A 57405-nucleotide genomic window follows, 5' to 3' on the forward strand; every position below is an offset into this window, starting at 1 on the left:
GTGAGTAATCACTCACTAACTCCCGAAAGGTGTGATTCAATTGAATTCCATCATCCAATTGAACGGGCTGTCCAAGTCATTTGGCCCTCAAGAAGTGTTGAAAAATGTTTCCCTCAACATCCCAAAAGGTGATATCTATGGATTATTAGGACCCTCTGGCTCGGGTAAGACGACTTTGATCAAGCTTATGATCGGTCTCGAAACGCCATCGACAGGGAATGTCACCTTCAAAGGGAACAAGCTGAAAGCAAATGAGCTGTATCCAACCATCGGATATATGGCCCAATCCGATGCCCTCTATGATGAGCTGACAGCAAAGGAAAATCTATCTTTCATGGCTTCTCTCTATGGATTGAAGAAGAACCAACGGAAAGAGCAAATTGAAAAAGTGATGACGACCGTCGACCTTCTGGCTGACCTTAATAAGCCTGTTCATCAGTACTCAGGAGGAATGAAAAGAAGGCTTTCCCTTGCCATTGCCCTTCTGCATGACCCTGAAGTCTTATTTTTAGATGAACCGACCGTCGGGATCGATCCCGTTTTAAGAAAAGAAATATGGGATAGCTTTCACCGTCTTAAGGAAGAAGGCAGAACTCTTATCATCACAACCCATGTGATGGATGAAGCAGAAAGATGCGACCGGTTAGGTCTATTACAGCATGGAGAAATCATTTCAAGTGATACACCGGATGCCATTAAAGAAACGTATGGGGTGACTTCGATTGAAGATGTATTTTTGAAAAATGGAGGTGTTTCCATTGAGGATTAAAGGTTTTGTCATTCGGATTCTTCAACAGCTGCTCAGGGACAAACGAACATTGGCCTTGATGTTTCTAGCTCCATTACTGATACTCAGCATGCTGTCTCTCGTTTTTAACTCGGATGATTATGAGGCAAAGGTGGCGATTGTCGATCTTCCACAGCAGCTGGAAGCGAAATTCGATACGAAGGATTTTCAATCCTACACGAGTCCCGATAAAGCATTAAAAGACATTAAGAATGGTGAACTGGATGGCTATATTTCATTTAAAGAACCCACAGCACCTTCCATAGTCATTGAAGGAAGTGACCCCACTGTCAACGGGGCTGTGATGAAAAAAATTCAAACGTTGTTTCCTTCCGACTCTCAAAAACTATCAGATCAAGTGGAGTATGTGTACGGAAGCGGGGACATGGAGATGTTTGACTCCTTTGGACCAGTACTTCTCGGCTTTTTCGTCTTCTTCTTTGTCTTTTTGATCAGCGGGGTATCTTTCCTGAGAGAGAGAACGACGGGCACACTTGAGAGGTTGCTAGCTTCCCCCATCAAGATTTGGGAAATGGTCATAAGCTACGTGATTGGTTTCGGTATCGTCACACTCCTGCAAGCTTCCTTGATTTCCTGGTATTCGATTTATGTCTTGGACATGATGATGAAAGGAAGCTTTTTCAATGTATTGATCATCATCGTTTCTTTATCATTCACGGCCCTGACACTTGGAATATTGCTATCGGCTTTTGCCAAGAATGAATTACAGATGATGCAGTTCATCCCGATTGTGGTCGTACCGCAAATATTCTTTTCAGGATTATTCAATTTAGATACGATTTCTGAATGGCTGAGCTGGATCGGTCCAATCACCCCTCTATATTATGCTGCGGATGCCTTAAGAGATGTGATGATTCGGGGATTTGCATTTGAGGATTTGCTCTTTAACTTATCGGTATTGATTGGATTTTCTCTACTCTTTATCGTTCTCAATGTTGCAGCCCTCAGAAAATACCGTAAAATATAGGGTAGGAATGAACGACAAGTTAGGGGTTTAAAGCATGACTGAAGAAAAGAATATATTTAAACAGCTATTTGATCAGGAAGAAGCACTGACTGAAAAGCAACAGAAAATCGTGGAAGCAGCCATCGAAATGTTTGCCGAAAAAGGCTATGCTTCCACCTCTACCAGCCAAATCGCCAAAAAAGCCGGCGTCGCAGAAGGAACCATCTTCCGGCATTACAAAACAAAGAAGGACCTGCTTCTTTCGATTGTATCCCCTACGATGGCCAAGCTGATCGCTCCGTTTGTGATCCGGGATATTAATAAAGTGCTTGATGCGAAGTATGATCGGTATGAGGATTTCCTGAAAGCGATGATTTTGAATCGGCAGGAATTTTTGAAAGAGAATATGACCGCATTTAAGATTTTGATACAGGAAATCCCTTTTCATCCTGAGCTGAAGGAACAATTCAAAGAGCATATCGCAGAAAAAGTGATAGAGAAATTCGTGAAGCTCGTCGACCATTACAAAGAAAAGGGACAGATCATCGACTTGCCTTCACTCACTGTCGTGCGATTTTCAGCCACCAGTATCTTCGGATTGCTCCTTGTCCGGTACCTTTTCCTTCCTGAAGCCGATTGGGACGATGAGCAGGAGATCGACATGACGGTGCGGATGATTGTGAATGGGATTGGGAAGGGATAAAAAAGTGCGACCTTGGAGCATCTCCAAGGTCGCTTATTCATATTATTTGTGAATCCAGACAGCTCCAGCAGAATTATCCTTTGCTTCTCCGATGACTTCGAATTTTAAGCCGAAGTTCGGAACATTACGGCCTGCATCCGGGATTAATTCGTTCATATATTTTTTCGAATCATCAAAGACACGAACTCCCGCTAAACCGTCATAGTCAAAGATTCCTCTAGATGGAGAATCGACGTACCAATCTGGTGCTTTGTCTAATGAAAACGCGGCATCGGATACTTGGTAGCGAGTACTATTGGTTACTGAATCTTCCCCTCTTAAATTACCAACAATCGCCTCAGGATGCGCATCGACCACTCCAAGGAATCCTTCCCCTGGATGCACACCTACCCAGTTATCTGTAAAGCTATCATCACCATACCAAACGACTAAACCAGTATTGTATTTTACTCCACGAGAGAAGGCTAATGCTTCATCAGATCCAGCGTAGTTTCTCCATTCTAAATAATAGTAATGAGCTTTTTTATCAAAACCATTAGATACAACGAAACCATCTGTAGTAAATTTCTCTTCTCCTTCCGCATCATCGGAAAATACTACATTTCCATCTACTGTTAGGGTTGCATTGTCTAAAGCAAATCCATCAAGAGCCAAACCACCGTCAGTCACATAGTCAAACTGAAGAGTCACTTTATCACCTGCAAATTGACTAAGGTCATACGATTTATCTATCCATAGACCTTTAGTTGATTCTGCGCGAGCATCTCCATCCGTATCATCGTCTCCAATGACATCAAGCTCAACCTCTTCGCCACTATCCGTTACAGCTTTAACAAATAAATAATCATAATCAAATTCAATATCGTAAAGTGTTTTATAATCAAATTTAGCCGTTGTGGCATTCGTCAAATCAAACTCAGGAGACACTAACGTCGTATGAAGGTCATCTCCTTTTGTACTATAATAGTACTTTTCTCCAAATGCTGGTTGAATCCCCTTCACCTCTTTATCCGGAAGATTCACTTTCACAATCCCTGGGTTCTTTGATTTCGTTACACTTTGGTCAAGAAATGAAGTTACACCATTTTTGTCGATTTCTTCATAATCCACTTCAGTGATATTTGCCCAGTTTCCTCCCATTGTTTTTTGGAAGAATTCTTTATTTTGAGGTGAAAAACTTGTCGGTGCCGTTCCTGCAATATTCCCATTCCAACTTCCACCACTCATGATCGACCAGGAAGCAACCGGCTCGCCATTACCTGTATATTGTGTGTCATACTCATCAGGCAATCCTAAATCATGACCAAACTCATGGGCGAATACTCCGACTGCTCCGTCTTCAGGCTGGATGGTGTAATCATATGCACCCATCTTACCTCCCCAATAACCTACCTCTGCTGTTGTATTTGGTACAGCGTATACTCCATTCAACACCCAACGATGGGACCAAATGGCGTCATCCCCTAGAGCACCTCCACCAGCCTCTTGACCGGTACCAGCATGAATAATCATTAAGTGATCCACTAACCCATCCGGCTCATTTTGATTCCCATCACCGTCTAGGTCATAAAGATCAAATGCATCATATTCAGATAAATCCATCCCAGATGCCACAGCAGCATTTAAAGCATCTTTAACCAAATCGCGAGGCCCTTTAGGAACTAAATTATCATGTCCTCCATTTGGATTATCATCTCCATACTCTTTTGCAGACCCAGGAACTGTTAACCATTCAGATACCGTTCCATCCAACGTATAACTACCACCTGATTGTTCCTCATAAAATTGCTTAAAGGTCTTCACTTTTTCACCATTAAACAATTCAAATTCTTCGTCTCCAAACATTAATTTTTCATAATGCTCTTTATTAAAATCGTTAGAATACATGTATCCATCTTCTTGTATGACATTATTATGTTTGAAATCTGAAAATTCAGTTAACAAAACAAGAACTTTATCTTCTCTCACATCTCCATTGTATGGAGCTTGTTTAGCTGAATTCACCTTTGCAGCACCATTGGGCTTTCCTTTTTTGAAGTTGTCATGTCCTTTTTCAATCTGCTTCATCAACTTATCTTTTTGCTTGGTTAAGAAGTCTTTCGCTTTCTGATCCATTTCGTGGTGCTTATGTTCCTGCGGGGATTTTAGTTCTTTTACATTCTTTTTCTTTTGTATGTACTCTTTAACGGCTTTCTGAACCTCAGCAGAAGTGGCGTCCTTAGAGATGATGCCTCTTTCTAGGAGTCCTTTTGCTAATCGATCTTCATTAATGATGTTTAGATCCACAGGTGCTGATTCCAACGTAGTTGAAGTAACAGAAGTCGGAGCTAGCTTAGACCCTGCAACACTCCCTGCGAATAATGTTGATGCTACAATGGTGCTAGCGGTAATACTTGTGAAAACCTTTAATGCCGTTTTTTTCTTCCCCAACTGATTCACCCCTATAATTTACTAGACTAATAGAATTGTTCTTTTCAAAGAACAAGCTGATCATATCAATAAGTCTGAATATTGTAAATACTAAAAATGAAAATAGTCAAAAGAAGTGAAATAGTTACAAAAAATGAGCTTTTTTTCGAGACTATTTCGAGTTTTTGCGCGAACGTTTATTGAAATACTTACTAAATCGTTTAAGATTTATCGGTTAAATGCAAAAATATGGGATTAGTTTAGCTAAATCGAATGTATTGAGGTATCTAACAAGCTTGTTTAGAACAAATTTGTAGGTTTTATATTAAATTTCCCTTAATAGCTTACCTATCCGTTCGTTTCCTCCCTGCCTTAAACGGGTAAAACCTACTATTCATCACTAGGAGGTTAAAAAATGAGTTTCCTTTTCCACGAAAGCACATTGAAAGACCAGCATATCCTCATCACAGGTGCCACAGGCGGCATCGGGTATGAAACAGCGAAAGTAGCCGTTCAGGCAGGCGCAAAGGTGACGATTACAGGAAGAAATGAAGAAAAGCTGAAGCAACTGAAAAACGAATGCCGGGAAAGAGACCAGGTCTTCCTATATATAGCGGACCTGACTAACACTGAAGATCGCGAACAGCTTCTATCGGCCGCAATAAACCAGCATGGCCCCATCACAGGTCTCGTGAACTCAGCCGGGATAGGCGGCGGTGATATGGTCGAGAGTCTATCCGAAGAAGACATGAGAAAAATCATGGAGTTAAATTATTTCTCACTGGTCCAGCTCTCCCAGGCCGTCTATAACCAGATGAAGGATAAGAAGAGTGGTTCCATCGTCAACATCTCTTCCCTGTCAGGTTTGAGAGGAACTCATGGGAACAGCGCATACAGTGCATCTAAGTTTGCCGTAACCGGATTTACTCAAGCCTTTGCCCATGAAGCGATTGAAAACAACGTACGAGTGAATGCCATTTGCCCGGGTTATGTGGATACCGATATGGGAAGGAACGCAATAAAATCAAAAGGCGAACGTGAAGGCAGAAGTTATGAGGAGCAACTGGAGATCGCGAAAGACAGTATTCCTTCTGGACGTCTTACCTCGCCGAATGAAGTGGCAAATACGATAGTCTATCTACTAAGTGATGCCGCAGAGAACATTGTGGGGGAATCTGTGAAAATATCAGGCGGTAGCGTCATGCGCTAATGAGTACCCGCACATGAACAGGCAAGGATTTTTCATCCTTGCCTGTTTCTTTCAATTATCTGCATCACCTTCGGAAGAATCCCCCTCTTGAATTTTCTTTTTAATCTCCTCAATGTATTTCTTCTTCTCTTTTTCATTAATCAGTTGATTGCTATTTTTATCTTTAAGATATTTTTGAAGCGCTTTTTCTATTTCTTCGGGGGAAGCATCTTCAGAGATCACGCCGGTCTTTTTTAACATCTCTATGATTTTTTCATCGTTGGCAAGAACATCTAACTTGTCTGCCGGCTGATTGGTATCAGGTGAAGGTAAATCGGAATTCACTTCAGACGAATCCTGCTCTTCCTGAACCGGTTGATCATCTGTTCCTCCACATCCATTAAGTAAAATGGGAACGAGTAGAAATGAAAGTATCCATTTTCCATTCATGTCACCACATCCCTTTCAAAGAGTTTTCATCCTTGTTATTCATTTTAAATAAAATACCATTCATTTCCTATATTGAGTTCTGATGTTTTTTCTTTATTGCGGCGTATAGGACAATCTTATGTCCGGGAAGCCTTTAAGTAAGGAGGCGATGTATCCATGAATACATTTGAAGTATTATCTCTGATGCTCAGCTTTGGGATGTTTGTGATCGCTATTCTGAAATATAAAGACAATGATGAGAATAAGAATTCATAAACACGCTCTTTAGCGTGTTATTTTTTTGCAAAAAACACCTCCCCCAGTCCAGCGCTAAGGAAGGTATCCCAATCTTATTCTTCAATCGTCAATGAATTCAGATCCACCTCATACAATTTATCATCATTTTCCCGGGGGATCCCGCGTCCGTCTGTGTTATTCGATACAAAGTAAAGGGTATCCCCTTCCACAAGCACGTCCCGAATACGACCAAAGCCCGTCAGTAAGTCTGATACTTTGCGGGTTTCAGGGTCGAATCTCTTTACACTTTGACCCGCGAGAGAGGCAAAAACTAAATCTTCATTCCAAACGCCCGCTCCTGACGGGGCCCATGAAGGTTCCCCGGAGTGCGCGAGGGGCGAAATCAACGACTCTTGTTTTTCATTCCCTGTGATCTTTGGCCATCCATAATTGTTGCCCGCTTCGATACGGTTCACTTCATCATATCCATTGGGTCCGTGTTCCGTTGCATATAGCTCGCCTGCTTCGTTCCAGGCAAGTCCCTGAGGATTACGATGACCGTAACTGTAAACGTATGAGTCCTTAAATGGATTGTCGTCTGGTATTCCACCATCCAAATTCATCCGAAGAATTTTTCCGCCGAGAAAGGAGAGATCCTGGGCCTTATCCTGTTGAGTGGCATCCCCTGCCGTGATGTAGAGCTTGTTTTCCGGACCGATTTCCAGTCGGCCGCCGTGGTGGTATTGACCGCTTGGGATTCGATCCAGCAATACTTTCTCCTCGCTCCATTGATTTTCCGTTCGTTTCAATACTACGACACGGTTATACGGTTCCCCTGAGTCATCATAGGTATAGTAGGCATACGCCTGCTGATTTGTTTTGAAATCCGGATGAAGCACAAATCCCAGTAACCCCGCTTCGGGCCGCTTGGATAATGGCATAGAAAGATTGGTTTTCACAGCGGATTTCCTGCCATCCTTTATTTCAATGATATCCCCTTTCCTTTGGGTGATGTAGAAAACACCATCAAGCTTTTGAATCGACCAGGGAATGGAGAGGTTTTGTGCGATAACGTTGCTTTCGACACTCGGTTTACTGACGGATTCACTTTCTTCCTGTTGTTCATCTGGCTGTCCCATTGAGCAGGCACTAAGTAGTAAGCTAAGACCAATGACGAATAAGAACCAACTGTTTCGGTTTCTCATTTTTTCAAGCTCCCTTATTCACTTTTTTTAACCAGTATGGACAACAGAAGACGTTCTCATGAGTTTGCCGTCTGTTGAAGAGCTTCCTGTATCGCTTTTGCGACACCGTCTTCACGGTTTGTTGCCGTGATGAATGGACAGAATTCTTTTACTTGAGCCAGGGCATTCCCCATGGCCACTGGTCTTCCCACTGCTTTCATCATGGATAGGTCATTAAGGTTATCACCCATTGCCATGGCATGTTCGGCTGAAAGCCCTTTGTCGTTCAGAAGCTTCTCGAGAGCGACTCCTTTTTGTGCTTGCAGACTATTTACTTCAATATTTTCTCTACCCGATGAGCTGATGGCGATGCCAGTTATTTTTTTTAATTTTTCGTTCGCTTCTGTTAATTGCTTTTCATCAAAAGAGAAAACAAGAAATTTGTAGACCAGTTGAGAAGAATCTTCGAAAAGCACACCGTAATCATCAACCAATTTAATATGACCTTTTTCAAATCGTTCTTTGGCAGCTTGTCTCACTTGTTCTTCCGACACATCCGGATTGGCTGTTTTGAAAATATCGACAATCAGCTCGATACCCATTTCATAGTTTTCAGTATACGTTCCTTGATCCGTATAGACTTCAAAGTAAATGCCTGTCTTGTTTAAGGCAGCGGCAATTTCTTTCGCCAGTGCTGATTCGATACCGGCTTGATAGACAACTTCACCCTTTTTATTTCGAACCTCCGCACCATTGGCACAAATGATATCGCATGAGATGCCGGCATCCTTTATAACAAAACGGGCTTCTTCATAGGATCTTCCTGTGGCAACAATGACTTCTATGCCTTGTCGCTGCGCATCGAGGATGGCCTGTTTGTTGGCTTCGCTGATTTCCTGGTTTTCATTCAAGAGCGTTCCATCCATATCTGTTGCTATACATGTGATCATAAGTAGACACCTTCCTGTTGATAAATGTTCATAATTTCACCCATTGTATCATGAAACATTTCTCATGTTGTACTGAACCACCTCCTGCTTATGAATAACCCTGTAGTTTTAGGGTATGAAAATATAGAGAACGTTCGTCTACTATGTCAGGAGGGTAAATCATGGGTAATCGTACATATTTGAACAAAGTATTTTGGATTTCAGCTATTATTGTGTCCATTTTGGTTGTGTTTGGGGCTGCTTTTCCGAAACTTTTTGCTAAAGGGGCAAATGCAGCTTTTAGTTTCACTACCTATTCGTTTGGATGGTTTTATCTCGCTGCAGTGTTTTTCTTTGTGCTCTTTCTCCTGTTACTTATGGGAAGTAAATACGGGAAGATACGATTAGGAAAGGACGATGAACGACCACAGTATCCTTTCTTCACCTGGATAGGCATGTTATTTTCAGCCGGGTTTGGAATCGGTCTTGTGTTCTGGGGGATTGCTGAACCGATGAGTCATTTCTTTGAAACCCCCATTCCGGGTGTAGAGCCGCAAACGGAAGAAGCCGCCCGCCTTGCAATGGGCTATTCCTTTTTTCATTGGGGGGTCAGTCAATGGTCTGTTTTCACGATTGTCGGATTGATTATAGCTTATTTTCAGTTTAGAAAAGGGGAAAATGGACTGGTTTCCACTTCCCTATCTCCCATGATCGGCCGCCAAAAGAAGGGGATTAAGAATACCATTGATATCCTGGCTGTCATCGCAACCGTCATGGGTGTAGCTACTTCACTGGGGTTAGGGATTCTCCAAATAAATGGAGGATTAAATTCTGTATTTGGAGTGGGTAACAGCACACTCTCTCAACTCTCGATTGTGTTCATTCTGCTTATCCTTTATTTAGCATCTTCTACCACCGGCCTCGATAAAGGGATTAAATGGCTCAGTAATGTCAATTTATCCCTGGCTCTATTCTTGATGCTATTTGTATTCATAGTCGGGCCGACCGTCTTTATATTAAACACGTTCATACTTGGGATTGGTGACTATATTTCTAATTTCATCCGCTACAGCTTACGATTGACTCCTTATCAGGGAGGAACATGGGTACAGGATTGGACGATCTTCTATTGGGCATGGGCCATCGCCTGGTCTCCATTCGTAGGTGCTTTTATCGCCAGGGTATCAAGGGGGAGAACGATAAGGGAATTTATCATAGGGGTCCTGGTGGTTCCTCCACTGATCGCCCTTATGTGGATTGCTGTCTTTGGTGGTACAGCTCTTCACCTCGATTTATTTAGTGGTACCTCCATTGCTGAAGGGGTCAACAAAGATGTCACGAGTGCCTTATTTTCAACGTATGGAGAACTTCCGTTTACGATGATCCTGTCCGTTATCTCCATCTTATTGATCTTTACCTTTTTAATTACATCTGCTGATTCAGCGACCTATATTTTAAGCAGTATGACGACGGAGGGAAGCTTGAATCCTCCTATGATAGTGAAAATCGTCTGGGGAGTACTCATTGCTGCCATTGCCGCTGTATTACTGGTGTCCAGTGGACTGGAGGGCTTACAGACCGCCTCTCTCGTCTCCGCAGTGCCATTCACTGTCATCCTTGTCCTGATGTGTGTGACGTTATTTAGACTTCTGCGTAAAGAAAAAAGGGGAGAGTCCCGACCCGTAAAGAAATAAGCTTAGGCGCCTGATCTCATTAATGAGTCAGGCGTTTTTGATTTGGGCTCATCATTTTCATATAAATGAAAGGGTTTTCACATATCATTATAGAAGAATAGAAAGGGTGTGTATTAAATAAGGGGGATGAAAAGATGAAAGCACTTATATCATTATCAAACAAGATCATGCAACGCTATCTACCTGATCCATTTTTATTTGTTGTCATTTTAACACTCGCCGTATTTGGATTCGGCCTTATCTTCACTGATAGTTCAAGCCTCGAGATGGTTCAGTATTGGGGTAACGGATTCTGGAGCCTGCTTGCCTTTTCCATGCAGATGGTTCTTGTGCTTGTGACGGGGTATGTACTGGCAAGCAGTCCACTGTTTAAACGTTTCCTTGGTTTCCTTGCCTCATTTGCGAAGTCACCTGGCTCCGCGATTGTCATTGTTACGGTCGTTTCGATGATTGCCAGCTGGATCAACTGGGGCTTTGGCCTTGTAATCGGGGCATTATTTGCGAAAGAGTTGGCAAAACGGGTGAAGGGTGTCGATTACCGGTTGCTGATTGCCAGTGCTTATTCCGGATTTATTGTCTGGCATGCAGGGTTCTCGGGTTCCATTCCGTTATCGATTGCAACAGCCGATCATCCATTCCAGGATATGATCGGTGTCATCTCGACAAGCGAGACGATCTTCGCTACGTTCAATGTCCTGATTGTATTAGCACTATTTATTGTTCTTCCGGTCATCAACAGGATGCTGATGCCGTCTAAAGAAGAAACGGTAACCGTTGATCCTGAAATCTTTAATGAAACGGCCGCCACTCTTGAAAAAGAGGCATTAACACCTGCTGAGCGTCTTGAAAACACTATGGTATTATCGATTATTGTTGCCGTTCTCGGGATTGCGTTCCTATTTTCATATTTTGTTCAAAACGGTTTCGCCCTCAATTTAGATATCGTGAACTTTTTATTCTTATTCCTGGGCATTCTCTTTCACGGTACGCCAAAGCGCTTTCTTGCGGCTGTTCAGGAAGCGATCAAAGGCGCGAGCGGGATTGTCATTCAATTCCCTTTCTACGCAGGGATCATGGGAATGATGACGGCATCCGGTCTTGCTGTCGTCATGTCCGAGGCCTTTGTATCGATTTCAAATGATGTGACCTTTTACTTCTTCGCCTTCCTCAGCGCCGGGATTGTGAACTTCTTTGTTCCTTCCGGGGGTGGACAGTGGGCCGTCCAGGCTCCTATTATGCTTGATGCCGCTCAAACTTTGGATGCTTCAGTAGCTAAGACCGCTATGGCCGTCGCTTGGGGAGACGCCTGGACAAATCTGATTCAGCCGTTCTGGGCATTGCCTGCTTTAGCGATTGCAGGATTAAAGGCGAAGGATATTATGGGTTACTGCGTCATTATCCTTGTCATTAGTGGCGTCGTCATTTCCCTTGGATTACTCTTCTTATAAAAAAACAAAAAGTGCCTTAGAGTGTTTCGTCTTTGCCTGAGACTCTCCAGGGCACTTTTGTCTTATGACATAAAAATAGGCTGACCTCCCGGGAGGAGACCAGCCGTTATGTATGACGTTTCATTGTTTTTTAGTCTGAGTCCTATCGAGCGATTTCTCTTCTCTCAAGCTCCCCTTCTAACATCTCAATAAATTCTTCTTCCAATCCTTCTTCCTGTGCTAACTGATAGACATTAGCCAATTGCTCTTCCGTAAGTATCGTTAAAGATGTCATCGATTACAACTCCTGACTAACCAAGGTATGAAATCTTTATACCCTCTTTCATACTACTTAAACATCATTATCAAAATAATCAATAAATTTTTTAGGTAATAATCCCCCTAACACCAAACTTTATTACTTGAAATGAGCGAAATCAAAAATGTTTTTCAGCTTATAATTGAAATTTTTAAAAATTTTAGTAAAATAGAGAGGTATTGAAAGATAGCGCTTTCTTTTTGTATACATTCATTTAATTAATCGATTATTCGACATTTTATGTTTCACTTTCACACCGTTTGGGAAAAACAGCTAGGTAATGCATCTTCTCCCTTGTGGGAACTTCTTATGGACAAATTTATATGTATGCATTAAAATGAATAATGTTTCATTTTCCGTTATAACTACATCTGAGGTGAATTTATGAATCGACAACATCGCTTTACATTAACAAGTCATTTACGATTTATCATCCCTTCCCTGTTGGGAATTTTTCTTTTTATGGTTCCCATACCACAGGAAGAAGGGATCACGATACCAATCGCCGTTCTATCAGGACTATTACAGGACTGGATTGGAAGCTATGTACCTGCAATCATGACAGGATTGATCATCCTTACCGTATTAGGGACTTTTATTACCAAGTTCATACGCCCGGCTTTCATTGAAAAATCTCCGTTTTTCACAAGCCTGTTCGATGTAAGACCTGTTTGGGTTTTTGTCAGAGTACTGGGTGCTGTGTTTGCGATCATGACTCTATTTAAATTAGGGCCTGAATGGGTCTGGTCAGACGCAACTGGTGGACTTCTATTAAATCCGGATGGACTTCTGGCCATTCTTTTTTCTGTATTTTTATTTGCCGGACTTTTTCTACCTTTATTATTGAATTTCGGTCTACTTGAATTATTCGGTGCTCTCTTAACGAAAGTAATGCGTCCCGTATTTGGTTTGCCCGGACGTTCTTCCATCGATTGTTTAGCTTCCTGGTTAGGAGACGGAACGATCGGGGTGCTACTGACAAGTAAGCAATATGAAGAAGGGTATTATACCAAGAAGGAAGCAGCAATCATTGGTACGACATTCTCTGTTGTATCCATTACCTTCAGTTTAGTCGTCATTTCTGAGGTTGGTCTTGGAAAATACTTCATTCCTTTCTATATAACAGTAGCCATTTCAGGAATTATCGCCGCGATCGTGCTGCCACGAATCCCGCCATTATCCCGTAAGCCTGACACGTACTATAATGATCAAGAAGGCAAGAACACGATGGAAGTCATTCCAGAAGGCTATAGCCGCGTAGGTTATGGATATGAGCAAGCCCTTGTTCAAGCGAAGAATAACAATAGTACTTCTAAGTTTTTCACTGATGGAATGAAAAATGTGTTGGATATGTGGATGGGGGTTGCACCCATCGTTATGGCGATCGGTACAACGGCACTGATCGTAGCGGAGAATACGAAGTTCTTCGAATATATCGGTATGCCGCTTATTCCACTACTTGAGCTTCTGCAAATCCCAGAAGCAGCTGAAGCGTCTCAATCAATCCTTGTCGGTTTTGCCGATATGTTCCTTCCAGCCATCTTTGGAGCTGGAATTGAAAGTGAACTGACACGCTTTGTGATTGCTTGTTTATCTGTAACACAATTGATCTACATGTCTGAGGTTGGGGGATTATTACTAGGTTCTAAGATCCCGGTTGATTTCAAGGACTTAGTGATCATCTTCTTACAGCGTACATTCTTGACTTTAATTGTGATTGTTGCAATTGCTCATATGATTTTTTGATGAAGTAAAACCCAGGTTCGAATTTGAACCTGGGTTTTTTGTTGGGATCGTTTAAGAACAAAACACTGACCGTTCCTTTCCGCTACAGGCAATTGCTTTCCGCGGGGAGGAAGTCGAGCCTCCTCGGGCTTTGCCCTGTGGGGTCTCGACCTTTCCTCTATTTCCCGCAGGAGTCAATTGCCTTCCGCTACAATCCACTCTGTGCTTCTTCCTTCAGACTGCTTATATACATGGATAGATATACAAATGATCAAACAAACTCGTTGTTATGTTATTAAACCCTTATGAACCATCAACCTTTTAGAAAACAGGCTTTACTTACAAGCCGTTATCCCTTTTTCCAACCTTCATAGTTAATCCATCTTTAGGTCTTATATAATGGAGGTGTGAAGAACCCTTTTTATTCACCATAACCATTCCAAGTATTCTGCCTTATACATAGGTAAAGGCTGCATCGCAATGAGGCAGCCTTGGACTTTATTTATGTTTTACCGGTAAGGTTACTTCTACTTTTGTTCCCTTGTTTACTTCTGATTCAATGAGTATAGACCCTTTATGGTCTTCAATGATCTTTTGACTAATGGTCAGCCCGAGTCCCATCCCTTTTTCTTTCAAGGTGAAGAACGGCTCTCCCAGTCTCTTTAATCGATCAGGCGGTATTCCCACCCCTTGATCTTGAATGGAGATGATGAACTTTTCGTTCAGAACGTTCCATTTGACGCGGATTTCTCCTTCGTCCATCGATTCGATTGCATTTTTAATAATATTAATAAAGACCTGTACGCATTGATTCTTATCTCCAAATACGTGAATGGAGGAGGATGGTACTTGAACTTTTAATGTGATCCCTTTGAGGATTGCTTCATGCTCCATTACCTTGATCACATAGTGTAACACCTCATTCATATCAAAGACCTGGTATTCCCTCATTTGAGGCTTTGATAAAATGAGTAGCTCTCCTACAATTTGGTTGATTCGATCCATCTCGGAGGACATGACGTTGAGATAATTTTCGGATACATGCTCATTCTCTTCAAGCAGTTGAATGAAGCCCTTTATGCTCGTAAGGGGATTACGGATCTCATGGGCGATTCCCGCCGCAAGCTCCCCGACCACCGATAATTTCTCTTTTCTTAATAGCATTTCTTCAGCTATTTTCTGCTGAGAGATATCCCGGCCGATGATGACTAATCCTTTTCTTGTCTGATTCGAATGAAATAACGGGACTTTTATGACATCAAAGGTTTTGTATTCACCGTTCGGAAGGTAGAATCCTTCTTCGCATCTCGTCACCTTTCCAGCTTTCCAAGATTGTTCATCGGAGTCAACACAGTAGTCGAAGGCGTCTTTAAAAAAGGGAACCCGCTCTCCTAATTCCCTGTCAGTCTTCCCTACATAATCAATGCGTTCAAGGTTATACAGTTTTCGGCCAAATTGATTGACCTTTAACCAGCGTCCCTGTCCATCCTTAAAGCACACAAAATCCGGCAGTGAATGGAGAAGGGTGGACAGCTGATTTTCTTCTTCCAGCAATTTTCGATGCTCTGACAGAAAGGTTTTCCCTTTTATTAATAAGTGTGCCAGGACCGTTACTCCTGCAATGGTTACCAGAAGTGCAGCGATTACGTTCCATGGCTTATTAATGAAGAGTAAAACGATGAACTGTAAGACAAATAGAGCCATGAGGATCATTATCTTGTTGTAAAATGTATGTTTTATCATATGATTCATTTTCTCCATCATCTAAGCCACCCGCCCCACTCATACTTTTATTGGTTAAAATAAGTTAAATATATATGGACCGATTGAAGTAATATAGAACAAAATATAGATTCCCATGAAGTAAAAGGCACCTGCAAAGGATCCCCAATCAGGGTCCCGCCCTATTTTCCAAATCACCCAAGTGATCACACTAATCAACAATAATAGTGCGTAGCCGCTTCCCGGAAACACGAAATACTCCGGTGCCACTTGGTAAAAATATGCGTTCATTGCATTGCTGGTGTAGCTGATCGGCATCAGCATAAAAATGATGATCGATGCATATTCAGCCCAGCTGATCCCGTCTTTTTCAAACGCATTTGGTCTGAATATATACAATAAGATTAATAGAAAGAGTGATGGAAGCACCCAGTAAAAGGATGTCAATACCGTCACCAAGCTGCTGAACATCATGAGAACGCCGTTGTTCAGTGCCTCTTTCACTGATCTTTTCGACCAGTTTGTACTTTTTGAAACGACTTGATCGTTCTGAGATGCCCCGTATAGTTCATATGTACCACCATCATAATTAAACCAAACCAGTGCTTCGTCTGTTAATTGCACAGGTGAATATGTGACATGCTTGGTCGTACTAAGAGGAGAGCCCTCCAGAATCCCCTGATCTTGAAAAGGTGCCGCATACAGGCTCATCGCACTGTTATCACCAATACGCTGTCCTTCTGAAGTGAACACCACGGATTCTTTCCCATCAACGTTTACAAACTGTACCCCACCGGCATTCGCCAGCTTTTCTCCGGTATCTTTATTGACGAATTCAACCTTACTCCCGGTTAAAATCGAAGATCCTACTTCCTGTAGTGGAACCTGCACCTTGTATGTACTGTAGGAAAGCGTGCCTTGTGTACGTGATTTCTCATTGTATAGTAAGGTGAGCTTCTCGTCTGTTACTTTAAAGGTTAAACCATCCACCTTTTTATTCGGTGCTGTATTTACAAGTAAAAAAGGCTTCTCACTGACTACACGGTTTTCATTCATATAGTAGACGAAATCATGAGTATCATCTTGTTCCACCTGAATGACAGCTTTTCCGTTTTCTCCTACGTGCACATCAGAAATTCCAGATGGAAAAGTGTAGACTTCCCTGGATGAACCTTCTTGCACATTATATTCATATAGTTGCTCGTTACTCCAATAATAGATATCGTTTGCGCTCACTCCGAGACCCGTGATCTCTTTCGACAGGATTTGATCCTGATTGTCCTGGGTCGAAACTAAATTTCCATCTTTATAGTAGATGAATTCGTTGCCATCGGTCCAAAATGGATAGCCTCTGGTAATCTTGGTATCAATGACTCTTTCATCTGCTACACTCATTTCATCATTGATGGTAAACGCATGGATCTTCCCTTTACTTGAGAGGTATAGTTCCCCATTGTTTTGAAACACCTGAGGTCTCTCTTTTGATGTGAAGTCTAATGGGAGTGAACGGCTCCAGTTCGGCTGAGGTAATTCCTTCACTAACAACAGCTGGTGAAAGAACAAGGCAGCGATGAATAAAAGCATGATTCCTATAGGTATCCCAAATACTTTCAATTTTTCTCTCATCTGAATCCCCCTTATGTAAAATCCTTAGACTTCTGAATTTTAGCATAATTTATATAGGTTATCACCATTTTTTTCCACTAAAAGGAGCTTTGTTTCATTTATTCATTCTGTTTCAGTATATCATTTTCTTTCCAATTTACTATCAATTATTGTCATATTTTGTCGTATTTTAGTGTTTGAATAAAACATGGACCGTTCCTTTCCGCTCTGTGCTTTTACATTATGACTGCCTAATGGTAGACAAACAAAAAAACCTTTTGTAGATAGTTTGTTCCAAAAACAAACTATCTACAATGGAGCGCACCTGATGCGAGAATCAACATTCTCAGTGTGTTTCTTTTAAAAAAATAAAACCAAATACGTTTAGAAAGCAATCTCTTTTAAGTAGGTAGAGGTTGAATTCCCTTTGAGGAATAAAATAAGATCCCTAAGAAACTATTGCTTCTCAGGGATCAATCTGCTTACTTCGTTTTTAATTTCTCTAACATATCAGCTGTCATTTTGGCTAGGTCGTAATCTGCTTTGAATCCCCATTCGTTCATGGCTGCGCTGGAGTCTATGGCGTTCGGCCAGCTTTCAGCGATGGTTTGGCGGACTGGATCTACGTTATAATCCAGCGCAAAGTCCGGTTGGTGGACGCGGATCGCTTTTGCAATATCTTCAGGTGCTACGCTCATGGCAGATACATTGAAGGAATTACGGTGCTCAAGCTTTGAACCATCCGCTTCCATAAGGTCGATGATCGCATTAAGTGCATCCGGCATATACATCATATCCATATAAGTTCCTTCACCGATGTATGAAGTATACTGGTTATTCTTGATTGCTTCATAATAAATTTCTACTGCATAATCAGTCGTCCCGCCACCTGGTAATGTTTCATACGAAATCAGACCCGGAAAACGCAGTCCTCTTGTATCCACTCCAAATTTAGTGAAGTAATAATCAGACAGAAGCTCTCCCGACACTTTGTTTACTCCGTACATGGTAGTAGGGCGCATGATGGTATCTTGTGGAGTAGAATCCTTTGGAGTCGATGGACCGAATGCTCCAATTGAACTTGGTGTGAAGAACTGACATTCCAATTCTCTTGCTGCTTCAAGGGCATTTACCAGTCCACCCATATTTAAATTCCAGGCAAGCAGTGGTTTTGCTTCCGCCGTTGCAGATAACAGAGCTGCGAGGTGAATAATGGTATCCACCTTATTCGTTTTGGCAATATCAAACATTTTCCCGGCATCGGTCACGTCTAATTGCTCAAAAGGACCGTCCGTTACGACAGGGCTGTCTGTTTCCCGGATATCGGTCGCAATGACGTTATCAGAACCGTACACAGTACGTAGTTTATTGGTGAGCTCAGAACCGATTTGTCCCAAGGCACCCGTTACTAAAATCTTTTTCATCGTCTTTCCTCCTGCATTTTCCTATGGTGATAGAATGATTTCAATATTCATAGAGATAGGGCTGACTTTTATAGCCAGACCCTATCACGTTATATAAAGGGGATTAGATAATTCCCATTTCTTTACCGACTTTTTCATATGCTTTAATCGCTTGATCAAGCATGTCTTTCGTATGCGCTGCTGAAGGCATGTTTCTCACACGGCCTGCTCCTCTAGGTACGGTTGGGAACACGATGGATTTGGCATATACACCCTCTTCATATAGGCGTTTACTGAAGTCCTGGGTCGCCTGCTCTTCACCGATGATAACCGGAGTGATGGGAGTCTCACTGTTTCCAATGTCAAAGCCAAGCTTCGTCAGCTCTTCTTTCAGATATCGACTGTTTTCCCACATATTATCTTGAAGCTCTGTAGAGTTCATGATGAGATCAAGTGCTTCTGTACAAGCCGTTACATCTGCCGGAGTTAAGGATGTAGAGAATAAGAATGGACGTGAGCGGACCTTTAACCAGTCGATCAGGTTCTGAGTTCCTGCCACATATCCCCCAACTACACCGATCGCTTTCGATAACGTGCCCATTTGGAAGTCCACTTTGTCTGATAGGCCAAAGTGTTTAACCGTTCCTGCACCTTTTCCAAGGACACCGGAACCGTGAGCGTCATCTACATACGTCATGATATCAAATTCCTCAGCAATTTCAACGATTTCAGGAAGTTTACAAACATCTCCATCCATAGAGAATACTCCGTCAGTGATGATCATGATTTTCTTGTATTGACCAGATTCCTTCGCTTCTTTAGCTTTCGCACGAAGATCTTCCATATCTGAGTGACCAAAACGGATAATCTTTGCTTTCGAAAGACGGCAGCCGTCAATGATGGAAGCATGGTTCAGTTCATCAGAAAGGATGGCGTCATTCTTGTCCATAACCGCTGAAATGGCAGCCATATTACAGTTGAATCCTGATTGATAAGCGATCGCTGCTTCTGTTCCCTTAAATTTCGCCAGCTTTTCTTCGAGCTTCACATGAAGATCAAGGGTACCATTGATTGTACGAACGGCTCCAGACCCTACACCATATTCTTTCACCGCTTCGATCGCTACTTTTTTCAGGCGTTCATCCGTTGCGAGTCCAAGATAATTATTAGAAGAAAGGTTCACAAGTTTCTTATCATTGATCGTAATCATCGGTCCGTTTGCACCTTGTAATGGATCAATCTCATTATATAAACCGCGTGATTTTAGGTCTTCAAGATTTTCCTGTAAAAAATGATCTAATGTTTTACTAGTCATATACGTATCCTCCTGTTATGTAAGCGTTTTAAAAACAAATGTCCACTCCAAAAATACACTATTTATCAGTTGACTCTTTATGGTTGCTAATGATTATTCTGATTCTTAGTTTAACATGTTTTTTTGTGATGGACAAAATATATCTAATTAATTTAGTTTGTGTTTCTATAAGGGACTTCATGCAATTACTCGAGTAAAACATTCCTACTTTTGGATGAGGGGTAGAGCGAAAAGATGGACCGTTTCTTTCCTCTCCAGGCACTTCCTTTCCGCGGGGAGGAAGTCGAGCCTCCTCGGGCTTTGCCCTGTGGGGTCTCGACTTTTCCTCTATTGCCCGCAGGAGTTAAGTGCCTTCCGCTACAATCCACTCTGTGCTCTTTACATCTTCAATACCTACGACGTATGGAAGTATATATAGCGTATATACCCAAAACAACCTATCTACATCTGAATTTTGATAAAAACCCAATAATCTATCTTTTCAACATCTGTCATAAACTATCCACAAATCATGTGAAACAATTCACAAACTTATTGTAAAATATATATATAAACATTAAGCAGGTGATGGAAATGTCTGTTTTTGAACTTTTAACCTCATTGACTCCCGTATTAGCCGTTCTTATTTTTCTTGTTATTTTGCGGTTACCCGCTTCTGTTGCGATGCCTGTCAGCTTCTTACTGACTGCCATTTTAAGTCTTGTATTCTGGAAAATCCCCCTGGTGCAGATCGGTGCTGCCACGGTTGAGGGAATGATTATTGCTTTCACTATTCTTTGGATTGTTTTTGGAGCGATCCTGCTTTTGAACACTTTACAGAACAGCGGTGCCATGGAAACCATCCGCAATGGATTTTCTATGATTTCCCCGGACCGCCGTGTGCAGGTCATTATAATCGCTTGGTTATTCGGCTCTTTTATTGAAGGTGCCGCTGGATTTGGAACGCCTGCGGCCCTCGCAGCACCATTACTTGTGGCGTTAGGGTTTCCGCCCCTCGCAGCCGTTTCTCTCGCTCTTATTGCAGATAGCAGTGCTGTGTCATTCGGTGCGGTCGGTACTCCTGTTATGGTAGGGATCGATCAAGGTTTGAGACAGGGAGGGACCCTTGCAGGTCAGGTGGAACAAGCGGTAGGCGCTCAATCAATGATCGATTATTTAAGCGGCGTAGCCAGTCGGGCTGTGAGTATCGATTTATTCATCGGTAGCCTGATCCCTCTCTTGCTTGTTGTGATGCTGACCCGTTTTTTCGGTCAAAATCACTCTTGGAAAGAAGGACTCGTTCTATGGAAGTTCTCTCTATTTGCAGGTCTGTCGTTTACAATACCCGCATTACTGGTAGCCACATTCTTAGGCCCGGAGTTTCCTTCTATCATTGGTGGATTAGCAGGGTTGATGATTGTCATTCCTGCAGCGAAGAAAGGATTCTTATTACCCGATGAGGCTTGGGACTTTGAAGTACAGGAAGAACCTAAGACCGAAGTCGTCCCTGACAAGAAAATGCCGATTTGGTTAGCTTGGATTCCTTACTTGCTTGTCGCTGTCCTGTTGGTGTTAACGAGATTGGATCTTCTACCTGTTAAGGACTGGCTTAGAAGCGTAAAAGTGGGATGGAGCAATATTTTAGGAACAGACATTTCTACTCAGTTTGAGCCACTCTACCTTCCTGGTACTATCTTTGTTTTGGTCATGACGCTGACATTCCTTATTCATAGAATGAGTAGGCTTCAAATCGAAGAGACGTTCCGACAATCTCTATTTACGATTAAAGGAAGTATCATTTCATTAATGGCCGCCGTTCCCATGGTAAGGATTTTCATTAATTCAGGTGTGAACGAAAGTGACTTAGTGAGTATGCCAATGGAACTGGCGACTTTAGTGTCAGGGTTAGCGGGTGAAGGCTGGCCCTTTGTCTCTCCCCTCATCGGAGCACTTGGATCTTTTATCTCTGGGAGCGCCACGTTTAGTAACATGATGTTTTCTCTCTTTCAGTTTAGTGTCGCCGATCAAATAGGGGCAGACCCGCAAACTGTTTTATCCTTGCAGGTGCTGGGAGCCAATGCAGGAAACATGGTATGTGTCCTGAATGTAGTAGCCGCTGCATCTGTTGTTCAGCTTAGCGGAAAGGAAGGGCAGATCATCCGGATAACCGTGGTCCCGATGTTACTATATGTTCTGTTATCAGGAAGTATCGGGGCCCTCGTTCTTTATTTCTTATAAAGAAAAAGGATGAACAAATGACCTCTCATTTGTTCATCCTCTGCTTTATTTCATGACGTTACGGTTGACCCTGTAATCCAGGATCGCCTCGTGGATTCTTCTTAATGCCAAGTCGATCCGCTCTTTCGGACAGGCAATGTTCATTCTGACAAAGGTGTGCCCGCTCTGACCAAATTTAAAGCCTTCATCAAATTTCACTTTGGCTTTGTTTAAGAAAAACGTACACAGCTCTTCACCTGTCATGCCTAATTCCTTGCAATCCATCCAAATAAGGTGTGTAGCCTGTGGGGTAATGCCTTTCACCTCTGGAAGGTGTTGCACTAAATAATTCAGTACATACTGTTTATTCTCTTCAAGCACCATCAATAGCTCATTGAGCCAGGGTTCACCTTCCTCATAAGCCGCAATCGTTCCTTCAATCCCAAACACATTCGGTCTCATCAGCCCATAGCCCGTAAGCTTTTCATTATACTTATCTCTCAGGTCTTTGTTCGGTATGAGAAGGATGGAGGTTTGAAGTCCCGCAATATTAAAGGTTTTACTTGGAGCCGCACATAGAATACTACGCTCTATCAAGCTGTCATCCCCTTTAAACAAAGGAACGTGTTCATATCCTTTGTACACCAGGTCTCCATGCATTTCATCTGAAATGATCCATAGGTCATGCTGTTTAGCGATCGAACCGATTCTCCTTAACTCCTCTTGCGTCCATACCCGTCCAACAGGATTATGAGGACTGCAAAGGATCAGAAGTTTCGTTCCGGGATGACGTGCCTTCTCTTCTAAATCGTCAAAATCAATCGAGTATACTCCATCCTCATAAAGCAACGTATTTTTCATTACCGAGCAACCATGGTTCTCGATCGTACTGTAAAAAGGATAATAAACGGGATCTTGAATGATTACACCGTCCCCAGGCTCCGTTAACACGGACAACAATACATTGATACCCGGAATGATTCCTGGGCTAAAGCTGATCCACTCTTTCTCTATTTCCATCTCGAAGCGCCTCTTCCACCATGAAATGACAGACTCGAAGTATCGATCGCTAAATGTCGTATAGCCGTATATGCCATGCTGAGCCTTGCGATTCATGGCTTCGACAATGGCAGGAGACACTTGAAAGTCCATGTCTGCAATGCACATAGGAATCACATCCTCGGCAGGAAACGACCATTTCACAGAGTGAGTGTTTGTTCTCTCGATGCAATCATTCCAATTCATATCCTAATACCCCTCTCACATATATCTGTCCTTACTTTATACCAGAATGAGGCCAGGGTGAATACCTAATTAAAAAATAGAATTCCCCATACTCCTTTGTTAAGCTGGATCGGCGTCATGTCCAGATGCTTAATATATTCACTACTTTTCAACGATTGTTCCTTCCTTCGCTCTTCTATGGATATGCTTCATTCCTTCCCGCTTACTTAAAGGTGCCAGATTTTCTGATTCGATGAATTGCTGAACCGCTTCCGGGTCCGTTTTTGAATACTCCCTCAAAGCCCAGCCAATTGCCTTCTGAATAAAAAATTCTTTTGATTCATTATGCAGTAATATGTATCTGAACAAACGATCCTGATCTGTTTTTTCTTTATATTTCAATTGATGTAATATGGAGATCCGGTTCAACCACATATGATCTGAATGAATCCATTTCTCTAAGTATGCGTCATCTTCTTCGGTTTGATAGATTTTCCCTACGTGATTGGGAGCAATGTGATCAATCGTATCCCACCAGGATTTATCTGTTATCAATTCTTCTAAAAGTGGCAGGTACTCTTTCGTTAAATACCTGGATTGTTTATCCAGAAGGGAAAGAGCGAAATACTGACACTCCCTTTGCGGTTCAGACCAAAGGGAACGAACAATGTCAGGCAATTCTTCAACCGGTGGCTTACCGTTTTCCTTCAGAAAGTCCCTTAGTAAAGCAGTACGCTCCGGGGTCCTGATACCAAAGAACTGAAATTGATTTCTCATATATGCTTCCATGGCTTCTCGATTTTCACTATTTTGATGCTTTTTTAATAGAGTGATGATTTTATCTGAATACTCATGTCCCATCTTTTTTCTCCCCTTTTTGATTTCGTTCTTCGCATTCAAAACAACTGCTTTTTCCATTCTCCTTTTGCACACCGTTAAAGAAACCGTCTAAACAATAAAGCGGCTTCTGACAGAGGTAACAGTAGTCTACCAGCTCTTTCATTCTTTTACTGTTTCCTTTTCACTAAATTGATCATCAGGTATATTCATCAACCAGAACATCTCCCATCTGCCGGAACTCTCTTCATACTTCTTTACGATCGGGTGAAATACCTTTTTTAAACCAATAAAGAGACAACCCCTTAGCTAGCTAAAGGGTTGTCTCTTTTGGTCATTTGTCTCATAAGGAAAAAGTGAAGAAGCTTTTTGCTTTGGGGCAATGAAAATCCAACGATGGAACCGAGTCCCAGTGCGATGATGACCGTCCCAATCCCGACAGGACCACCAAGTAGCCAGCCGAAGAAGAACACAATGATCTCCATTCCATTTCGTACCCACTGAACTTTCCAGCCCGTCTTTTTAACTACGAGCAGCATCAGACTGTCACGGGGTCCTGCCCCCAAGTCAGCTGACACATACAGACCGATACCGTATGCGATCACCACAATCCCAATCGCAAACACTATCGACTGTGCCAATAACGATTGAGGATCAGGAAGCACATAATTAAATAAATCTATGAAAATACCGATTAACAGCATATTAATAAAAGCCCCGACTTTAGGGAATGACTTCGTTCCAATTCCCGTCACGAACAAGATGACAAAGCCCGCAATAATCGACCATGTACCAATCGTCAGTCCGAGCTGCTTGAATAACCCATAATGAAACACATCCCAAGGTCCGATCCCAAGGTCTTTGCCTTTGATCGTCAAGCTTATGCCAAACGCAAGTACAAGGAGGCCTGTAAAGAAGAACGACCAACGTAAAACTAATTCTCTATTCATGAAAATCCCTTCCTACACCATAGTCATTTCATTTAATACCCGGATAAATGTATCACAGAATACTAAACAAAAAAATTTCATAAAACCTATGGGGTTGGTGGGGATAATTCACTGTTGAGAAACCTGTATAGGACGCACTTGGTTTTTACATTTTTTGTTAATCGGCCGGATTATTTGTGATTTCGGCCGGATTATCACTGAAAACGGCCGGTTTTATGACCATTCCCGCCGGATTTTTACGAAAAACGGCTGGATTATCGCCCATTTCGGCTGGATTCACTAAGTTGCGCCTCCAAAAAAAGTAGGATGGCACTTTGAACTCACTTAAATCCTCATTGTTCATTGATAAATCAATAGAAACTACTGAATTTCCCTTAATCCTCAGTAGTTTCCATGTTGAAAAGTATATTTCTCCATGAAATCAGATCAGCTCATAAAAGAAAACCCTCTACCCTTCAACCAACTCAACGATTTCCCCGTCAGGTCCCAAGAAAAATGCTACTTTCCAACCATTTTCAAGAACAACGGGGCCCTCAACAGGTACTAACCCTTTCTCCTTTAATAGACCCATCTCCGTTTCCAAATCGGTGACTGTCAAGGCTAAATGAGGAAATATCCTCTTTGAGCCGTTATCCTCCCCAGGCTCTTCGATGAGCTCCAATCGACAATCGTTCTTTTTCATAAATAGTATTTTCTCACTACCCCATTCGAAATACGTTTCCTCTTCAAACCCAAAATATGATTGATAGAATTCCTTCGACCGCACTAAACTCTTTACATTCATCCCAATATGATGAAGTCTCATATCCATTCTCCTTACAAAATTACATTCATATCGCCAAACTCATGCCATTTATAGTATTTTAAAAGAGCAGTTTGATAGGCGTTCATTAATTTCCTCTCTGAAATAAAAGCCTTTAAGAGATCCAGGTGACTCGCTTCCGGTTCATGCAGCCCAGTAATGAGACCATCTACGAGTTGAAGATGGGTATCCCCCGATATATATAAGTTGGTTATCCCTTCAGAAGGCTTTAGCTGTCCATATTGCGTCATGATGGTCTCAAGGGCACGAACGACTGTAGTGCCCACTGCAATGACCCGCTTCCCGTTATTCTTTGCCTCGAGGATTTTGTCCACTGTCCCTGAACCTACATGGTATTCTTCTGGATGTTTTTTAGGTGTCGGCCAGCGATCATCTCCGTAATAACTCAAACCTGCGTGAAGCTGTATGAACGCGATTTCAATCCCTTTCTGCTTCAAGGATTGTATCAACTTCCAAGAGAAGGCCCTTCCGGCAGATGTCATTTCCACAGACCCCGGTACTGATCCATATACGGTTTGATAGCAATCAAGTGGCCAGGGAGAATCAATATATTCGTAACGGATCGGCTCTCCGTTTCTGTAAATAAAATCAAAAAGCTCAACACCACTCCTGTTGAATTTCAATTGCACCAGTGGTTTTTCACTTCCTTCACCCACCATGCTGGCCCGGACTCCCTCTGAAAAACAAATCCGCTCCCCCGCTTGATAGAAGTCTCCTATGATAAGCGCATCCCAACAGTCCTCATCTACTTTTCTGGATAAACGAACTTCGAGATGCCTGTTTCCTTGCTTCCCTTTGAGAGATGCGGGAAGGGTGCGGCTGTTGTTTAAAACAAGTACGTCCCCCTTATTTAAAAACTCTGGTAGCTGCTTGAATAGGGTATGATCACATTTCCCGGTCTCCCGGTTCAACACCATCAGTTTTACTTCGTCCCTCTCGAATCCTAATAACTCAATGGGGGTAGAAGCGTTTAAATGTAAAGGGATATCAAAGGTCTTTGCCAGTTCATTCATTCTCCCCGCCTCGATTCCACTGAAATTCTTGTGCTTCAAATCGATTCCCATTCTCGTTTTCTGAAGCGTCGGATGCCAGATATAAAAAGACGTCAAGGTGATCGTTAGGGCCCGCAAGTGGATAATCACATCCCGGGACAGCCTTGTCGTGTATGTCCGTATCCATTTCCCCCGGATCGACCATATTCACCCTTACCCCTGTATCACTTAGCTCGTCGGCCCATGTTTGAGTCAATCCTTCGACGGCAAACTTTGAAATTCCGTATGCTCCCCACTCAGCAAAGCCCGTTTTACCCGCTTCTGACGTTAAGTTAATGATGGAGCCTTTCCCCCGGCTGATCATTCCGGGAAGGACTCTTTTCGTTACTAAAAATGGGTTCAATGCATTGATCCTCAGCACCTCAAGAAATTCTTCTTCAGGGTAATCAGCCAGCAGACGCGGACCAGGTCCAAAAACGGATGCATTGTTAAAAAGAACATCGACTCCCCCCAATACCTCCTCTGTTACAGAAACAAAACGATCTACATCCCGGGAATCAGAAACATCAGCTTCCAAAGCTACCACCTCTGCCCATAACGCCTTCAATTCTTTCTCAACCTCCAGAAGCGGTCCACCCGTTCGTGCACAAATCGCAAGCTTTGCTCCTTCCTTCGCACATTGTATGGCAAGGGCCCTTCCCAACCCTTTTGATGCTCCGGTTATCATGACTACTTTATTATTCAACATCTTCATTTCCCCTTTCCTAACTCTTATTACTCACAGTTTATGAAAAATCTCCTTTCGACAAATCGTCTATAAGTGGTCATGGGGAATAGAAAATTAGAAGGAGCAGATTATCAGCCTTTTGATGTAGTTTCATAAAAAACACGAACATTAACACTAGATATATAATTTATATTCGTGTTATAATCAAATTGAAAATAAATAGAGCAGTGACTGGCGAAAATGTGGAATCAACCACAAGGGAGCTGCGATCTTACAAAACATGAGCCATTAGCCGTTCGCCTGGGCAGAAGGCAAGGGGATACCCTTGTCTTCTTTTACTATAATCAGGAGGGATTGCAGTGGAACCACTAGTATTAGACGGGAAACTTGTTGCATCTGAGGTAAAAGAAAGCCTAAAGTCGAGAGTCGCTGAATTAAAAGAGAAGGGTATTACCCCTTGTCTTGCTACGGTACTTGTTGGAGACGACCCATCTTCTGCTACCTATGTGAAGATGAAGGGTAATGCCTGCGCGAAGATCGGGATGGAATCAAGAAGGATTCATCTTCCTAAGGAAACCTCAACGAATGAACTGTTGGACGTCATCCAGGAGCTTAATCAAGATTCTTCCGTTCATGGGATTCTCTTGCAGCATCCTGTTCCTCCCCATATTGATGAGCGTGCTGCCTTTGAAGCGATCTCCATTGATAAAGACGTTGATGGAGTCACGAGCCTCGGGTTCGGTCAAAATTCATTAGGGTTTGGTGAATATCCGTCCTGCACACCTGCAGCCATCATGAGCATCATCGATTACTACGGTGTGTCCCTTGAAGGAAAACACGCTGTCGTTGTAGGAAGAAGTCCGATTCTAGGAAAGCCTGTGTCCATGATGCTGTTGAATCGAAACGCAACGGTGACGACCTGTCATTCTTATACAGAGAACCTGCCTGACCTTCTCTCTACTGCAGATATCGTGGTGGCAGCAGTCGGTAAACCTAACTTCATTCAAGGGGACTGGTTAAAAGAAGGTGCTGTCGTTCTTGATGCGGGCTATAACAAAGGGAACGTTGGGGACATCGATTACGAGGCATGCTACGAAAAAGCGAGCGCGATTACTCCTGTACCAGGTGGAGTTGGACCTGTGACCATCTCCATGCTATTAAAACAGACCGTTGATTCTGCTGAGAAATATGGTTCTGTTCTTGAACATTCTTAACAAATATCCTTTAAGAGACTGACTCGTTTATGGAGTCAGTCTCTTTTTTTCCTATTTCGGACTTATTTTTTCTACATTTCAGGAAAGAATGGTAAGGAATTGAAAGATAAAGGAGCGTTCATATGGACACACAACACCAAAATGCTTTTTCCAAAACACCGGAACCCTATTGGAGGGAAACGGCTAAACTCCCCCTATTTAAAAAGCTTGATAGTAATATAAAAGTGGACGTAACCGTTGTTGGCGGCGGGATAGCAGGCATCACCACTGCCTATTTGTTAGCTAAAGGCGGAAAAAAGGTTGCGCTGATTGAGGCTAACCACTTATTGAATGGAACAACGGGGCATACAACCGCTAAGATTTCCGCTCAACACGGATTGATTTATGATGAGCTCATCCAGCATTTCGGAGAAGAGTTTGCAAAGAAATATTATTTGTCGCAGACGAAAGCTCTTCAGTTTATTAAAGACACGATTTCAAGTGAAAATATAGATTGTCATTTTACAGAAGAGGACTCGTATGTTTACGCGACTACAGACCAATCCGCTACAAAAATCGAGAAGGAGTACGAGGCGTATCAGAAGTTAGAGATTCAGGGAGAGCTCATCGAAAAACTCCCGATCGATCTATCCATTAAAAACGCAGTCGTGATGAAAGATCAGGCACAGTTTCACCCTTTAAAATATCTTAAAGCCTTGATTGATTCTTATACGGGACTTGGCGGTCAAATATTTGAAGGAACTGCGGCTAAAACCATTAACGAAGGAGACTCCACTCAGGTTGTGACTGCTGACGGATATCACCTGGATAGCGAGCATGTTGTTATTTGCTCTCACTTTCCTTTTTATGATGGTATGGGTTTCTATTTCACAAAGATGTATGCCGAACGCTCTTACATCCTTGGAGTGAAAGCTAAAAAGGACTATCCGGGCGGAATGTATTTAAGTGCAGAAGACCCTACCCGTTCCCTCCGTTATGAAGATGATGAAAATGGGGAAAAAATTATTTTAATCGGTGGGGATAAACATAAAACCGGGCAAGGAAAAGATACTATGGATCACTATGAGGCTTTAAAGGATTTCGGGGAAGAAGTCGTCGGGATTGAAGAAGTCCGATATAGATGGTCGGCCCAGGACCTGATCACATTAGACAAAGTACCCTACATCGGGAAATTAACGGAAAAGCACCCTGCTATTTTGGTAGCGACCGGTTTTAATAAATGGGGCATGACTTCCGGTACTCTGGCAGGTCAGATACTTTCTGATCAGATTTTAGGAAAACATCATATTTATGCAGATGTGTACACTCCTTCCAGGTTTGTTGCCGACCCCAGCATCAAGCATTTCTTCAAAGAGAATATAAATGTGGCTGGACAACTCATTAAAGGAAAGCTTCAAATACCAACTAAAAAACCACAGGAACTCCAAAAAGGTGAAGGCGATGTCGTGAACCTCAATGGACGACGCTGTGGAGGATACCGGGATGAAACAGGAAAGCTCCACGTCGTAGACTCCACCTGCACCCACCTCGGCTGTGAAACTGAATGGAACCACGGAGACCACACATGGGACTGCCCTTGTCACGGATCCCGCTTCTCCATTGATGGTGAAGTGATTGAAGGTCCTGCCAAGAAACCTCTCGCCAAATTTGAAGTGAACGATTAGGGGACGGACCTCTGGAAAAAGAATCGGCAATCCGATGGCTCCCGCTATTTGTCGAATATAGCCTGGGAAATAAACCGAATCCCCAAGGTATTTGACATATTTTGTCGTATCCCCTAGAAGAATATTTCCTGGATAATGCCTCACACTATTAATGCTTGAGCTACTATCTACGGGAGGGATTCTGAATGGGACGTACAAAACAAGGTAACCGTAATGCCCAGAGTAATACGAATGCTAAAAGAGGGAATCGAACGAGTTCTGAATTAGTTGAGTTTACAACCGGGCAAGCGAATACAAAGAAAAACCGACCACAAGACTAGTAACGACAAGCAGTCTTAATGAAGAATAACCGGCAGTAACACTGCGTCAGGTTATTCTTTTCTTATTCTTCCTGATAATCAGTTCATCTTTTCGTAGAGGAATCTCACTCCCAACCTCGAATACGTTATAGAGAAATTGATTAGGGGGAATCGATCATGCAAGAACAAATGTTATTTCAACAAATGGAATTCATCCGGCTTCGCACATTGGCTGCTCTCGATGCGACAACAGAACAGCTGGCGGATGAAATGCCTCCTGGATTCAGAAATTCAATCCGATGGAATTTAGGACATATCCTACTGTCTCAGGAAAACCTGTTATTCTCCTTTGTAGGGGAAAACGACCGTAAAGCACTTCCACCTGAATACGGGGAGCTATTTGGCTTCAATACGAGCCCTGACACCTGGAATGCGCTCACAGCTCCTACACTGAAGGAACTTCGTGAGAAACTGGAGGCACAGCCCCAAAGGATGAAAGAATCGTTCTCCGGTCGCTTGGATGAAACAGGAGAGAAGCCGTTTGTCCTTGGTGAACATACTACGTTTACCACTTTAGGTGAAGTTCTTTCCTTCGCTAACTGGCATGAGGGCTTGCATCAGGGAACCATCACATCCATTAAGCGGGTACAGGGAATCGAAAATCTTTGGGAAAAGGTTGAAGAGAAGATAGAAAGATAAAAAGACATGGTGGCTCTTGCTGCCATGTCTTTTTATCTGCCTTTAAACAAAATTAAAAAATCCCCATAGCCTTCTTCTTCTAATTTCCCTTTAGGAATAAACCGTAAAGAAGCAGAATTGATGCAATACCGAAGACCTTTAGGACCAGGTCCATCTGTAAACAAATGCCCGAGATGAGAATCCGCTTCCCTGCTTCTTATTTCCACCCGGGTCGAACGATGTGATACGTCATATTGTTCTTTGACACTTGCATCCATGACGGGCTTTGTAAAACTTGGCCAGCCGCACCCACTATCATACTGATCTTTGGAAGTGAATAAAGGTTCACCCGAAACGATATCAACGTATAAACCTTCTTCCGTGTTATCCCAATACTCATTTTCGTAAGGTGGCTCTGTTCCATTTTCCTGGGTAACGAAGTATTGCATTTCTGTTAGCTGTTCCTTTAAATGGGCTCGATCTTTTGGCCAATACTTTTTCAAAAAATCTTCCCGCCCGGATCCACGCTTATATAAAGCATATCGGAAGGCATTTTCCTTATAAAAATCCTGGTGATATTCTTCAGCAGGATAAAACTCACTTGCAGGGAGAACCTTCGTCACCACAGGTTTTGTGAAAATACCACTCTGCTCCAATTTTCGTTTTGAATCTTCAGCAAGCTTTTTTTGATTATCGTTATGATAAAAAATGGCTGTTCGATAGGAGTCACCCCGATCTTTAAACTGTCCCCCTGAATCAGTCGGATCAATTTGCTTCCAGTATAGATCCAGCAGTTTCTCATAAGGGTACTGATTAGGATCAAACGTGATTTGTACAGCTTCATAGTGTCCTGTTTCCCCGGAGGTCACTTCTTTATATGTTGGATTTGCGGATTTACCTCCTGTATAGCCGGAGACAATACGCTCAATTCCTTCCTGCTCATCAAAAGGCTCGACCATACACCAGAAACAGCCCCCTGCAAACGTCGCATGTTCCATTTCATCACCTCTTTCGTTTCACGTGAAACACTCATCGGTTATAGATTTCTTACCCTAAATTCATCCTTCAAAGTAAAGATGATAATGATTCTGACACCCCGGGTTAAAGGATGCTCGACAATGAGGACAAACCGATTGGCAATTCATATATTGTAAGATGGTTAACTCATTTTTACATTCTCCACAAAGAACAGCTTTCGTATTCCACTCGTTCTTTGACCATATGATAGGGTCATGATCTGCGATATCGTCATGACATTTATAACAAGGATAATAGGTATTACAGCACTTAAATTTAATTGCGATGATATCTTTTTGAGTTCGGTAATGTTTGCATTTCGTTTTAGAGTCTACTTCTACGCCAGATACAGGAATCAACTTTTCAGTCATGTTCATCCTCCTTCATGCAGTAAATTTCGATAAACATAGTCGATTTCCCTACAAGAATCTTAAACTAGTTATCTATTACCTATACATTCTAGTCTATTGATCTATCTGTACTATACAATGAATAGTAAGAGAAAGGGAGGGGAAGATTCTTGAAATTGATCGTATTTGGAGCGGCAAGTGGAACAGGAAAAGAAGTAGTGAAGCATGTTCTAAGGGAGGATCATGAAGTCACTGCATTTGCACTGATACAGCCAAATATAAAGGGACTGATTTTTCCTACGATACGCTATTCGTAAGAAGAACAGTCCCTTTTCATTAACTCATATGCTCCAGGATCCCATTTAAATCCTTGTATTCAAAATGAGGTCTTACCCCTAATTCATCCATCACTTTTTCCTGGCGATTGATCCATGCCGTATAGAATCCAAAGTTCGTCGCTCCTGCAATGTCCCATGGGTTGGAAGACATAAACAGTACTTCTTCTCTCCTGACCCCGAGCTTTTCAAGAACAAGCTGGTAAGACATCGGTGTCGGCTTAAACTGCTTCACTTCATCAACTGTCAAAACCTCATCCAGTAAATGTCCAAAGGGAGATTGCTCCACCAGAGGTGAAAGCATGTCCAGGGAACCATTGGAAAAAATGGCTTTTTGATAGGGTTTCAGTTCTTCCAATACACTCCCTGTTTCTTCATAGTGGTTTAATTCTAAATAAGCATCCAGCAGTTTCTTCTCTTTTTCGCCAGTAAGGTCAACCCCTACTTGCTTACAGGCATAGTGGAGAGCATCCTGCGTTATCACGAAAAAGGTCGTATACGTTCCCATTAATTGACGTAAAAAACTATACTCTAACTGTTTTTGACGCCATATCTGACTGATTTCCTCCCCTTTATCAGAAAAGAGTTCATTACACTTTTCAATGACGGAATGAACGTCGAAAAGTGTTCCATACGCATCGAACACAAATGCCTTTATATTGAGATTTGACATACATATCTCCTCCTATATTCTCCTTATATAATAGACTATTTCATATAAATTAAACTTTTTCACGCCGAAGCGAATTCATTTCACAACCAGGCTTTTTGTGGTATATTACTTCGAGTATCTAAACATCTAATGGAGGTGGTCATTGATGACTGCAGAACCACATGCACAAGCATCTCCTTCCTATACTAAAACAATCTTATTCTTGAGCTTAACCGTCTGGCTGGTTGTCATGAATACCACCATGTTTAATGTGGCTCTCCCCAATGTCTTGAAGGATTTCTCTTTAGCCCCTTCTGAAGGAGCCTGGATTGTATCGGGTTATTCCATCGTACTCGCCATTTGCACCATTACATATACACGCCTGGCAGACTACATTCCGATCAGGAGGCTGCTTATTCTGGGCATCTCCATTTTCGGGCTGGCATCGTTCATAGGCTTCTTCGCACATACCTTTACCTGGCTATTGCTCTCCCGTTTATTCCAAGCGGCCGGTGCCGCAGCCATTCCCGGGTTATCCATGGTGTTTGCCGGACGTTTTGTCCCGATGGCAAGACGCGGTCGGGCATTAGCGATGATTGCCTCGGCTTCTTCCCTGGGCTTTGGATTAGGGCCCGTCGTAGGGGGAGTGATTACCGATTATTTAAGTTGGAACTATTTATTTTTAATCACGTTATGTGTCCTTGGAATGATACCTGTACTATACCGCTTCCTGCCGGATGAGACGACCAGGAAAGGGTATTTTGATGTATGGGGAGGCCTTTTGACCGGAGTAGGAATTACGTTCTTTCTGCTGTTCATTTCAACTTTCCACTGGTATTATTTCGCAGGTGCCGTCGTGTTCTTTGGAGGACTGTGGATTCGGATCCATAAAATCGAACTACCCTTTATTCAACCCAGTTTGATACGGGACAAAGGATACCGCCAGATCTTATATATGAGTTTCCTGGGTTTCGCCACACACTTTGCGATTTTAATCGTCATGCCCCTTATGCTTCAGCATGTTTATGGTAAAAACCCGACAGCCGTCGGATTCATTATCTTTCCGGGTGCGATGCTGTCAGCGGTGGCAGCTATTTATGTGGGAAGACTGATTGATCGGTATGGAAATATGAGGGTGATGTTCCTTGCACATATCCTTCTGATCATTTCAACCGTCATCTTTTATTTCTTATCCCCCCTCAGTGAATACATGATTATGCTGGCTTATATGTTTACAAGCTTTGGCTTTTCAAGTCTTTCGTCAAGCTCGACCAACGAAGTATCCCGGGTCATGAGTAAGGAGTTGATTGCTTCAGGAATCGGCATGAAACAGCTTACCCATTTCGTAGGCAGTGCCTCTGGTTCTGTTCTGGGAGGAATCATTGTCGAGATGGGCGGAGTAGAATTCCCGGTAAATTCCTTTCAGAATACATTCCTTGTTCTGATCGGGTTAATGACGTTATCCCTTTTTCTATTGTATTTATACCGCCAAAGAATTAACCAACATTAAAATCCGATCCAGGCTGAATATCTGCCTGGACCGGATTTTTCTATAAAATAGTGAAGTTCTTATCCTGTATGGATTCCTCCGCTACCATTAAGGGTATAGTAAGAAAAAAACAGTAGAACAGGGGAATTCAATTGAAAACAAAGAAAAAGTGGTATAAGAAGAAAAGCTGGTGGATCGGGGGGGTCATCATATTGATCCTTACAGTCGTCATGTTTTACCACCGGGTAAAGCCTTTACCTCCGGGAGTATCCTATGCCGGTAATACTTATACCATACCTGAAAAGGATGTGGAGTTCTTATACGACCTTACGTACCAGAAGGATGGAAAAGAACTCTATGATCATTCAATCTTTGATGAAGTGTATCAAACCATTGAAGAAGCAGAAGATTTTCTTATTTTGGACTTATTTTTAGTAAATGGATATACAAAGGGTGATCGCGATTACCCCAGGATCAGTGAAAAATTATCGAAAACGATTCAAAAACAGATGAAAAAGAACCCTGATCTAAAGGTGGTCTTCATCAGTGATGTTGTCAACACCACCTATGGTTCCCATACCGCTAAACAATTGGAACCTTTAGAAGACCTTGGGGCTGAGGTTATTTATACCGATTTAAACCGCCTCAGAGATCCCAATATCTTATACTCAGGGGTATGGAGGACCGCTCTAGGGTGGTTCGGTCAGGATGGCTATGGTTGGCTTCCAAACCCCATGGCCCCTTCTGCACCTAAGGTAACCATGAGATCTTACTTGAAACTGTTGAATATTAAAGCGAATCACAGAAAAGTCGTCATTACAGAGAACGCGGGACTTATTCTTTCCGCCAACCCCCATGATGCCAGCGGTTTCCACTCAAATATAGGATTCAAAGTCAAAGGGGAAATTCTTAAGGAAATGGTGAAAGCCGAAAAGGCAGTGGCTGCATTTTCAGGGGGGAATGTAGAGGCATTTCCTACCGAGGAAGACTTAGATCAGTCTATTAAAAAGCTTTCCCCTGCAGAGGCCTCCGTTAAAGCACAGATCCTTACTGAAAAGAAAGTTCAAACAAGTGTCGTAAAAGCTATGAATAAAGCAAATAAAGGGGATGAAGTCTGGATCGGGATGTTCTATCTCGCAGATCGGGACATTATCGATGCCATAGGGGATGCTGCTGATCGTGAAGTAGAGGTACGATTGGTACTCGACCCCAATCAGAATGCCTTCGGTCAAGAAAAGATTGGGTTACCCAACCTGCCAATCGCATCAGAGTTGCACAACCTGGACGATGACCATATTACGATTCGCTGGTACAACACCAATAAGGAACAATACCATACCAAGTTTATTTATATAAAAGGTGAAAAAGAGAGCACCGTCATCGGAGGATCCAGTAATTACACTTCAAGAAACTTAGATGATTATAACTTAGAAGAAAACATAAAGATCGTGGCCCCAACTGATAGCAAAACCATGTCAGATATTGATCAGTATTTCAACCGTATCTGGAATAACGAAGATGGCACCTACACCGTTAAATATGAGAAATATCAGGATAAACTGCCTGCCTTTAAATATGTCATGTATATCCTGCAAAAAATCTTCCAAGTGACGACCTATTAGGTTTTAATTCCTCAATAAAAGGGAATTAAATCAGTAACAATACATCACAAAAAAACATTACATGGAGGTTAGAAAAATGGGTATTATTTTGTATTTAATCGTTGGTGGAATCATCGGTTGGTTAGCTGGTCTTATATTAGGTAAAAACGTTCCTGGTGGAATCATCGGAAACATCATCGCAGGTATCATCGGTGCATGGATAGGCGGAGAGCTTTTAGGAAGCTTCGGGCCATCACTTGCAGGAATCGCTATCATTCCAGCCTTACTCGGAGCTATCATCTTTGTATTCCTGTTAAGCTTACTGTTAAGAGGAATGAGAAAGACTTCTCATTAAAAACACTGAACCCCCTGGATTCCAGGGGGTTTTCATTTGCCCTAAAAAAACGCAAAAAAAACAGCCAATGATGGCTGCCCTCTTAATACGTCATGGATTTTTTATGTCTTCTTTTATTCCGATACTTCTTATAAAACGGGTAAATAATAGGTCCCCATTTGATCAGTCTTCCAATTAAACGTTTCATGCAGGTAACCTCCTTTGTTATAGATTGTTTACCCGTTTTTCAAAAGGTAAAAACCCCTTTTTGAAAACATAAATACTTATCTCATTACTTCTCCCGGCAAATAATTGGGGGTAATAAACTGTCACACAAGCCTATACTCTGTCTGATAGGCCCCCCTAGGAAAACGTAAGCATTCATACTGGAACCACCCCGGCCTGCCATAAACTATTCTGGATGTAAAAAAGCAAATGACGGTTAAGCCATTTGCTTTTCTCACCTATTATTTACTACTCTTCGACTCTGAAATCTTCCCTAAGAAAAATCCGTCTACCTCACTTATTTTCCCACGCCACATAATTTTCCCTTTTGAAGGGGTAGGCTTGCTGTCGCCACAGTATACCTTTGTGTTCTTCAAGTGAATAAAATGGGCTTCAGTGCTTTGGTTTTCATCAACGGACTCCCCGGCCTTTGCAAGCTCCTCACTCAGCTTCTGAGCCACTTCACTGCCATCCTCAAAGGTTTCACTTAATGAGTCGAAGTATTCCTTTGCGGAAACGAGTGTACCAGTTATGACGGCTCCATTGACGTTTAACGTGATGTCTAATGAAAAGTCATGCTTGTTTGATGCTTGTACAAAAAATTCTAAGATGCTATCCTTCCCTGTACCTGATTCTAAACTCATTTTCACATCTCCTTTTTGTTAAGCTACTGTATCATCTTCGGTAGAGAGTGTTGTGTCTTCTTCTTGATCTTCATCTTTATCATCATCTTTTTTTGCAGCTTTTTTATTTTTAGCAGCAGATTTGCGGGTAGAACGCTTCTTACCCTTTGAACCTGACTTACCGTTTGATTTCTTCTTGCTTGAGGCTTCTTCCTCATCATCGCTATCATCTTCGTCTTCTTCGTTTTCATCTTCATTCGTGTCTTCGTCTTCTTCTTCATCACTCTCTTCATCTGTTGCTTCTTCTTTAGACTTTTTAGAAGCTTTCTTTCTAGAAGAGGTTTCTTCTTCATCCTCGTCCTCGTCTTCATCACTTTCATCTTCACGAGTCGCGGCAATTTGATTCATTTTCTCTTCTAATTGCTGCAAGCGGGTCTGAAGTTCTTCATTTTCCTGTTTAAGGGCATCATAGTCCTGGTTCGACTCTTCTTCCGAGCTGTTCGTTTCAGTTGAATTTACGGCCGTTTCCGTGTCTTCAGATGCTTCCTCATCTTTATCACGCTTAAACAGGTTGGCAGTTGATGATTTTAGTGACACAGCCGCTTTTCTGGATCTCTCTTTTGCCGCTTTCCCGAAGTCCAGGCTTTTACTTTTGATTTTCTCTTGATCAATACGATCTAACAGTTTCTTCCCATTTTCAGGTGTTGCCAGATATCCTACGGTTGCTCCCAAAAGACTTCCTGCTACGGTTCTTTTGATAGGGCCGCTTCTTCTTGCCTTGTTCTCATTCGTTGAATTCTTTTCCTGTCCTTGATTCTCAACTGTAGTGTTCTGCGTATTATTTTTTTCTGCCATCGGTAAAACCTCCATTTATTTTGTTTCCGCCGGGTTTAGACGGTTCGTATCCAGTTTCTTTTCAAGTGATTCCAATCGTTCCTGTAATTTCTTATTTTCCTCTTCAAGTGCTTTCGTGTTGTTATCGGCGGCTTTGGAACTTAGATAAGGATCATTTTCCCACCAGTCCATGCCTATCTCTTTTGCTTTATCTACGGAAGCAACAATTAAGCGGATTTTTATTGTGAGCAGCTCGACATCGGCAATTCCCACCGTAATATCTCCTGCTACGACAACACCTTTATCTAATATCTTTTCTAATACATCCACAATTGTGTTGGATTGTACCGGATGCTCCATTCCCATCATGTAACCTCCCTAATCGGCATTACATTAAGCTCCCTAAAGGGCCAAGATCTATATTCAAGTCTTCTGCGTCAAGACCAAATACCTCTTTCAGTTCTTCCATCTTTTCTTCCAAATTCATAAGGGCAATGCCCAGATTCTCCACTTGTTCATCCGTTAACGTACCGCCTTCTACACGCCGCATTGCGTGTCTCTCGACGATTTGCCTTAATAGTTCTACAACGGTCAATACAAGTTGTGCCAATCCTTGTTCTGCTTTTTCCGGGTCGAAATTAATTCGCCCATTTGTCCCGCTGGCCTGTTGCATGAATCAATCCCTCCCTTTCTTGATCGAATTGATCGGATGTTACTGTTTTACGCGTTCCCTGCTTATGTTGAACCAATGTCTCTACTGAGGAAATCAGCACTCGCAAATCCAGATACACAAGATCGACACCTGCAATGGATATAATCAAATCTCCCTTTATCGCCACACCTTTGTCGAGAATGACATCTAAAATATCTATAAGGGCTATGTCTTTGTTCTCAATCGATTCTCTGACTGTCATATTTCTCATTCCTTATTTTGTGATTAAGAAAAACTTGAAAAATGATAAGGTGGCCAAGGGCCGGATGCTTCAATTTTCCAACCAGCGTGCCCCAGTTCTTCTTCGTATTGCTTAATTTCCTCTACAAATTCATCAACATTGGAGACGGGTAGGAGGAATACACTATTCCAAGCCATATGTTCTTGTCGGCCTGTGACATCCTTACTCCAATTTTTTTTGATATTTCCTTGAAGGGCATGTTCTTTCAGCTTTTCATGAACTTCCTCACAGAGTCTGTTCTTTTCGTTTTCAAGTTCCCGATCAATCAGCTGATCGATTTTTTTCTTTTCAAAAAACTGCCTGCCCTTTGGTAATTCGCTGATTTCTTTTCTTTTGGCTTCGATGGATGGGTTGCTTTCACTTACTTGCTCCTTCAGCAGCTTATCGTCACAGTAGATCTTGACGTTCCACTCTTCGTTGCCATTCAGCTGTTCAAATGTCGATTCCAGTTTATTCCGATTGCCCTCTATCGTGGACCTGAGGCTATCCTCGTTTTTGTATAATGTACAGAACTTCAGGGGGATAATGGTATACAACTTTGAAACCATCAATACCGTTTCGTGATGATGGAACGCTTTTTCCTGAAGCCAGTCCATGTCGTTATCGACTTTTTCCTTAATGGTCTCTTCTGAGTATTCATCAGGTGGCAGATCACAAACAATTGCTGTCACGTCACCGATTTCAATCGTATACAGTTCTCCTTCTCCATCAAACCCTTTTATGGAAGGAAGGGATACTTTATTTGCTTCCTTTGTTGGGATTAAGCCGTATAAATAAATTAAATTGCTCATCTGATCACCCTTGTTTCTTTTTCGTTAATTCTTCCCATTGCTCCATTTCCATCTGTTTCGCAATTTCATACCTTGTTAAGAGCTCATCTTCTTTTTCCTGAAATGCTTCCTCAGGAATTTCACCTAATTCATACATCATTTGGAGCTGAATCAATTTTTGTTGAATGGTAGGAAGGTCGTATAATTCTTTGTCTGCTTCTTCTTTGATCTTTTCACCGACTTTAATGACTAAATTAATTGGTGCACTCACCAATTTATGAATCATCAGCCTTCCTCAACCTTCAAGCGTATGTTGACAAAATTGTAAGCCGGCCAAGGACCGCTGTAGTTAAATTCGACCTTATCCTTCCATTTTTCATGGGCTTCATTGACCTTTTGATCGAACAGTTCTTCCTGGTCACGATCAATTAAGAATGATGCGTTGAGAAGCATTTTCTCACTTGAAGGGTCATTTGCTTTTGCTGACACTGCTGTTTCCTCAAGGGGAGCATAGACTTCCTGCTTAACCTCGTTTTGCAGTGAAGCAAATAGCTTCTGAGCCATTCCTCCAAGCTGAATGCGGTCATAATACGCGGCAGATTCAGATTTCCCTTTAACGGCTGATGCCATTTTTTCTACCTGCGGGTTTTCTTTGACCATTTCTTCCAGCCATTCCTTTTTACCGATAACCTTTAAGCCTAGCTCGATTTTCCCCTTGATTGCCGGGAAAAGGGTTTCGAATTGGGGGTAAAGGTTTTCCAGAAGGGCTGCTACATCGTCCCTTGATTTAAAGACATTCCCGAAGCTGATCGGGATGACCGTATCCTTTTGATCCATCACCCGTGATACGGCACCCTGGTGCATGAGTAAATTCTGCTTCTTAGGATGATAGATTTTCATCGGTACTTCTGCTGCTACCATAGCAGCGTCTTTATATCTGATCGTGAACGTCTCGCGTTCCTCGCCTTCAATTTCAATGGAACCAAATTGATCGTCTTCTTCTGTTTGAATGGCACAAAATATATAAATTCCCATTTCTTCCTTACTCATCATGAAAACTCTCCTTTATTCCTCAGATATCTTCATACCTTTGCATGCATCTATAATTAATTGTTCTGCTTTTTCTTGTGGGTTTTCTCCGTCGATACATCGACTTACACTGTGTGCTACTATATCAATACATAGACGTTGAAAATCTGAATCCTTACCGTCTATGGGGATGTCTGATTCAATGGCGAGCCTCGCGATCATCAAGGAAGCACGCAAGCTCGGTCCGTTCATTTCGTTGGTACATTGATCACGTAATGTAGAGATAAGTGTTGTAATCGCTCTTGCTTCACTCATAATCAAGTTTGCTTTTTCCGATACAATCATTGCTTCTTGTTCTGCTCCCTTGTAATCTACGCTAATGGTAATTAGCCGATCCAGGAGAGCGTCCTGTGTTTGATAAACCCCTGCATATTCTGCAGGATTACTAGTAAATATTATGGCAAATTCCGGGTGTACGCGTATAAAAGGTTCCGTTAGCTTCGATCCATATAAAGGGATGATCCCTTCTTCTAAAATGGATAGGAAGATATTATTCGTTGTCGGCTGTGATCTTGTAAATTCATCGTATACAAGGGTATAGCCATTTTTTACTGCTTCCAGTAAACGTCCATCTCTCCATGTCTCGGTGACACTTTCATCCTTTTTGTAAACAGATCGAACATATTGATCGACCACTTTTTTACTCGTATAACCTGTGAAATCACCGATTAAGTCTTTATTATTCAGTTCATGATTTCCGTGCATGAGCATCACCGGTCTTTTTCTCTTCTTCGCCAGTGCGAGGGCAAGAGACGTTTTGCCGGCTCCGGAAGGACCTGTAAAATGTACAGGATATCCAGCTTTAAGGTATTGCAATGAGCGCGAAAGCAATTCTTTCGTTTCATCGTCTTGTATTAATGCCCTGCTATCCTTTTTGATCCGTTTTGTTAAGACCGTCACTTACAATTCCCTCCTACTCGCTCATCCACTACATTTCCTGTCCGATGGCACTTCTGTAACGGATATCCCGTCGTTTAAATGATGTGACTTCCTTTTCTTTATTAAGAAGAACATCATACGTTCCAAGCATTTCGTCTTTAGCATATTTCTTCATATATTCTTTTTCTTCAATTACCTCGACTTGAAGCTTCCAGCCTTCATCTTCTGTCAGTTCCACTGACGTAATTTTGTGAACTGGAGCTACATGTTCATTGAAGAAGTCCGTCACATTATTCATGATATCTTTGATTACCATAGTCGCCTCCTACTGTAGATGAAGGGGGAGGGTGCCAATATTGGCCCCCTTCAAACACACTTTCATTCTTTTGCTGCCACTCCAATTAAATGCTGAACTGGGAGCTTCTTTCATTCTGCTGAGTAGCAAGACCGTTTTCTTCGACATCATCTCGTAGTAGGCCCACTGCTTCTGCATAACGCAACCATGTGTCTACGCTGGCAATGACGACCCTTGCTTCGATCGTTAAAATTTCAATTCCAACGACAGATACTCTTGCAAATGCATCAATGACAATCCCTTTGTCAAGAATACGGTCAATTACTTCTGCTAAACTTGAACTATTATTACTTTTTTGAATAGCCAATTGTTATTCTCCTTCCGGTGTTTAAGAACAGATGGTCTTAATGTCTTTTGAAGACTTAATGTTTTCCGAACTTTTAATTTCAGTAGAACTCTTGATATTAAAGGAGCTTTTGATATCACTTGCTCCTTTAATATTTCCTACACCATTCATTTTTGTTTGTTTATCATTTGATGAAGAGATTTTCTCTTGAAATTCTTCTCCTGCTTCTTTGGCATTTCCTAACTTTTCCCGTACGGAAAGCAGGACATCCTGTACTTTTTCCTTTGCTTCTTCAGCTTTGGTATGAACATTAGCCGCATTTTTCTCTTTTGCCTTCTCTAATTTCTCAGATGCTTCGCCTGCTTTTGATTGAATACCGCCTTCAACACTGTTCACAAATGTTTCTTTCGCTTTCTCTTTCATCGTGTCTTTCACTTTGTCTTTCACGGGCTCTGGAGCGTGATCGTATGCTTTTTTAGCCAACTTGCCCACTGCTTTTTTCACCGGTTTACTCATGTAATGCCCCCTTTAGGGATTTGAGAGGCTGAATCATTATTTCTTGGATTCCACCAGGCTGTTAAGCATCTCTTCGATTCGTTCTAAACGTTCATTCAAATTCTTGTTTTCTTCTTTAATTTCTTCTAATTCTTCTGACTGATTGGAAGAATTCTCGTCGCTACCTGCCTTAGCATCAGTATTTTCCGATGCTTCTTCTTTTTTCTTCTTTGGTGTCAGCAAGCCGCCTTCCAGCCTGCTCATATATCCGGTAGCCGATTGTCTCAAGGTAATAATGGCTTGCTCTGTCAGGAATTCCTGTGCTGATCTTCGCAGTTCTTTACTTGCTGCTTTCATCACTTCAGATTTCCCGAAACTGTCCACTACTTTCTTACCTGTACCTGGATTTGAAAGTAACCCGATTCCGGCTCCGACTACTCCACCGATAATCGCATAATTCATGGATTGTCTATTTTCAGCTGTTTGCTTTTCGTTTTCTTCAGTACTTTTCGGTTCTTCTACTTGTTGACTGCTTTTTGTCTCCGCCATATTCATCCTCTTTTCTACTAAAATAGTAAAACTATATTTTATTTACTTGTTTAAACACTAAACGCTGTTCCTCTTTCATTTTCCTGCTTCGCTAAACCTTCTTCTTGAACTTCGTCTCTTAAGAGCCCAACTGCCTCTGCATATCGTAACCAAGTATCTACACTTGCAATGACGACTCGCGCTTCTATTGTAAGAATTTCTATTCCCACCAAGGAAACTCTGGCAAATGCATCAATGACTATTCCTTTATCCAGGATTCTATCAATTACTTCTGCGAGACTTGAGCTATCGTTACTTTTTTGAATACTCATCGAATCTCTCCTCTTAATTGGTGTAGCCAATGACTAGGTGCAAATTTTATATTCGGTTTAATCGGTGTTTACCTCCTTTTGTACCCACCGTAAACTAGGTCATGGGAATCATTTGAAATAAACTGCCATTTTTTATACATGTTTTAATACGCTTTTTTCACCTTGTAACATTTCTCCCTTACAGTTATATGGCTTGTAAGGTTTTTGAGAGAAAAAATAATTCAAATAAGACAAATTGATTACAGTTTCTAAAGGAGAAATCAGGTTGAAATTGAAGGAAGAATGTGATTTTCACCGGGGGAAGGGAGTAAATGATTCGCATGAAAAAACTTTGCAAAAAAAGAACCAGAAGCATCATGCTTTTCAGCTTTGCTTCTGGTTCTTTTCCTATTTATTCATTTGGGAAAGAAAATCGCCTAAGAGATCTTCCATCGTTTCTTCTTTAGGTTCTTCTTCAGTTTCCTGGGGCTTCATGGCACTGTCCCAGTCAAAGTTGTCCAATTCTTCGTCAGTAGAGTATGAACGCTCATCGATTACATCTTCTTCCGGTGCATCATCCATCACTTGATCAAGGGACCACTCTCTTGATGAATCGTGACTTGCTGCAGCTTCTTCCTGAAGATAGAGCGCTTCATCAATATCCAACGAATTGCTACTTAAGGAGGCCAGGAGAGAGGCTGTACGAACCGGGTTTGAAAGCAGTTGGTACACGATACTCCCCAACAGTGCTTCTGAGTGTTCATGCTTCAACCAGTCACGCTGGGATTTATCCAATCCCTTCGGAAGGGGGATCGTAATGGCTTCTCTCTGTTTGGAAATCGTATCATTTACTCCATTTAATACAAGCTCTGCAATTTTACTGGAGAAATTTCGTTTTTCCGTTTCCTTTAGCTTTTGTAAATGCTTTAATACATGATCAGGTGTATCAGAAGGAATTCGAAACGTAATCGGTTGTCCCCTCGACATCCCTTTTCCATTCATACCATCACCCTATTTGGTTTTCGCTAATTTTTGTTCTTCTTTCTGGGTTTGTTGTTTTTGGGTCTTTCTTGAGAAGTCAGCAATCAGCTTGTAATAAGCATTGGCCATCATCCAAATGCTTTCCTTCTCATCTTCAAAGAAGTCGATATTGTACCCATCAAGGTTGTTATTAAGCGTCTTGATATACTCTTTCAGGACACTTGATCCTCCACCAATGAAGTAGCAGATTTCCGTTTGAGAGTTCTTTTGCCACATATTGCGAAGGTGACGGTATTGCTTCTTAGCAAGTTCCAGCATAATACGGTCAACGATGTCGTGTACGCTTGTACGACTTCCTTTAACCATAATATGATTACGATCATTTTTCTTCGTGATGATTTCCACTACATCACGGCGGCTGTCGAGCTCAATACCGTGCCTTGAGCGGATTTCTTCACGAATCCATTCTAGAGATTCAGACACTCCCAGGTTGAATCCTTGAGCTTTATCGTCATCTACTTTTCGATCTTTAATCACAGCGATATCCGTTGATAACCCACCGATATCTTGAATTAAGATACGTTTATCAATCAGGTCTTTATTGATGATATTCAAGTTATTATCCATAACAAGGTTGATGAATGCCGCAAATCCTTCAGGATAGACCTTTACTTCATCAAATTTAATATTCACTTTGATGCCTTGATAGCGGGGAGTTACCAGGAACTCAACCTGGTGGACGGAACCTAAAAGTCTGGAACGGTACCCGACATCTTTTCCTTCCTTTACTTCGCGAAGTGGAAGACCTGTACCCAATGTGTAATTTGCTTCTATAACATTATTATTCTTTTTAAAGTTAGAATCATTGCGTGCTGCATCAAGAGCAATGGAAGCAAACAGCATGACCAGCGTTTGATCTTCTTCTGATTTACTGCTGCCTGGATCCAGTTCAGTAGAGTTATTGCTCTTCGTTGCCAGATTACCTACACGATAAATCGCATTATTATCTTTAAGAGTAGGGGAGTGGACACGGATATGTATGCCGTCTAGTGGGTCCTGTGTATCCAGCTCCTCGATTCCGATAATAGGACGATCTTCAATATCCCTTGCGATGACGTTCGGAATATTCACCTCACCGTCCATCTTTCCAAAAATACCTTTAAGAGAATCATTACCAACGTCAATGGCTGCAATTCGTGAATTCGTCATTAAAATCATCCTTTCATTCATGAGTAAGAATTTGTCAAAAAATTTCAACTCTTACTCTCAGAGTATACAATTTCTCGTCCGCGGTCAATCCTACTTTTCTATCGAATGTTGATGTCCAGAAAGAGTGGAGTTGTATACATTTTTGTATCGTTGTATACGATGAATGTATACAACCCTATATATCAACATGTGTACTGTATTGTATACTTGTATACAGTATTGCCTACAATTGTGTACTTATTTGTTTACATGTATACACTTTTGTTTACAACCATATTTTAGTAGGACATTTGTAACTATCAACCCACTACTCTAGTAATCTATTAGATTATTTAAATGGATTAAACAGAAACAAAATTCCATAAGAAAAGAGCAGCCCATTAATATGAGACTGCTCCTATGAAAAGAAATTCCTACATTTGATGAAGGTTCAATGATAATTAACGAATTCAATATGTTACTTTTCTTTAAGGATTTTCCTAGCAAACCATGGATTAAAACAGATGATTTTACCTTAGTTAGCTCTTAATTTCGTTAGATTGCTCTATTTGGGCTTCTTTACCTATCCAGCCACATACACTTAATCCTGCCTGTTCCGACGTGCTGAATGGCCTCCTGGGCGTCTTAGAAGTTATATGTTTTGGCAGTCACCATATTTATATACCCCATAAAGGTTCACATTACGTAAACATATAGTAGAAGAGGGTCCCTAAATTCAGACGGACCCTCTTCTTGTTCTTTACCTCAAACTTTGCTTACCTTGAGTCGTTCTATTCCAGATGACAATAACAACAATGAGAAGTAATATACAAATCCCTACAAATACAGCAATCAAAAGAGAGAGGGAAGAAGAAGATGAACTTCCATCTTCGAGACTCCCTAATCTTGCTGATTCGGATTGACTAAACAGTTTCAGGTTTTCAGCTTTTGCTTTTATCGTATTTGTATCTTTTTCTTCACTTTGAAATATCTTTTCTTTCAATTCGCTTAATCCGTTACTTGAATTCCCTTCAAATGTCAGGTTTTTCTGTTCTTCAGGAATTTGGACCTTTTGATTTGTTGATGATTGGTCATGGATGAGGTCAGTATTCTTTTTGAAATCATTGTTCTGATAGTCATTCGGGATTAAATCATTAATGTTTGTATTGGCCGAAATCGGGGGCACAAACATGCTGACAATGCCCCCGATTAATATCAATTGAATCAGTATTTTACCCCTCATACGCTTCCGTGCCCTCATCAGATGTTTTATTAGAGCGTTTGTCTAATAACACCTGCACGATGGTTAACCCGATAACGATCAATCCCAGTACAATGACAGATTGATTAAATAAAGAGTCTGATCCATATTGTATCGACATATAAACGGTCGACATCGGGTCTTTAAATGTAAAATTAGGTGTAGTTAATGCCAATAATGGGGTCACGAACAGTGCTACCAGTCCTACAGAGACAAACCAACCCAATAACCGGTGCGTGACAAAAGCAACACGGATTAATCCTGATCCTGCTAATAGAAGGAGGATGGTAAAGATGGTCCATTCAACTGAACGGGATTCAACTAGCGGATAAATATCCAATCCATAAAGGCTAATAACAAATCCTACAATGAGATTTAATAGTAGGAATATCACCCCTTGTATCCAAAGGGGAGCATTTTGGAAGTAATAGCTTGTGTATCCGATAAGTAGGCTGGATAACAAGATAATAAACAAAATCACCACTGGTGGCAGGGCACTTGCTTTCTTTTCTTCAGGAACATCTCCGTTTACTTTAAGAGGATTCGTCAAGAAATCATACACATATCCATTGGATTGTCCGTCAACGAACGCATTCCCCAGTACGCTAAACACATCATCACGAATTAACTGGGTGGAAGCTACATTCGTTGCCCACTTATTATTCAATGTATCTGCATCACTTTGAACATTCGATACATTCGATTGAAGCTCGTTGGTATAGGATACGATTGTATTTTGGCTTTCACTCACAGTATCCAGGAAGGAATGGATAGACTTGATTTCACTTCCAATTTGCTTCTGGTTCCCTACTAAATCAGGTCCGGCTGTCCCTGAGACAGGCGTTGGAGCCGCTTTCTCCGGCTGTTGTATTCGATTTAATACGTTTGTCGCTTCTTGATTAATCGCACTCAGGCTCTCTGTAAGCTGTGATTGCTGGTCATCAAGGGTTTGATTGTATTCTGCCGCAAAGACGGTGAAGGAGTCTTGAAGTGTGTTGAGAGCATCCTCAGTATTCGGCATCCCTGTATTTAATTGTTCCCACTCCGCTTGTTCAGTCTGACTCACTTTCAAAATCTCATTTACCTCATTTTTCAGACCTTCATCCTGAAGAACGGTCGCTTTCACTCCATTCTCCGTTAACATGCCATTAAGAGTCGCTTCATACCGATCTAAGTAAGAGTAATATTGTAGAAGATCCATAAGTTTATAGTTATTAATCCCGCGAGAAAAATAGCCATATAGGGTGTTTCTCCTATTTTCAGATAAAGCGGCAGAATTCAGGATGGAATTTTCTTTATCCTCGATCTCGGCGACGATATTGGAAACATTGTCAGAGAACATCTCCAATTGATTTATCAGAGCTCCATTCGTCTCAGTCAGAGTCGTTATCTGTTCTTTCAGTTCTTGATTTTCGGTGGTAAGAGTTTCAACCTGCTTGGTCAATTCATCGATTTTATCAATTAATGTCTGATTATCTTCAAGAAGTCTTGAAACTTCTCCCAACAATCTATCCACTTCAGCCTGAAGAGGGTTTTCTGAGCTATTATTTTTTCTTTGCAGCTGCGTTCGAACCTGCAGGATGCGATCATTGATTGTTTGAATATTGGTCACAGCTGCCGTTATAGCTTCAGGTGTTGGTTCTGTTAAATTGGTCAGTGTTTCTTTCAACGCATCGATTTCTGTTGAAATGGCTGTCAGTTCATTTATTTCTGGGTCTAAATTCGGTGGTGCAGGAGGAGGATCGCTTGGTTCCCCCGGCTCGGGCTCACCTTCCTGGGAGGAAATGACGACCTGCTGAGGCCCAGGTTCCTTTCCGTCTTTAGGAGGCTCAGGAACCTCAGGAGGAGCAGGTGGATTAAAGATCTCACCATCTCCTTCAGCCAGCTTGTTGTTAAGTTCAAAAATACTTCCTTGCAGGTTATTTAACGTCGTAGTGTCCTGTAATTGCTGATAGAAATTCAACACTCTTTCCTGAAAGGAATAGAAGTCTTCTACTTGTCTCCCTACTTCTTCAAACCTTCGCTGCTGTAAGTCAGCAAATACCTCTTGATTCGTATCCATAACGCTATTCAACTGAGTCAAACCTGCCGTTAAGGCATCACTTTGTTCCGAGAATAGTGATTTAGACTTTAAATAGCGCGGCTGTTGGTTTTCAGTTGATTCATTGATCATCTGTACGGATTGAGCTTGAATATCGGCGAGTAATTGCTTTTGATTATCCTGATATTCTCTATATTGAGTGACATATTCAACAAAACTGGAAAGGCTTTGTTCAAAAGATTCCAGCGTGTTTTGCTGCTGTGGAGTCCGGCTATCTGCCTGCTGAATCGAGTCTTGCAGATTAGATAGCATAGACGTCTGCTGTTGAATTTGGCCGGCAAGATCTTTTGAGCTAGGTTTGTAGAATGATAACATCGTTTCCTGGAAAGCCTGCTCTTTTTGTAAAATTTCATCAAATTCAGCACGGATATTTTCCATGTCTGCTGATACGTAATTCCAATAAAGAGAGGACATCTTATGATTGACCCTTTTTGTGGCCTTTTCAATTTCCAAAAGGACCTTTTCCTTGTTTACAGCATTTAGTTGCGTTTGGACCTTATAATTTAAATTTGTTTTTTCCGGTCTTTCTTCATCATACGTCATGACTTTATCGGAGAAGTCGGAAGGAATATAGACAACGGCATCATATTTAGAACTCTGAAGACCGTTTTCTCCTGCACTTCTGCCTACAACCGTCCATTCAAATGTCGATTGATCTTCAAGTATCGACGTCACGTCGCCCCCAAATGCCAAAGGCTCTCCATCCACTTCTGTTCCTGCGTCTTCATTTACAATGGCAATGGCCTGAGTAGCGTTTTCTTTCACTTTCAGAGGATTTTCACCAACTGAACGGAAGAATAGAAGAGGAGTGGCAAGAATCATCATGACCGCTAATATAAGTTTAAATAGACTTACTTTCTCTGTCATGCGTGTACTTTCCTTTCCGTTACCATAAGTGGTATTTGAATTTTTGTTTCTTTACCGTTTTCTACATAATAACCAAACCCTGGTTGGATTTCTGGTTCTCTTCGATCATAGCTAAGCGTGAACAAGGTTTGTTCAGATTTCTTCATTAACACAAGAGCTTGTCGAATCTGCTTCAGTTCAACTGTTAAAACATCATAACCCTTAGTTAATTCACTGTTGTTTCCGGAAACAACCACACAGAAGCCTAAATGGCTATAATTTTTCATGCATTTAACGATTCTGTCTTGAAGCATTGGATCCAGATTTTGTAGAAACCTTGCATAACCATCGACCATTAGCATAACAGGAGAGAATGATGGAAGGGGACTCCCCTTTTGAATAGATAGATTGTATTGCCCTTCTCTAATACTAAACAATTCTTCCACCCGGTTAAGCCACATTGCGATATGGTCTTTGTTCTCCATGTAGACCACTTTTTCTTCCTTCATCAAATTCGATAATCCCCTGTCAATGGAATCGAATATCGCTATATGTTCACTATCCTGCAATAACGCTGTATTGGCTAATACCTTCAGGACGTTCGTTTTTCCTTTTTGAGCTTGTCCCAATACCAGGAAATGCTTCGTCTTCTTGAAGTTTACATACACCGGCTTAACCAATTCTTCGTCTAAGCCGACCGGTAGTAGTCCTTCTTTCCTGCCTGAATCTGTATACTGGGTAAAGTTGACCATCGTCAACTCTGCCGGAAGCATAGGCACCGGGTCCGGTGACATTGATCCCTTATACTTTTCTTTTAATAACTGAATTTCTTCTTTTAAAAGGTTCATCTGCTCATAATCGTCCTTGCCTTCTGTTGGAAGGAATACTTGAGAAAAGAAAGCAGTATCTTTCTTAACAATCGCTCTACCTGGAATGGCTTCCGGGGTGAAAGGCAATCGTCCCAGCATCGTGTATGCCTCTGAGCTATCCATCAAATAGTGGACGATTTTTGTTTTAAGGTTATTCATTAAAGATTGTCGGACAGAATTAACGCGGGTTGCTGTAAAGTACATGTACACTCCCAATGACTGTCCATCCCTTGCAAATTGATTAATTTGCGTTTCAAGCTCTTGCATCTCTTCTTTAACCAGATCAAAATTGTCGATGGTTACAAATACGAGAGGAAGTTTTTCATCACTGATCATGTTATACATCTTTATTGAGCTTACTTCTTTCTTTTGGAAAAGTTGTTTTCTGCGAGCTAATTCATCATCCAAAATACCAATGAATTTCTCGATCTTTCTTTCTTCATCGATGAGGAAGTAGTCTGCAGTATGTGGCAGCTGTTTTAAAGGCAGTAAGCCACCGTTTCCAAAGTCGAGTAGATAGTAATGAACTTCCCCGGGTGTGAACTGAGTGGCCATCCCCATCAATAAGGTAATAAGCGTCTGGGTCTTCCCATATCCTGAAGAACCAAAGACGCCGACATTCCCGTCCTCAATCACCTCATAATGGTACGGGGTCTGACTCTGTTTCTCAGGTTCATCTATCATAGAAAGTAAGATCTTATTCTCCTCTCTCTGGGCAAATGATGTACGGTACAAACGATTAGACAAAGGAGGGAGCCATGGACTGGAAAGCTTCTTCACATTCATCTGTTCCTGTAATGCTTCAATTCGATCGACCACCGCGTCAATTTCACTGATCAATTCCTTCTGATTGCTTGGATTTGTCGATACTTCCGATAAAGGAATCAACCCTAAATCCGTGACAATCGCCACTTCATCTTCTGATTCAAAGGAGTCCTCCTGATAAGGAGCTCCACTCCAGGCTGATTGAAACAGGTCATACACCTCATTATTTCCAACCTGTAAATATCCTCTTCCTGTTACAGTCAACGAGGCTGCATCCCCATTTTTAAGAATTTCACGACTGTCCTCCGTATTCTGAACTTTCAGAGCCACACGGAAACGGGCATTACTCCAAATCTGATTATCAATGACTCCTCCAGGCTTTTGTGTTGCCAGGATAAGATGAACTCCCAGGCTACGACCGATACGGGCTGCACTTACAAGTTCTTTAATGAATTCGGGCTCTTCACTCTTAAGTTCAGCAAATTCATCTGATATTAAGAATAAATGAGGAAGAGGCTCTTCCGTTTTGCCTTGCTTGTAAAGGCGGGTGTAGTCGTTGATATGATTCACTTCGTAACGATCGAACAATCGCTGTCTGCGCTTCAACTCACTCTTAATGGAAGCCAGTGCTCTCGTACTGAAGTTCTTACTTCCTTCAATATTCGTTATCGTTCCTAATAAATGGGGGATACTCTTAAATGGCTGAGCCATTCCTCCACCCTTGTAGTCAATTAATAAAAAGGCTACTTCGTGAGGGTGGAAATGAACCGCTAAAGAAAGAATGTACGTTTGTAGGAATTCACTCTTCCCTGAACCGGTTGTTCCGGCAAGTAGTCCATGGGGTCCATGAGCCTTTTCATGCAAATTCAGCTCTACAATATCTTCCTTTCCTTTCAATCCAACGGGTACAGCTAACGATTTAGCAGATTCCCTGGATAGCCAATTCTCTTGAATAGGAAGCTGATAAACATCCCTCACCCTAAGCATGTCCAGAAAGGAAACACTTGAAGGGATGGAGTTTGTCATGCCGATTTGATGATTTAGCGTCTTCAAGGTTCTTGCATACTGCTCATTGCCTTCATGCTTATATTCATCCATTTCGAATGGAATCTTAACCGCCTTTTTATTCTGAATCAGTATGTCCCCTTGCTTGTCATTGATATAACGTACGAGGGTGTGGATATTATCAGACAAGCTCTCTTTCGCTTCTGCAGCGAAAATAACGGACATTCCCAAGTGAGAATATTCACCTTCAAGGTACTGCAGAATCACATGGTCAGAAATTAACTGATGATTTGTAATGATAAACACGTAATGCGGTGAAAAACGAACCTTATCCGAGTCCTCTTCAATATCTCTTTCCCTAAGGACCTCGTAAATGGAAGAAAGGATTTGATCCCTGGTTTTCTCGTTATAAATGAATCCTTTAGCAAATGACTGAGGTAATTGAAAGTGTGGCAACCACTTCATCCACTCCCAGTCTTTATACTCTTCCTCATGGAAAATATAGACGAATCTCACATCATGGTAACTATGAAAGAAAGCCAATTGCCCGATTAGCTGGTGAATCTCATTTTTATAGACGGATTCCTTACCGATCAAACCAATGGCCCCTTTATGAAGATCAGCCGTTACAGGTAATTGATCAATCTCACGATAGACCACTTCTAACTTCTGGGACTCCTCTAATAATTCATCCATTTCACGGTTTGACATATCGGAGGAATTAACTGAAATTCTGTAGCTTGCAGGTACTTTCCCACTTCCTAATCTAAACTGAAGGAAGTCCGGACTTTCAAGAGTCCTTTCCCAAAGACGATCGGAAAGCTGCTCTGTAAGATACTTCATTCTTTCATAAGCAGGAAAGTGAAATTGCAGAACATCTGACTGTTTTTCGGCAAGCTCCTGAAGTTCTTTTCTCTTGCTCTCTAAATAATGAGTATAGATACGCTTCCTTCGTTCCTTGGATTTCTTTCTATTGGTCTTATCTTTAAAAAATTGAACGGTGGACGTCACTAAAGTGGTGGTAAACATCACCATGGAGATAATAATGAAAATTCCACGTGGAATCACGAGCGCTACAATGGCCATGACGATTAACATCATCAATGGGGGAAGAATGATCAACCATAAACTGCGATTTGTATCGCTCGATTCCTGACTCGGAAATGACAATTGAACCTTTTCATCAGGAAGGTCATAAATCATTCGTGGCGTTCGTCGATAATTAGGGTACTTCTTCTGCATTTCTGATGTTGGACGTATAGATTCCAATAATTCAGTTTGATAGTCATCGATACTATGTATCTCGATTAAATCATCTTCTAATAGGGTAATAGTTAAGAAAGGAGAAAATAAAATGTCTCCAACCTTAAGCTCTTGTTTCCCAGTAACCAGGTGTCCGTTCAGATAAAGCGAAGACGCCTCTTCAGCATCCATTACCCAGTCATCATCGCCATTTTTATACCAATGGCACGTTTGAATGGAATCCTTCTTCTTATAATAAATGGTTGCATCAGATCGTTCATTCGATATACTGATTTCTTCTTTATGACCGACATAATAAATTTGAGACTTTATTGGAAAAGGCGTGACTATCATCTGTAATTCCTTATCACCTGCAAGCAAGGATTCTTTGCGGCCAGGTTCAAGAATCCTTACTTCTTCCCCGTCTTGATATAGTCTGAAAGCATCGCCGGAATGCTCTACTTGAATAGACTTAGCAGACGGAGGCAACGACAAAATCGTGATTGTATCTTCCAATCGTGGACCTAAAGTGATTTTTTTCTTTTCATTCTCAATTATAATCGACTGATAATAGTGTTCGTGAAAAATCCACAGGGCATACATATGCTCACCCCCCCAGTTAGTTTGTTAGTCAGGATTCTTTCTTATCATCAGCTTCAGCTGGAGGCGTGGAATTCTCTCCATCAGTAGCCGCCGGTTTTTGTTCAGGTGTCTTTTTCTCTTCAGTCTGTTGCGGTTCTTCCGTTGTTTCCGCTGGCTGTGATTGTTGCTCTTCTTCCAAAGCTTTCATTTCTTCTTCGTATTCAGCTATTTCACTTTCAATCTCATCTAATTCCTGCTGTCTTTCCTCGCTATCAAGATTTCCGTCTGCCTTGACTTGCTCACGGTACTTAAGAAGTCCAAACAGAATTAAATCCCGGTCCTCTAAGAACCTTGCTGTTTCCAATGCTTCCTTAGCCTTTCCTCTTCCAATATTAATCCAGTACTCATAATAAAGAGGGTCCGATTGTAGAGAGACGGTGTTACGTACATTCTCTTTTTGGTCTTCAGTTAATGATTCGTTAATAATATAGGAGAGTGCGAGTTGATATTGAGTGACCTTCGGGATTTCATCGATCTCATAAGGCTGAAGTTCTGTTACCACATCACTATACTTATTAAGGAGGAAACTCTCTTGGGCCGCTACAACCCTTTCCTGTTTTGGAAACATAAAGAAAAGAGAATAAATAGAATAAATAAGTGCTGGTATCAAGAGTAATGACACTCCCAGCAGTACATACCGGTTTAATTTCCACTTTTTCTTACTAACAGTCATAAGGAGAGAATCAGACTTTTTGGCTTCTTTTATAAAGCGGTTTAACACTTCTCCGACACCGTCAATGCTTTCGGCTTCTAAGATATCTTTAGTCAGTGGCGCTAATTTTAACGTCTCACTGAACTTAATGTAATCATCGAATGTATGTTGCCGATCTACAAGAGCTGCAACTGTAGCTTTTGTCTCCTTTAACAACAAATCCGCATCTTTTTCGTATGGGGGCAGACTCTCCTTTACACCATAATGGATAAAGTGTGGGGTCAGTCCTTGATCAAACACAATATTGTCTGGGCAAATAATGAGATGCAGGCGTGACAAGGTGTGATTTCGTACGTTTTGTACCAGTTGATAGGCAGACATCAACCGTTCCTTCTCATTCGCCTTTAAATGGGGATAAAAAGAGAAGGAGTCAGGTATGGTATTCATGATGCATAATTCATCATTTTCCATCGTGATTTCTTTTTGTATGGCCGGATTAATGTTCTTCAGAAAGTGAATTTCCGCTATGTCATCCAACTTGATCTTTTCTTTTTGAAAGATCAAAGTCATCTTATTATCTTTTCTATGTACAACGGCTTCCAGCTTTTCTTGTAGGTATGATCCACTTTTTTGTGACATTCTATTGGTCTCCTTTATAAAATTTCAATTCGATCTCCAGAATGAATTCCTGCATCAATCAACCGTGTATTACCAGGAATCACTTCTCTTTTATTCACAATCCGAATCCAATAGCCTTCTCTAGGCTCAGCTGTAAGCTTCTGAGACTGCCACACAAGATCAATCATTTTTTTTACAGTATGATAGTTTGATAGCCTGAGATCAAAGCACTTCTCATCATATCGCTCTAAATCAATGGTGATTTCAATATACATTGTCCGCGTTCACCTCATAAGGAAGGAGCGCCACATAATGATAAGCGCTCCTTCATGTTTAAAATGGATGGGGATAAACTTATCCACGAATTTGATTGGCAATTTGGGCATCTGCATCTTCAAGAGACTTAGCAGTGCTAGTCAATTGCATTGAGATGTCTTCAAGCAGTTGCTGCATTTGCAGGA

58 protein-coding genes and 1 riboswitch (1 of these 59 only partly in view) are annotated in these 57405 nt (G+C 41.6%); of the genes, 17 read left to right on the top strand and 41 right to left on the bottom strand.

Translation table 11 applies throughout. The features are described 5' to 3' along the window. The first annotated feature begins 40 nt into the window (after positions 1–40). The 3 genes from ACIFOD_RS03245 to ACIFOD_RS03255 are packed head-to-tail and all read left to right on the top strand — an operon-like array spanning position 41 to position 2457. Positions 41–769, top strand: a complete 729-nt coding sequence (locus ACIFOD_RS03245; RefSeq protein ID WP_430313439.1) for an ABC transporter ATP-binding protein — start codon at positions 41–43, stop codon at positions 767–769. Beyond that, complete coding sequence (locus ACIFOD_RS03250; RefSeq protein WP_430313440.1) at positions 759–1775, top strand: ABC transporter permease; 1017 nt, start codon at positions 759–761, stop codon at positions 1773–1775. Before ACIFOD_RS03245 ends, ACIFOD_RS03250 begins: the two co-directional genes overlap by 11 nt. Before the next feature lie 34 nt (positions 1776–1809). Then, a complete protein-coding gene (locus tag ACIFOD_RS03255) occupies positions 1810–2457 on the top strand; it encodes a TetR/AcrR family transcriptional regulator (RefSeq protein ID WP_430313441.1) in 648 nt (215 codons plus the stop codon). Positions 2458–2499: 42 nt separating this feature from the next. On the opposite strand, the gene ACIFOD_RS03260 is transcribed toward ACIFOD_RS03255, so the two are convergent. Beyond that, entirely contained in the window at positions 2500–4887 is a 2388-nt protein-coding gene (locus tag ACIFOD_RS03260; RefSeq protein WP_430313442.1) for an immune inhibitor A domain-containing protein, read from the bottom strand. A gap of 394 nt (positions 4888–5281) precedes the next feature. Here ACIFOD_RS03260 and ACIFOD_RS03265 point away from each other — a divergent pair, with 394 nt between their 5' ends. Continuing rightward, a complete protein-coding gene (locus ACIFOD_RS03265; protein WP_430313443.1) occupies positions 5282–6076 on the top strand; it encodes an SDR family NAD(P)-dependent oxidoreductase in 795 nt (264 codons plus the stop codon). A 51-nt stretch (positions 6077–6127) separates the two neighbouring features. On the opposite strand, the gene ACIFOD_RS03270 is transcribed toward ACIFOD_RS03265, so the two are convergent. Then, on the bottom strand, positions 6128–6505 hold the full coding sequence (locus ACIFOD_RS03270; protein ID WP_430313444.1) for a hypothetical protein: 378 nt from the start codon (positions 6503–6505) through the stop codon (positions 6128–6130). A gap of 156 nt (positions 6506–6661) precedes the next feature. Here ACIFOD_RS03270 and ACIFOD_RS03275 point away from each other — a divergent pair, with 156 nt between their 5' ends. After that, positions 6662–6760, top strand: a complete 99-nt coding sequence (locus ACIFOD_RS03275; protein WP_220154059.1) for a putative holin-like toxin — start codon at positions 6662–6664, stop codon at positions 6758–6760. Positions 6761–6834: 74 nt separating this feature from the next. On the opposite strand, the gene ACIFOD_RS03280 is transcribed toward ACIFOD_RS03275, so the two are convergent. Continuing rightward, the gene (locus ACIFOD_RS03280; RefSeq protein WP_430313445.1) at positions 6835–7926 is read right to left on the bottom strand and encodes a PQQ-dependent sugar dehydrogenase; all 1092 of its coding nucleotides are present in this window, start codon (positions 7924–7926) and stop codon (positions 6835–6837) included. A gap of 56 nt (positions 7927–7982) precedes the next feature. Then, entirely contained in the window at positions 7983–8855 is an 873-nt protein-coding gene (locus ACIFOD_RS03285) for a Cof-type HAD-IIB family hydrolase (protein WP_430313446.1), read from the bottom strand. A 161-nt stretch (positions 8856–9016) separates the two neighbouring features. On the opposite strand from ACIFOD_RS03285, the gene ACIFOD_RS03290 reads away from it, so the two are divergent. After that, positions 9017–10528, top strand: a complete 1512-nt coding sequence (locus ACIFOD_RS03290; RefSeq protein ID WP_430313447.1) for a BCCT family transporter — start codon at positions 9017–9019, stop codon at positions 10526–10528. A 134-nt stretch (positions 10529–10662) separates the two neighbouring features. Further along, a complete protein-coding gene (locus ACIFOD_RS03295) occupies positions 10663–11976 on the top strand; it encodes a short-chain fatty acid transporter (RefSeq protein WP_430313448.1) in 1314 nt (437 codons plus the stop codon). A 142-nt stretch (positions 11977–12118) separates the two neighbouring features. On the opposite strand, the gene sda is transcribed toward ACIFOD_RS03295, so the two are convergent. Then, entirely contained in the window at positions 12119–12250 is a 132-nt protein-coding gene (gene sda, locus ACIFOD_RS03300; protein ID WP_113969300.1) for a sporulation histidine kinase inhibitor Sda, read from the bottom strand. A gap of 408 nt (positions 12251–12658) precedes the next feature. On the opposite strand from sda, the gene ACIFOD_RS03305 reads away from it, so the two are divergent. Further along, positions 12659–14020, top strand: a complete 1362-nt coding sequence (locus ACIFOD_RS03305; protein WP_397553657.1) for a YjiH family protein — start codon at positions 12659–12661, stop codon at positions 14018–14020. A gap of 477 nt (positions 14021–14497) precedes the next feature. Here ACIFOD_RS03305 and ACIFOD_RS03310 read toward each other — a convergent pair whose 3' ends face one another. The 4 genes from ACIFOD_RS03310 to ACIFOD_RS03325 form a co-directional block, all read right to left on the bottom strand. Then, entirely contained in the window at positions 14498–15742 is a 1245-nt protein-coding gene (locus tag ACIFOD_RS03310) for an ATP-binding protein (protein ID WP_430313449.1), read from the bottom strand. 54 nt (positions 15743–15796) lie between these two features. Next, positions 15797–17347 (bottom strand): hypothetical protein, encoded by a 1551-nt coding sequence (locus ACIFOD_RS03315; RefSeq protein WP_430313450.1) that lies wholly within the window; start codon positions 17345–17347, stop codon positions 15797–15799. A gap of 461 nt (positions 17348–17808) precedes the next feature. Continuing rightward, entirely contained in the window at positions 17809–18750 is a 942-nt protein-coding gene (locus tag ACIFOD_RS03320; RefSeq protein ID WP_430313451.1) for an L-threonine 3-dehydrogenase, read from the bottom strand. A gap of 103 nt (positions 18751–18853) precedes the next feature. Beyond that, positions 18854–20044, bottom strand: a complete 1191-nt coding sequence (locus tag ACIFOD_RS03325) for a glycine C-acetyltransferase (RefSeq protein WP_430313452.1) — start codon at positions 20042–20044, stop codon at positions 18854–18856. Positions 20045–20617: 573 nt separating this feature from the next. Between ACIFOD_RS03325 and ACIFOD_RS03330 the strand changes: the two genes are divergently transcribed. Then, positions 20618–22261 carry an L-lactate permease gene (locus ACIFOD_RS03330; protein ID WP_430313453.1) on the top strand — a complete coding sequence of 548 codons (1644 nt, stop codon included), beginning with the start codon at positions 20618–20620 and terminating at the stop codon, positions 22259–22261. Positions 22262–22306: 45 nt separating this feature from the next. On the opposite strand, the gene ACIFOD_RS03335 is transcribed toward ACIFOD_RS03330, so the two are convergent. The 7 genes from ACIFOD_RS03335 to ACIFOD_RS03365 all read right to left on the bottom strand — a co-directional run bounded on the left by ACIFOD_RS03335 (position 22307) and on the right by ACIFOD_RS03365 (position 27814). Then, on the bottom strand, positions 22307–23485 hold the full coding sequence (locus ACIFOD_RS03335) for a MalY/PatB family protein (RefSeq protein WP_430313454.1): 1179 nt from the start codon (positions 23483–23485) through the stop codon (positions 22307–22309). A 141-nt stretch (positions 23486–23626) separates the two neighbouring features. Continuing rightward, positions 23627–24382: a DNA alkylation repair protein gene (locus ACIFOD_RS03340; protein ID WP_430313455.1), complete on the bottom strand. Its 756-nt coding sequence runs from the start codon at positions 24380–24382 to the stop codon at positions 23627–23629. A 224-nt stretch (positions 24383–24606) separates the two neighbouring features. Further along, a complete protein-coding gene (locus ACIFOD_RS03345) occupies positions 24607–25251 on the bottom strand; it encodes a YczE/YyaS/YitT family protein (protein ID WP_430313456.1) in 645 nt (214 codons plus the stop codon). Positions 25252–25408: 157 nt separating this feature from the next. Next, positions 25409–25531, bottom strand: a complete 123-nt coding sequence (locus tag ACIFOD_RS03350) for a hypothetical protein (RefSeq protein ID WP_430313457.1) — start codon at positions 25529–25531, stop codon at positions 25409–25411. Between the two features lie 168 nt (positions 25532–25699). Next, entirely contained in the window at positions 25700–26056 is a 357-nt protein-coding gene (locus tag ACIFOD_RS03355; RefSeq protein WP_430313458.1) for a VOC family protein, read from the bottom strand. An 11-nt stretch (positions 26057–26067) separates the two neighbouring features. Continuing rightward, positions 26068–27126, bottom strand: coding sequence for an S-adenosylmethionine:tRNA ribosyltransferase-isomerase (locus ACIFOD_RS03360; protein WP_430313459.1), 1059 nt, complete (start codon positions 27124–27126; stop codon positions 26068–26070). Further along, positions 27080–27814 carry an SDR family NAD(P)-dependent oxidoreductase gene (locus ACIFOD_RS03365; protein WP_430313460.1) on the bottom strand — a complete coding sequence of 245 codons (735 nt, stop codon included), beginning with the start codon at positions 27812–27814 and terminating at the stop codon, positions 27080–27082. The genes ACIFOD_RS03360 and ACIFOD_RS03365 overlap by 47 nt, the downstream gene beginning before the upstream one ends. Before the next feature lie 196 nt (positions 27815–28010). Next, positions 28011–28106, top strand: a riboswitch (ZMP/ZTP riboswitch). A gap of 46 nt (positions 28107–28152) precedes the next feature. On the opposite strand from ACIFOD_RS03365, the gene ACIFOD_RS03370 reads away from it, so the two are divergent. From ACIFOD_RS03370 to ACIFOD_RS03385, 4 genes are all read left to right on the top strand, one after another. Continuing rightward, complete coding sequence (locus tag ACIFOD_RS03370; protein ID WP_430313461.1) at positions 28153–29007, top strand: bifunctional 5,10-methylenetetrahydrofolate dehydrogenase/5,10-methenyltetrahydrofolate cyclohydrolase; 855 nt, start codon at positions 28153–28155, stop codon at positions 29005–29007. 122 nt (positions 29008–29129) lie between these two features. Next, complete coding sequence (locus ACIFOD_RS03375; protein ID WP_430313462.1) at positions 29130–30671, top strand: FAD-dependent oxidoreductase; 1542 nt, start codon at positions 29130–29132, stop codon at positions 30669–30671. A gap of 185 nt (positions 30672–30856) precedes the next feature. Further along, complete coding sequence (locus tag ACIFOD_RS03380) at positions 30857–30991, top strand: hypothetical protein (protein WP_258549622.1); 135 nt, start codon at positions 30857–30859, stop codon at positions 30989–30991. 156 nt (positions 30992–31147) lie between these two features. After that, positions 31148–31669: a DinB family protein gene (locus ACIFOD_RS03385; RefSeq protein WP_430313463.1), complete on the top strand. Its 522-nt coding sequence runs from the start codon at positions 31148–31150 to the stop codon at positions 31667–31669. A gap of 32 nt (positions 31670–31701) precedes the next feature. Here the strand turns inward: ACIFOD_RS03385 and msrA are convergent, their stop codons facing one another. Together msrA and ACIFOD_RS03395 are read right to left on the bottom strand one after the other, a co-directional pair. Beyond that, positions 31702–32646, bottom strand: a complete 945-nt coding sequence (msrA, locus tag ACIFOD_RS03390; RefSeq protein ID WP_430313464.1) for a peptide-methionine (S)-S-oxide reductase MsrA — start codon at positions 32644–32646, stop codon at positions 31702–31704. 60 nt (positions 32647–32706) lie between these two features. After that, entirely contained in the window at positions 32707–33036 is a 330-nt protein-coding gene (locus tag ACIFOD_RS03395) for a CHY zinc finger protein (protein ID WP_430313465.1), read from the bottom strand. A 149-nt stretch (positions 33037–33185) separates the two neighbouring features. Between ACIFOD_RS03395 and ACIFOD_RS03400 the strand changes: the two genes are divergently transcribed. Further along, positions 33186–33332 (top strand): hypothetical protein, encoded by a 147-nt coding sequence (locus tag ACIFOD_RS03400; RefSeq protein WP_397553639.1) that lies wholly within the window; start codon positions 33186–33188, stop codon positions 33330–33332. Positions 33333–33351: 19 nt separating this feature from the next. Here ACIFOD_RS03400 and ACIFOD_RS03405 read toward each other — a convergent pair whose 3' ends face one another. Beyond that, positions 33352–34023 (bottom strand): haloacid dehalogenase type II, encoded by a 672-nt coding sequence (locus ACIFOD_RS03405; RefSeq protein ID WP_430313466.1) that lies wholly within the window; start codon positions 34021–34023, stop codon positions 33352–33354. Between the two features lie 145 nt (positions 34024–34168). Between ACIFOD_RS03405 and ACIFOD_RS03410 the strand changes: the two genes are divergently transcribed. The 3 genes from ACIFOD_RS03410 to ACIFOD_RS03420 all read left to right on the top strand — a co-directional run bounded on the left by ACIFOD_RS03410 (position 34169) and on the right by ACIFOD_RS03420 (position 37447). Beyond that, a complete protein-coding gene (locus ACIFOD_RS03410) occupies positions 34169–35512 on the top strand; it encodes an MFS transporter (RefSeq protein ID WP_430313467.1) in 1344 nt (447 codons plus the stop codon). A gap of 131 nt (positions 35513–35643) precedes the next feature. Next, the gene (locus ACIFOD_RS03415) at positions 35644–37113 is read left to right on the top strand and encodes a phospholipase D family protein (RefSeq protein ID WP_430313468.1); all 1470 of its coding nucleotides are present in this window, start codon (positions 35644–35646) and stop codon (positions 37111–37113) included. Between the two features lie 76 nt (positions 37114–37189). Continuing rightward, positions 37190–37447, top strand: coding sequence for a GlsB/YeaQ/YmgE family stress response membrane protein (locus tag ACIFOD_RS03420; protein ID WP_098438646.1), 258 nt, complete (start codon positions 37190–37192; stop codon positions 37445–37447). Between the two features lie 446 nt (positions 37448–37893). On the opposite strand, the gene gvpU is transcribed toward ACIFOD_RS03420, so the two are convergent. The 22 genes from gvpU to ACIFOD_RS03530 all read right to left on the bottom strand — a co-directional run. Beyond that, the gene (gvpU, locus tag ACIFOD_RS03425) at positions 37894–38295 is read right to left on the bottom strand and encodes a gas vesicle accessory protein GvpU (RefSeq protein ID WP_430313469.1); all 402 of its coding nucleotides are present in this window, start codon (positions 38293–38295) and stop codon (positions 37894–37896) included. Between the two features lie 18 nt (positions 38296–38313). After that, a complete protein-coding gene (gene gvpT, locus ACIFOD_RS03430) occupies positions 38314–39129 on the bottom strand; it encodes a GvpT/GvpP family gas vesicle accessory protein (RefSeq protein ID WP_430313470.1) in 816 nt (271 codons plus the stop codon). A 15-nt stretch (positions 39130–39144) separates the two neighbouring features. Beyond that, positions 39145–39474: a gas vesicle protein GvpJ gene (gvpJ, locus tag ACIFOD_RS03435; RefSeq protein WP_397553632.1), complete on the bottom strand. Its 330-nt coding sequence runs from the start codon at positions 39472–39474 to the stop codon at positions 39145–39147. Positions 39475–39496: 22 nt separating this feature from the next. Next, positions 39497–39781, bottom strand: a complete 285-nt coding sequence (locus tag ACIFOD_RS03440; RefSeq protein WP_034764925.1) for a gas vesicle protein K — start codon at positions 39779–39781, stop codon at positions 39497–39499. After that, the gene (locus ACIFOD_RS03445) at positions 39747–40022 is read right to left on the bottom strand and encodes a gas vesicle protein (protein WP_034764922.1); all 276 of its coding nucleotides are present in this window, start codon (positions 40020–40022) and stop codon (positions 39747–39749) included. The genes ACIFOD_RS03440 and ACIFOD_RS03445 overlap by 35 nt, the downstream gene beginning before the upstream one ends. Positions 40023–40045: 23 nt before the next feature. Beyond that, positions 40046–40852, bottom strand: a complete 807-nt coding sequence (locus ACIFOD_RS03450; protein ID WP_430313471.1) for a GvpL/GvpF family gas vesicle protein — start codon at positions 40850–40852, stop codon at positions 40046–40048. 4 nt (positions 40853–40856) lie between these two features. Then, complete coding sequence (locus ACIFOD_RS03455; protein WP_113969332.1) at positions 40857–41117, bottom strand: gas vesicle protein GvpG; 261 nt, start codon at positions 41115–41117, stop codon at positions 40857–40859. Then, entirely contained in the window at positions 41117–41881 is a 765-nt protein-coding gene (locus tag ACIFOD_RS03460) for a GvpL/GvpF family gas vesicle protein (RefSeq protein ID WP_397540930.1), read from the bottom strand. Before ACIFOD_RS03460 ends, ACIFOD_RS03455 begins: the two co-directional genes overlap by 1 nt. Positions 41882–41896: 15 nt before the next feature. Continuing rightward, positions 41897–42820, bottom strand: a complete 924-nt coding sequence (gene gvpN, locus ACIFOD_RS03465) for a gas vesicle protein GvpN (RefSeq protein WP_430313472.1) — start codon at positions 42818–42820, stop codon at positions 41897–41899. 28 nt (positions 42821–42848) lie between these two features. Then, on the bottom strand, positions 42849–43115 hold the full coding sequence (gene gvpO, locus ACIFOD_RS03470) for a gas vesicle protein GvpO (protein ID WP_113969335.1): 267 nt from the start codon (positions 43113–43115) through the stop codon (positions 42849–42851). A gap of 85 nt (positions 43116–43200) precedes the next feature. Further along, positions 43201–43461 carry a gas vesicle protein GvpJ gene (gvpJ, locus tag ACIFOD_RS03475; protein ID WP_138780693.1) on the bottom strand — a complete coding sequence of 87 codons (261 nt, stop codon included), beginning with the start codon at positions 43459–43461 and terminating at the stop codon, positions 43201–43203. Between the two features lie 21 nt (positions 43462–43482). Next, on the bottom strand, positions 43483–43956 hold the full coding sequence (gene gvpQ / locus ACIFOD_RS03480) for a gas vesicle protein GvpQ (protein WP_397553629.1): 474 nt from the start codon (positions 43954–43956) through the stop codon (positions 43483–43485). Positions 43957–43992: 36 nt separating this feature from the next. Then, positions 43993–44484: a GvpT/GvpP family gas vesicle accessory protein gene (gene gvpT / locus ACIFOD_RS03485; protein WP_430313473.1), complete on the bottom strand. Its 492-nt coding sequence runs from the start codon at positions 44482–44484 to the stop codon at positions 43993–43995. Between the two features lie 50 nt (positions 44485–44534). Beyond that, positions 44535–44795: a gas vesicle structural protein GvpA gene (gvpA, locus tag ACIFOD_RS03490; protein ID WP_113969339.1), complete on the bottom strand. Its 261-nt coding sequence runs from the start codon at positions 44793–44795 to the stop codon at positions 44535–44537. Positions 44796–45182: 387 nt separating this feature from the next. Beyond that, positions 45183–45776 carry a hypothetical protein gene (locus ACIFOD_RS03495; protein ID WP_430313474.1) on the bottom strand — a complete coding sequence of 198 codons (594 nt, stop codon included), beginning with the start codon at positions 45774–45776 and terminating at the stop codon, positions 45183–45185. A 9-nt stretch (positions 45777–45785) separates the two neighbouring features. Then, positions 45786–46964 carry a ParM/StbA family protein gene (locus tag ACIFOD_RS03500; RefSeq protein ID WP_113969341.1) on the bottom strand — a complete coding sequence of 393 codons (1179 nt, stop codon included), beginning with the start codon at positions 46962–46964 and terminating at the stop codon, positions 45786–45788. A 739-nt stretch (positions 46965–47703) separates the two neighbouring features. After that, positions 47704–48186: a type VII secretion protein EssA gene (essA, locus tag ACIFOD_RS03505; protein ID WP_430313475.1), complete on the bottom strand. Its 483-nt coding sequence runs from the start codon at positions 48184–48186 to the stop codon at positions 47704–47706. Continuing rightward, positions 48176–51172: a type VII secretion protein EsaA gene (gene esaA / locus ACIFOD_RS03510; RefSeq protein ID WP_430313476.1), complete on the bottom strand. Its 2997-nt coding sequence runs from the start codon at positions 51170–51172 to the stop codon at positions 48176–48178. Before esaA ends, essA begins: the two co-directional genes overlap by 11 nt. Next, positions 51169–55635 carry a type VII secretion protein EssC gene (gene essC / locus ACIFOD_RS03515; RefSeq protein ID WP_430313477.1) on the bottom strand — a complete coding sequence of 1489 codons (4467 nt, stop codon included), beginning with the start codon at positions 55633–55635 and terminating at the stop codon, positions 51169–51171. Before essC ends, esaA begins: the two co-directional genes overlap by 4 nt. A 28-nt stretch (positions 55636–55663) precedes the next feature. After that, the gene (gene essB, locus ACIFOD_RS03520; protein ID WP_430313478.1) at positions 55664–56965 is read right to left on the bottom strand and encodes a type VII secretion protein EssB; all 1302 of its coding nucleotides are present in this window, start codon (positions 56963–56965) and stop codon (positions 55664–55666) included. A 14-nt stretch (positions 56966–56979) separates the two neighbouring features. Then, positions 56980–57219: an EsaB/YukD family protein gene (locus ACIFOD_RS03525; protein ID WP_430313479.1), complete on the bottom strand. Its 240-nt coding sequence runs from the start codon at positions 57217–57219 to the stop codon at positions 56980–56982. Between the two features lie 79 nt (positions 57220–57298). Next, positions 57299–57405 carry the end of a WXG100 family type VII secretion target gene (locus ACIFOD_RS03530; RefSeq protein WP_034764875.1) on the bottom strand. It continues 187 nt past the right edge of the window, so only the last 107 of its 294 coding nucleotides appear in the window; the start codon falls outside the window, past its right edge — the gene reads right to left on this strand; the stop codon is at positions 57299–57301.

It is taken from the genome of Rossellomorea sp. NRS-1567 (assembly GCF_050467885.1).
Classification (GTDB): Bacteria; Bacillota; Bacilli; order Bacillales; family Bacillaceae_B; genus Rossellomorea; species Rossellomorea aquimaris_C.

What these genes read in the sequence shown, in the direction of transcription:
- essB (WP_430313478.1), bottom strand. Translation starts at nt 56,965, where the DNA reads ATGTCACAAAAAAGTGGATCATACCTACAAGAAAAGCTGGAAGCCGTT.
- esaA (WP_430313476.1), bottom strand. Translation starts at nt 51,172, where the DNA reads ATGACAGAGAAAGTAAGTCTATTTAAACTTATATTAGCGGTCATGATG.
- ACIFOD_RS03275 (WP_220154059.1), top strand. Translation starts at nt 6,662, where the DNA reads ATGAATACATTTGAAGTATTATCTCTGATGCTCAGCTTTGGGATGTTT.
- ACIFOD_RS03405 (WP_430313466.1), bottom strand. Translation starts at nt 34,023, where the DNA reads ATGTCAAATCTCAATATAAAGGCATTTGTGTTCGATGCGTATGGAACA.
- gvpU (WP_430313469.1), bottom strand. Translation starts at nt 38,295, where the DNA reads ATGAGTTTAGAATCAGGTACAGGGAAGGATAGCATCTTAGAATTTTTT.
- essA (WP_430313475.1), bottom strand. Translation starts at nt 48,186, where the DNA reads ATGAGGGGTAAAATACTGATTCAATTGATATTAATCGGGGGCATTGTC.
- ACIFOD_RS03320 (WP_430313451.1), bottom strand. Translation starts at nt 18,750, where the DNA reads ATGAAAAAGATTTTAGTAACGGGTGCCTTGGGACAAATCGGTTCTGAG.
- ACIFOD_RS03280 (WP_430313445.1), bottom strand. Translation starts at nt 7,926, where the DNA reads ATGAGAAACCGAAACAGTTGGTTCTTATTCGTCATTGGTCTTAGCTTA.
- ACIFOD_RS03345 (WP_430313456.1), bottom strand. Translation starts at nt 25,251, where the DNA reads ATGAATAGAGAATTAGTTTTACGTTGGTCGTTCTTCTTTACAGGCCTC.
- ACIFOD_RS03445 (WP_034764922.1), bottom strand. Translation starts at nt 40,022, where the DNA reads ATGACAGTCAGAGAATCGATTGAGAACAAAGACATAGCCCTTATAGAT.
- ACIFOD_RS03420 (WP_098438646.1), top strand. Translation starts at nt 37,190, where the DNA reads ATGGGTATTATTTTGTATTTAATCGTTGGTGGAATCATCGGTTGGTTA.
- gvpT (WP_430313470.1), bottom strand. Translation starts at nt 39,129, where the DNA reads ATGGCAGAAAAAAATAATACGCAGAACACTACAGTTGAGAATCAAGGA.
- ACIFOD_RS03525 (WP_430313479.1), bottom strand. Translation starts at nt 57,219, where the DNA reads ATGTATATTGAAATCACCATTGATTTAGAGCGATATGATGAGAAGTGC.
- ACIFOD_RS03305 (WP_397553657.1), top strand. Translation starts at nt 12,659, where the DNA reads ATGAATCGACAACATCGCTTTACATTAACAAGTCATTTACGATTTATC.
- ACIFOD_RS03315 (WP_430313450.1), bottom strand. Translation starts at nt 17,347, where the DNA reads ATGAGAGAAAAATTGAAAGTATTTGGGATACCTATAGGAATCATGCTT.
- ACIFOD_RS03330 (WP_430313453.1), top strand. Translation starts at nt 20,618, where the DNA reads ATGTCTGTTTTTGAACTTTTAACCTCATTGACTCCCGTATTAGCCGTT.
- ACIFOD_RS03335 (WP_430313454.1), bottom strand. Translation starts at nt 23,485, where the DNA reads ATGAATTGGAATGATTGCATCGAGAGAACAAACACTCACTCTGTGAAA.
- gvpO (WP_113969335.1), bottom strand. Translation starts at nt 43,115, where the DNA reads ATGGTAATCAAAGATATCATGAATAATGTGACGGACTTCTTCAATGAA.
- ACIFOD_RS03255 (WP_430313441.1), top strand. Translation starts at nt 1,810, where the DNA reads ATGACTGAAGAAAAGAATATATTTAAACAGCTATTTGATCAGGAAGAA.
- ACIFOD_RS03500 (WP_113969341.1), bottom strand. Translation starts at nt 46,964, where the DNA reads ATGACGAATTCACGAATTGCAGCCATTGACGTTGGTAATGATTCTCTT.
- ACIFOD_RS03325 (WP_430313452.1), bottom strand. Translation starts at nt 20,044, where the DNA reads ATGACTAGTAAAACATTAGATCATTTTTTACAGGAAAATCTTGAAGAC.
- ACIFOD_RS03375 (WP_430313462.1), top strand. Translation starts at nt 29,130, where the DNA reads ATGGACACACAACACCAAAATGCTTTTTCCAAAACACCGGAACCCTAT.
- ACIFOD_RS03270 (WP_430313444.1), bottom strand. Translation starts at nt 6,505, where the DNA reads ATGAATGGAAAATGGATACTTTCATTTCTACTCGTTCCCATTTTACTT.
- msrA (WP_430313464.1), bottom strand. Translation starts at nt 32,646, where the DNA reads ATGGAACATGCGACGTTTGCAGGGGGCTGTTTCTGGTGTATGGTCGAG.
- ACIFOD_RS03455 (WP_113969332.1), bottom strand. Translation starts at nt 41,117, where the DNA reads ATGATTCATAAATTGGTGAGTGCACCAATTAATTTAGTCATTAAAGTC.
- ACIFOD_RS03365 (WP_430313460.1), bottom strand. Translation starts at nt 27,814, where the DNA reads ATGTTGAATAATAAAGTAGTCATGATAACCGGAGCATCAAAAGGGTTG.
- ACIFOD_RS03395 (WP_430313465.1), bottom strand. Translation starts at nt 33,036, where the DNA reads ATGACTGAAAAGTTGATTCCTGTATCTGGCGTAGAAGTAGACTCTAAA.
- ACIFOD_RS03355 (WP_430313458.1), bottom strand. Translation starts at nt 26,056, where the DNA reads ATGAGACTTCATCATATTGGGATGAATGTAAAGAGTTTAGTGCGGTCG.
- gvpJ (WP_397553632.1), bottom strand. Translation starts at nt 39,474, where the DNA reads ATGGGAATGGAGCATCCGGTACAATCCAACACAATTGTGGATGTATTA.
- ACIFOD_RS03285 (WP_430313446.1), bottom strand. Translation starts at nt 8,855, where the DNA reads ATGATCACATGTATAGCAACAGATATGGATGGAACGCTCTTGAATGAA.
- ACIFOD_RS03380 (WP_258549622.1), top strand. Translation starts at nt 30,857, where the DNA reads ATGGGACGTACAAAACAAGGTAACCGTAATGCCCAGAGTAATACGAAT.
- essC (WP_430313477.1), bottom strand. Translation starts at nt 55,635, where the DNA reads ATGTATGCCCTGTGGATTTTTCACGAACACTATTATCAGTCGATTATA.
- ACIFOD_RS03265 (WP_430313443.1), top strand. Translation starts at nt 5,282, where the DNA reads ATGAGTTTCCTTTTCCACGAAAGCACATTGAAAGACCAGCATATCCTC.
- ACIFOD_RS03295 (WP_430313448.1), top strand. Translation starts at nt 10,663, where the DNA reads ATGAAAGCACTTATATCATTATCAAACAAGATCATGCAACGCTATCTA.
- ACIFOD_RS03440 (WP_034764925.1), bottom strand. Translation starts at nt 39,781, where the DNA reads ATGCAACAGGCCAGCGGGACAAATGGGCGAATTAATTTCGACCCGGAA.
- gvpT (WP_430313473.1), bottom strand. Translation starts at nt 44,484, where the DNA reads ATGGCGGAGACAAAAAGCAGTCAACAAGTAGAAGAACCGAAAAGTACT.
- sda (WP_113969300.1), bottom strand. Translation starts at nt 12,250, where the DNA reads ATGACATCTTTAACGATACTTACGGAAGAGCAATTGGCTAATGTCTAT.
- ACIFOD_RS03385 (WP_430313463.1), top strand. Translation starts at nt 31,148, where the DNA reads ATGCAAGAACAAATGTTATTTCAACAAATGGAATTCATCCGGCTTCGC.
- ACIFOD_RS03290 (WP_430313447.1), top strand. Translation starts at nt 9,017, where the DNA reads ATGGGTAATCGTACATATTTGAACAAAGTATTTTGGATTTCAGCTATT.
- ACIFOD_RS03450 (WP_430313471.1), bottom strand. Translation starts at nt 40,852, where the DNA reads ATGAGCAATTTAATTTATTTATACGGCTTAATCCCAACAAAGGAAGCA.
- ACIFOD_RS03340 (WP_430313455.1), bottom strand. Translation starts at nt 24,382, where the DNA reads ATGGAAAAAGCAGTTGTTTTGAATGCGAAGAACGAAATCAAAAAGGGG.
- ACIFOD_RS03310 (WP_430313449.1), bottom strand. Translation starts at nt 15,742, where the DNA reads ATGATAAAACATACATTTTACAACAAGATAATGATCCTCATGGCTCTA.
- gvpA (WP_113969339.1), bottom strand. Translation starts at nt 44,795, where the DNA reads ATGAGTATTCAAAAAAGTAACGATAGCTCAAGTCTCGCAGAAGTAATT.
- gvpQ (WP_397553629.1), bottom strand. Translation starts at nt 43,956, where the DNA reads ATGAGTAAACCGGTGAAAAAAGCAGTGGGCAAGTTGGCTAAAAAAGCA.
- ACIFOD_RS03495 (WP_430313474.1), bottom strand. Translation starts at nt 45,776, where the DNA reads ATGAATGGAAAAGGGATGTCGAGGGGACAACCGATTACGTTTCGAATT.
- ACIFOD_RS03460 (WP_397540930.1), bottom strand. Translation starts at nt 41,881, where the DNA reads ATGAGTAAGGAAGAAATGGGAATTTATATATTTTGTGCCATTCAAACA.
- ACIFOD_RS03410 (WP_430313467.1), top strand. Translation starts at nt 34,169, where the DNA reads ATGACTGCAGAACCACATGCACAAGCATCTCCTTCCTATACTAAAACA.